General features: G+C 58.6%; 46 protein-coding genes, 5 tRNA genes and 1 pseudogene (1 of these 52 only partly in view). 35 read left to right on the forward strand and 17 right to left on the reverse strand.

All coding sequences use genetic code 11. The annotated features are described in order from the left end of the window. Positions 1-3: 3 nt before the first annotated feature. Complete coding sequence (locus NQ014_RS01330; protein WP_257073196.1) at positions 4-285, reverse strand: hypothetical protein; 282 nt, start codon at positions 283-285, stop codon at positions 4-6. Between the two features lie 103 nt (positions 286-388). Then, the gene (locus NQ014_RS01335; RefSeq protein ID WP_257073197.1) at positions 389-1,075 is read right to left on the reverse strand and encodes a TetR/AcrR family transcriptional regulator; all 687 of its coding nucleotides are present in this window, start codon (positions 1,073-1,075) and stop codon (positions 389-391) included. A 184-nt stretch (positions 1,076-1,259) separates the two neighbouring features. Between NQ014_RS01335 and NQ014_RS01340 the strand changes: the two are divergent. After that, positions 1,260-2,806 (forward strand): annotated as a pseudogene (locus NQ014_RS01340) (MMPL family transporter). After that, positions 2,791-3,468, forward strand: a complete 678-nt coding sequence (locus NQ014_RS01345) for an MMPL family transporter (RefSeq protein WP_257073198.1) — start codon at positions 2,791-2,793, stop codon at positions 3,466-3,468. Before NQ014_RS01340 ends, NQ014_RS01345 begins: the two are co-directional and overlap by 16 nt. 22 nt (positions 3,469-3,490) lie before the next feature. On the opposite strand, the gene NQ014_RS01350 is transcribed toward NQ014_RS01345, so the two are convergent. Further along, positions 3,491-4,171 carry a 3'-5' exonuclease gene (locus tag NQ014_RS01350; RefSeq protein WP_257073199.1) on the reverse strand — a complete coding sequence of 227 codons (681 nt, stop codon included), beginning with the start codon at positions 4,169-4,171 and terminating at the stop codon, positions 3,491-3,493. Between the two features lie 96 nt (positions 4,172-4,267). Here NQ014_RS01350 and ligA point away from each other — a divergent pair, with 96 nt between their 5' ends. Further along, positions 4,268-6,388, forward strand: a complete 2,121-nt coding sequence (ligA, locus tag NQ014_RS01355) for an NAD-dependent DNA ligase LigA (RefSeq protein ID WP_257073200.1) — start codon at positions 4,268-4,270, stop codon at positions 6,386-6,388. Here ligA and NQ014_RS01360 read toward each other — a convergent pair. Both NQ014_RS01360 and NQ014_RS01365 read right to left on the reverse strand, forming a co-directional pair. Beyond that, the gene (locus NQ014_RS01360) at positions 6,385-8,751 is read right to left on the reverse strand and encodes a glycogen/starch/alpha-glucan phosphorylase (protein WP_257073201.1); all 2,367 of its coding nucleotides are present in this window, start codon (positions 8,749-8,751) and stop codon (positions 6,385-6,387) included. The two genes, ligA and NQ014_RS01360, sit on opposite strands and share 4 nt — an antisense overlap. 147 nt (positions 8,752-8,898) lie before the next feature. Continuing rightward, positions 8,899-9,564 carry an amino acid-binding ACT domain protein gene (locus NQ014_RS01365; RefSeq protein WP_048735304.1) on the reverse strand — a complete coding sequence of 222 codons (666 nt, stop codon included), beginning with the start codon at positions 9,562-9,564 and terminating at the stop codon, positions 8,899-8,901. A 227-nt stretch (positions 9,565-9,791) separates the two neighbouring features. Here NQ014_RS01365 and gatC point away from each other — a divergent pair, with 227 nt between their 5' ends. The 7 genes from gatC to NQ014_RS01400 all read left to right on the forward strand — a co-directional run bounded on the left by gatC (position 9,792) and on the right by NQ014_RS01400 (position 17,442). Further along, a complete protein-coding gene (gene gatC, locus NQ014_RS01370; protein WP_005509328.1) occupies positions 9,792-10,085 on the forward strand; it encodes an Asp-tRNA(Asn)/Glu-tRNA(Gln) amidotransferase subunit GatC in 294 nt (97 codons plus the stop codon). A gap of 15 nt (positions 10,086-10,100) precedes the next feature. Continuing rightward, complete coding sequence (gene gatA / locus NQ014_RS01375) at positions 10,101-11,615, forward strand: Asp-tRNA(Asn)/Glu-tRNA(Gln) amidotransferase subunit GatA (RefSeq protein ID WP_257073204.1); 1,515 nt, start codon at positions 10,101-10,103, stop codon at positions 11,613-11,615. A 115-nt stretch (positions 11,616-11,730) separates the two neighbouring features. Continuing rightward, complete coding sequence (locus tag NQ014_RS01380; RefSeq protein WP_373467690.1) at positions 11,731-12,798, forward strand: FecCD family ABC transporter permease; 1,068 nt, start codon at positions 11,731-11,733, stop codon at positions 12,796-12,798. Beyond that, entirely contained in the window at positions 12,799-13,599 is an 801-nt protein-coding gene (locus tag NQ014_RS01385; protein ID WP_257073205.1) for an ABC transporter ATP-binding protein, read from the forward strand. It begins immediately after the preceding gene. 10 nt (positions 13,600-13,609) lie between these two features. Then, positions 13,610-14,734, forward strand: coding sequence for an ABC transporter substrate-binding protein (locus NQ014_RS01390; protein WP_257073207.1), 1,125 nt, complete (start codon positions 13,610-13,612; stop codon positions 14,732-14,734). Positions 14,735-14,787: 53 nt separating this feature from the next. After that, entirely contained in the window at positions 14,788-15,819 is a 1,032-nt protein-coding gene (locus NQ014_RS01395; protein WP_042389253.1) for an ATP-dependent 6-phosphofructokinase, read from the forward strand. A 159-nt stretch (positions 15,820-15,978) separates the two neighbouring features. Next, positions 15,979-17,442: a hypothetical protein gene (locus NQ014_RS01400; protein WP_257073208.1), complete on the forward strand. Its 1,464-nt coding sequence runs from the start codon at positions 15,979-15,981 to the stop codon at positions 17,440-17,442. 26 nt (positions 17,443-17,468) lie between these two features. Here the strand turns inward: NQ014_RS01400 and NQ014_RS01405 are convergent, their stop codons facing one another. Further along, the gene (locus NQ014_RS01405; protein WP_257073209.1) at positions 17,469-18,302 is read right to left on the reverse strand and encodes a class I SAM-dependent methyltransferase; all 834 of its coding nucleotides are present in this window, start codon (positions 18,300-18,302) and stop codon (positions 17,469-17,471) included. Positions 18,303-18,355: 53 nt separating this feature from the next. Between NQ014_RS01405 and gatB the strand changes: the two genes are divergently transcribed. Continuing rightward, entirely contained in the window at positions 18,356-19,864 is a 1,509-nt protein-coding gene (gatB, locus tag NQ014_RS01410; RefSeq protein ID WP_257073211.1) for an Asp-tRNA(Asn)/Glu-tRNA(Gln) amidotransferase subunit GatB, read from the forward strand. A gap of 26 nt (positions 19,865-19,890) precedes the next feature. On the opposite strand, the gene NQ014_RS01415 is transcribed toward gatB, so the two are convergent. Beyond that, positions 19,891-20,967 carry a glucose dehydrogenase gene (locus tag NQ014_RS01415; protein WP_257073212.1) on the reverse strand — a complete coding sequence of 359 codons (1,077 nt, stop codon included), beginning with the start codon at positions 20,965-20,967 and terminating at the stop codon, positions 19,891-19,893. Positions 20,968-21,043: 76 nt separating this feature from the next. Here NQ014_RS01415 and NQ014_RS01420 point away from each other — a divergent pair, with 76 nt between their 5' ends. Further along, positions 21,044-22,417 carry a DoxX family membrane protein gene (locus NQ014_RS01420; RefSeq protein ID WP_257073214.1) on the forward strand — a complete coding sequence of 458 codons (1,374 nt, stop codon included), beginning with the start codon at positions 21,044-21,046 and terminating at the stop codon, positions 22,415-22,417. A 75-nt stretch (positions 22,418-22,492) separates the two neighbouring features. Next, positions 22,493-23,377: a hypothetical protein gene (locus tag NQ014_RS01425; RefSeq protein WP_257073216.1), complete on the forward strand. Its 885-nt coding sequence runs from the start codon at positions 22,493-22,495 to the stop codon at positions 23,375-23,377. A gap of 15 nt (positions 23,378-23,392) precedes the next feature. Here NQ014_RS01425 and ilvD read toward each other — a convergent pair whose 3' ends face one another. The 3 genes from ilvD to NQ014_RS01440 form a co-directional block, all read right to left on the reverse strand. Next, the gene (ilvD, locus tag NQ014_RS01430) at positions 23,393-25,237 is read right to left on the reverse strand and encodes a dihydroxy-acid dehydratase (RefSeq protein ID WP_257073217.1); all 1,845 of its coding nucleotides are present in this window, start codon (positions 25,235-25,237) and stop codon (positions 23,393-23,395) included. A 134-nt stretch (positions 25,238-25,371) separates the two neighbouring features. Continuing rightward, positions 25,372-25,920 (reverse strand): PH domain-containing protein, encoded by a 549-nt coding sequence (locus NQ014_RS01435; RefSeq protein WP_257073218.1) that lies wholly within the window; start codon positions 25,918-25,920, stop codon positions 25,372-25,374. A gap of 57 nt (positions 25,921-25,977) precedes the next feature. Beyond that, positions 25,978-27,633, reverse strand: a complete 1,656-nt coding sequence (locus tag NQ014_RS01440) for a mechanosensitive ion channel family protein (protein ID WP_257073219.1) — start codon at positions 27,631-27,633, stop codon at positions 25,978-25,980. Positions 27,634-27,993: 360 nt separating this feature from the next. Between NQ014_RS01440 and NQ014_RS01445 the strand changes: the two genes are divergently transcribed. From NQ014_RS01445 to serA, 5 genes are all read left to right on the forward strand, one after another. Continuing rightward, positions 27,994-29,904: an acetolactate synthase large subunit gene (locus tag NQ014_RS01445; RefSeq protein WP_257073220.1), complete on the forward strand. Its 1,911-nt coding sequence runs from the start codon at positions 27,994-27,996 to the stop codon at positions 29,902-29,904. Positions 29,905-29,938: 34 nt separating this feature from the next. Further along, positions 29,939-30,442 carry an acetolactate synthase small subunit gene (gene ilvN, locus NQ014_RS01450; protein WP_005509600.1) on the forward strand — a complete coding sequence of 168 codons (504 nt, stop codon included), beginning with the start codon at positions 29,939-29,941 and terminating at the stop codon, positions 30,440-30,442. A 53-nt stretch (positions 30,443-30,495) separates the two neighbouring features. After that, the gene (gene ilvC / locus NQ014_RS01455) at positions 30,496-31,512 is read left to right on the forward strand and encodes a ketol-acid reductoisomerase (protein WP_257073222.1); all 1,017 of its coding nucleotides are present in this window, start codon (positions 30,496-30,498) and stop codon (positions 31,510-31,512) included. A gap of 268 nt (positions 31,513-31,780) precedes the next feature. Then, positions 31,781-33,505, forward strand: a complete 1,725-nt coding sequence (locus NQ014_RS01460) for a hypothetical protein (RefSeq protein WP_257073223.1) — start codon at positions 31,781-31,783, stop codon at positions 33,503-33,505. Between the two features lie 238 nt (positions 33,506-33,743). Beyond that, positions 33,744-35,339: a phosphoglycerate dehydrogenase gene (gene serA / locus NQ014_RS01465; protein ID WP_257073224.1), complete on the forward strand. Its 1,596-nt coding sequence runs from the start codon at positions 33,744-33,746 to the stop codon at positions 35,337-35,339. Between the two features lie 122 nt (positions 35,340-35,461). Here serA and NQ014_RS01470 read toward each other — a convergent pair whose 3' ends face one another. After that, complete coding sequence (locus NQ014_RS01470) at positions 35,462-36,964, reverse strand: acetyl-CoA hydrolase/transferase family protein (protein ID WP_257073226.1); 1,503 nt, start codon at positions 36,962-36,964, stop codon at positions 35,462-35,464. A 151-nt stretch (positions 36,965-37,115) separates the two neighbouring features. After that, positions 37,116-38,192, reverse strand: a complete 1,077-nt coding sequence (locus NQ014_RS01475; protein WP_048735349.1) for a GTP-binding protein — start codon at positions 38,190-38,192, stop codon at positions 37,116-37,118. Between the two features lie 289 nt (positions 38,193-38,481). Here NQ014_RS01475 and NQ014_RS01480 point away from each other — a divergent pair, with 289 nt between their 5' ends. The 3 genes from NQ014_RS01480 (at position 38,482) to NQ014_RS01490 (ending at position 42,812) form a co-directional block, all read left to right on the forward strand. Next, positions 38,482-39,996 (forward strand): acetyl-CoA hydrolase/transferase family protein, encoded by a 1,515-nt coding sequence (locus NQ014_RS01480; protein WP_049172107.1) that lies wholly within the window; start codon positions 38,482-38,484, stop codon positions 39,994-39,996. A 516-nt stretch (positions 39,997-40,512) separates the two neighbouring features. After that, positions 40,513-41,727: an HNH endonuclease signature motif containing protein gene (locus NQ014_RS01485; protein ID WP_257073229.1), complete on the forward strand. Its 1,215-nt coding sequence runs from the start codon at positions 40,513-40,515 to the stop codon at positions 41,725-41,727. Between the two features lie 68 nt (positions 41,728-41,795). Then, complete coding sequence (locus NQ014_RS01490) at positions 41,796-42,812, forward strand: 3-isopropylmalate dehydrogenase (RefSeq protein ID WP_088611968.1); 1,017 nt, start codon at positions 41,796-41,798, stop codon at positions 42,810-42,812. Positions 42,813-42,831: 19 nt separating this feature from the next. Here the strand turns inward: NQ014_RS01490 and NQ014_RS01495 are convergent, their stop codons facing one another. Next, positions 42,832-43,485: a DinB family protein gene (locus tag NQ014_RS01495; protein WP_257073230.1), complete on the reverse strand. Its 654-nt coding sequence runs from the start codon at positions 43,483-43,485 to the stop codon at positions 42,832-42,834. A 61-nt stretch (positions 43,486-43,546) separates the two neighbouring features. On the opposite strand from NQ014_RS01495, the gene NQ014_RS01500 reads away from it, so the two are divergent. The 3 genes from NQ014_RS01500 to NQ014_RS01510 all read left to right on the forward strand — a co-directional run bounded on the left by NQ014_RS01500 (position 43,547) and on the right by NQ014_RS01510 (position 46,897). Then, on the forward strand, positions 43,547-45,421 hold the full coding sequence (locus tag NQ014_RS01500) for a DUF294 nucleotidyltransferase-like domain-containing protein (RefSeq protein ID WP_257073232.1): 1,875 nt from the start codon (positions 43,547-43,549) through the stop codon (positions 45,419-45,421). A 20-nt stretch (positions 45,422-45,441) separates the two neighbouring features. After that, positions 45,442-46,029: a 3'-5' exonuclease gene (locus tag NQ014_RS01505; protein WP_048735364.1), complete on the forward strand. Its 588-nt coding sequence runs from the start codon at positions 45,442-45,444 to the stop codon at positions 46,027-46,029. Between the two features lie 79 nt (positions 46,030-46,108). Continuing rightward, positions 46,109-46,897 (forward strand): fumarylacetoacetate hydrolase family protein, encoded by a 789-nt coding sequence (locus tag NQ014_RS01510; RefSeq protein ID WP_257073234.1) that lies wholly within the window; start codon positions 46,109-46,111, stop codon positions 46,895-46,897. Here NQ014_RS01510 and NQ014_RS01515 read toward each other — a convergent pair. Then, positions 46,894-48,126, reverse strand: coding sequence for an isochorismate synthase MenF (locus tag NQ014_RS01515; protein ID WP_257073235.1), 1,233 nt, complete (start codon positions 48,124-48,126; stop codon positions 46,894-46,896). The two genes, NQ014_RS01510 and NQ014_RS01515, sit on opposite strands and share 4 nt — an antisense overlap. A 56-nt stretch (positions 48,127-48,182) precedes the next feature. Next, the gene (locus tag NQ014_RS01520) at positions 48,183-48,905 is read right to left on the reverse strand and encodes an SDR family oxidoreductase (RefSeq protein ID WP_257073236.1); all 723 of its coding nucleotides are present in this window, start codon (positions 48,903-48,905) and stop codon (positions 48,183-48,185) included. Here NQ014_RS01520 and NQ014_RS01525 point away from each other — a divergent pair. Both NQ014_RS01525 and gltX read left to right on the forward strand, forming a co-directional pair. Next, positions 48,904-49,617 carry a TIM barrel protein gene (locus NQ014_RS01525; RefSeq protein ID WP_257073237.1) on the forward strand — a complete coding sequence of 238 codons (714 nt, stop codon included), beginning with the start codon at positions 48,904-48,906 and terminating at the stop codon, positions 49,615-49,617. The two genes, NQ014_RS01520 and NQ014_RS01525, sit on opposite strands and share 2 nt — an antisense overlap. Positions 49,618-49,673: 56 nt before the next feature. Beyond that, positions 49,674-51,161, forward strand: a complete 1,488-nt coding sequence (gltX, locus tag NQ014_RS01530; protein ID WP_069358802.1) for a glutamate--tRNA ligase — start codon at positions 49,674-49,676, stop codon at positions 51,159-51,161. On the opposite strand, the gene NQ014_RS01535 is transcribed toward gltX, so the two are convergent. Further along, entirely contained in the window at positions 51,145-52,554 is a 1,410-nt protein-coding gene (locus NQ014_RS01535) for a hypothetical protein (RefSeq protein WP_246819689.1), read from the reverse strand. The two genes, gltX and NQ014_RS01535, sit on opposite strands and share 17 nt — an antisense overlap. Before the next feature lie 283 nt (positions 52,555-52,837). Between NQ014_RS01535 and NQ014_RS01540 the strand changes: the two genes are divergently transcribed. The 9 genes from NQ014_RS01540 to NQ014_RS01580 all read left to right on the forward strand — a co-directional run bounded on the left by NQ014_RS01540 (position 52,838) and on the right by NQ014_RS01580 (position 57,285). After that, positions 52,838-52,909 (forward strand) — tRNA-Gln (locus NQ014_RS01540). A 49-nt stretch (positions 52,910-52,958) separates the two neighbouring features. After that, a tRNA-Glu gene (locus NQ014_RS01545) sits at positions 52,959-53,031 on the forward strand. 30 nt (positions 53,032-53,061) lie between these two features. Beyond that, a tRNA-Gln gene (locus NQ014_RS01550) sits at positions 53,062-53,133 on the forward strand. Positions 53,134-53,172: 39 nt separating this feature from the next. Continuing rightward, positions 53,173-53,245: transfer RNA gene (locus tag NQ014_RS01555), tRNA-Glu, on the forward strand. A 77-nt stretch (positions 53,246-53,322) separates the two neighbouring features. Next, positions 53,323-54,102, forward strand: a complete 780-nt coding sequence (locus NQ014_RS01560) for a tRNA threonylcarbamoyladenosine dehydratase (RefSeq protein ID WP_257073241.1) — start codon at positions 53,323-53,325, stop codon at positions 54,100-54,102. Next, positions 54,099-54,884, forward strand: coding sequence for a TatD family hydrolase (locus NQ014_RS01565; RefSeq protein WP_257073242.1), 786 nt, complete (start codon positions 54,099-54,101; stop codon positions 54,882-54,884). Before NQ014_RS01560 ends, NQ014_RS01565 begins: the two co-directional genes overlap by 4 nt. An 83-nt stretch (positions 54,885-54,967) precedes the next feature. Continuing rightward, positions 54,968-55,040, forward strand: a tRNA-Glu gene (locus tag NQ014_RS01570). A gap of 108 nt (positions 55,041-55,148) precedes the next feature. After that, a complete protein-coding gene (locus tag NQ014_RS01575) occupies positions 55,149-56,105 on the forward strand; it encodes an L-lactate dehydrogenase (RefSeq protein WP_070439677.1) in 957 nt (318 codons plus the stop codon). Positions 56,106-56,175: 70 nt separating this feature from the next. Continuing rightward, on the forward strand, positions 56,176-57,285 hold the full coding sequence (locus NQ014_RS01580) for an acyltransferase (protein WP_257073246.1): 1,110 nt from the start codon (positions 56,176-56,178) through the stop codon (positions 57,283-57,285). Here NQ014_RS01580 and NQ014_RS01585 read toward each other — a convergent pair. Next, positions 57,279-57,671, reverse strand: partial view of a carboxymuconolactone decarboxylase family protein gene (locus NQ014_RS01585; RefSeq protein WP_070549654.1) — the 3' portion only. 33 nt of this gene lie beyond the right edge of the window; 393 of the gene's 426 nt are visible here — the last part of the coding sequence; the start codon falls outside the window, past its right edge; its stop codon occupies positions 57,279-57,281. The two genes, NQ014_RS01580 and NQ014_RS01585, sit on opposite strands and share 7 nt — an antisense overlap.

Consider the following 57,671-nt stretch of genomic DNA (forward strand, 5'->3'; position numbering starts at 1 on the left):
TGCTTAGTCCATCGGCCACCCGAAGGTGAAGTCCGACGTATCCTTACCTTTTTCGGCCAGGTACTGCTGCAAGTTTTTCTTGTACCGGTAGTACGTGACTGCCTGGAGCTCCATCAGCTCTTCACCGGGCTTGGCCGTAATCTCTGGGTAGTGACGAGCCATGACCCACGCAATGCGGGCAGCGGCCAGTGCATCCTCTGTGGCATCGTGCCCGTGCATGTAGCCGAGCGAGACGAGTTCACCGGAGCTGCTATCGGGAGCTCTCCCCGCGAAGTAGCTGAGCAAGCTGCACGGCTATGGGAGGAATTAGGCTTTTCCCATCAGGACCGCGCAAGCAAGCTTTCCATTGCCCCTGTTTCCGGATTCGCGTACAGTGATGTCGATGAAACTATTGCCCAGCTTCGCGCGGGGCGGGAAGCGGCTGAGTTGATGCGTCGCGCTGCGGGGGATTTGTAATCCGCGTGGTAGCGGAGACCAAAATCGCTTCCACAGCGTCTTCATGCCACGCAATGTAGGTATCCAACTGTTCGTCGTTAAGCGAAAGTGCCTCTACGGCGGTGACGGCAGAGTTGACGATGTTTTGGATCGTGCGTGCGACGAGATATCCCTGAGATTCGGCGAGGCTGTCGAGTTCCGTGATTGCGACGACGAGAATGTCGTGCAGTTCGGCGTGAATCGCACCGATTTCGCGCTGAGCATCCTGGTGAAAGTGGTAGGAAAAGACAGCTGTCCGCCAAGCGTGCTTCGAGTCGCTAGCCATGCTGATGTTGGCGCGGACGAATGCGCGAGCTGCAGAAACAGGGTCCTTTGCCTCTTTCACCGACGTGGCGACAGTGGCTTTCCATTCGGGGAAGTCCCGTAGGACGAGCGCTGCAACCAGGTCATCGACGGTGTTGTAGTAGCGATAAAAACTGGACCGAGCAATTCCGGCCTCCTTCGCGATCTCACCCACCTTAAGGGGTGCCTCGATGTCGCTAACTGATTGTTTTGCGAGCAGACTGCTAGCGGCATCCATCAGCTTTTCATTGACTTGTCGACGGTGTTCGACAACGGTGGCTGCAGAAATTCTAGGCATAGTGAAATCCTTGGATTCTGAGAAAGAACGGAGCATTCGTTCCGCTGATTTTATAAGTCACAGTGTTCTCATAATCTCAGGAACTGGAGATAATCCACAAGAAAAATGCAGATATCCACCTAGAAAGGACACCCGCGTCATGTATCGGCGATTCAACGCCGCTTTATTTGGCACTAAACGACGCATGTGGCTCACTATCGTCGTTTCGTTGCTGGTAGTGGGGCTTCTGTCAGCCATCGCGCCCTCCGTAGACGACGTAAAGACGAATTCCGGCGACGGTCCGTCGGAAACTGCGCAGTCAGTGGAAGCGAAGAAGCGTCTCCAAGAGGCGTTTCCCACCGAACTAAATCTTCTGCCTGCCGTCGTAGTGTTGACGTCAGACTCTGCGAAGACCACTGAGAAGGCCGCGCACGATGTCCTCGCTGATCTGGCTGAGCGGGACGGCGGTTTTACGCGGGCACCGATTAGTCCCGTGTGTACCAGCCTGGGAAACCAGGTGCTTCGTGAAGGCAAGTGCATCCCGGGTTCATCGGAAGGAACTCGGAGCGAAGATGGAAAGACTGTAACCATCGTTGTTCCCATCGTGGGCGACGCTACTGAGAAGTCCTACCGCGATGACATTGATGCACTGCGCGAGGATATTGCCGCAATCGCTGATAATGCCGACAAAAACGGCAAGGTGGAAACGCACCTAACCGGCCCAGCGGGCATCGTCACCGATACGGTCAAGGTCTTTTCCTCTGGTGACCGAGTGCTCATGCTCGGAACCATTCTTTTGGTACTGGTTATTCTGCTACTGGTCTATCGCTCGCCAGTACTCGCAATCCTGCCTCTGTGGCCGTTGGCGTCGCAATGCGGCTGGCACAGAGCGTCGGTGCGTTGCTTGCAGATGCCGGTGCCATTGAAATCAGCTCGCAGACCGCATCGATTATGACAGTGCTGCTCTTCGGCGTCGGTACTGACTATGCGCTGATTATCAATGCCCGTTACCGTGAAGCACTGGCTGCCCAGCGAGAAAAGGGACAAGAGCTAGACCGTAATGCTGCCATGGTGGACGCAATGGGCCGTACTGGCGAGGTTCTCGCTAGCTCCGCAGGCACCATCATCCTGGCAATGATGGCGCTGCTGTTCACCAAGTCGCCAGCATTGCAAGGCTTCGGTCCATACCTCGCCATTGGTGTGGTCTCAATGGCCATAGTTGCTGCCGTGTTCCTGCCAGCGTTGTTCATTGCTGTGGGGAAGGCTGCATTCTGGCCGGGCGGATATGACAAGGCACTCCAGCGGGTCGACTCGAAGATGTGGACGAAGGTCGCCAATACCGTCGATAAGAAGCCGAAGGCCGTTTTGGCCGCAGGTCTGGCGCTGTTGATTGTGATGTCGCTGGGAGCGTTGAATTACAAGGAGTCTTTCAACTTCCTCACTGGCTTCCGCGTGGACACCGACTCTGCTGCAGGGCAGGAGATTGCGGCCCGCGATATTGGAGCGGGCGAAATCGCTCCGACCACGTTGCTTATCGAAGGCCAGGAGCTAAACCTGCCACAGCTGCAGCAAGCAGCTGAAGAAGTGGCAAAGAATGATTCTGCGAATATCGCCCGAATCAGCGTGACTTCCCGTGATGTCACCGATGACGGTGAGACAGCACGCATGACTGTTGTCCTCAATCAGGATCCATACATCACAGAATCCATGGAGCACTGGAACCCATCAGCAATGATGTGCGCGATGCGCTGAAGACAGCTGGTGCTTCCGCCGACACCGAAGTGACTGCGACTGGCGAAACCGCTGAGCTTAGCGACGTCCGCGCCGACCTCGATCGCGACATCAAGATGCTCGTACCAGTGATGATTGCCATCGTCGCAATCGTGTTGGCAGTGCTACTCAAATCCCTGCTAGCACCGCTGTACTTGGCTGCAACACTGTTGTTGTCGTTTGCAGCGACGATGGGTCTGACTGTCCTAATTGCCCTCAATATGCAGGGAGATGAGGGCATCGGTAACCGCGTTACTGCCTACATTCTGGTGTTCCTGATCGCGCTGGGCGTGGACTACACCATCTTTGTGATGAGCAGACTTCGGCAGGAGCTGAAGCACCACGATGTGCGTGAGGCAATGAAGATTGCTGTTGCCCGTACAGGTGGCGTGGTCTCTTCGGCTGGCCTGATTCTCGCGGCTACCTTCGCGGTGCTCATGACTCAGCCAATCCGTGAGCTCTACCAGTTCGGTTTGGGCTTAGCGCTGGGCATTTTGCTGGATACCTTCGTGGTTCGACCCTTCATTGTCCCGGCCATTGTCCGACTGATTGGCGACAATGCACTGTGGCCGACAAAGCCGAGCACGTTGCCCGCCGAATCAGGGGCACAGACAGAGGTGGAAACAGCCTCCGCGGAGAGCTAAAGAGGGCAGTGGGTGGTCGACCTTAAGCGTCGGTGACGTCGGTCGGCCATCCGAAAGTAAAGTCGGATACGTCACGGCCTTTATCCGCCAGATAGAGCTGCAGGTTCTTCTTGTACTGGTAGTACGCGACGGCCTGCAGCTCCATCAGTTCTTCTCCCGATTTTTCGGTCAGCTCCCGGTAGTGGCGCGCCATCACCCATGCGATACGCGCAGCCGCCAGGGCATCTTCGGTGGCATCATGTGCCCCGTCCAGGCGCACCTGATAATGGCGGGAGACATCAGTCAAAGTGCGCTTTTCACGACGTTCCGGGTCGAAGTAATTATCCAGCACAAAGGGGTCGACGACGAGGCCGTCAACAGTAAAACGGGGATCCTGTGAGCGCAGTACCGTCAGATCATAGGCCGCGTTATAGGCCACTACCGTCAGCCCATCGCGCCAGGCAGCTTTAAGACCCGCAATGGTATCCGCTAGCACTTCATCGTGCGGGCGCCCCTCCGCGCGAGCTTTTTCAGTGGTGATGCCATGCACATCAGACGCAGCTTGCGGAATTTCGACACCGGGATTAGCGAGCATGATGGTGGAATCTTTGCCCTGCTCAGTCAGTCGGACCAGTGCGGAAGTGACAATCTTGCAGGTGCGAGGATCCGTGCCGGTAGTCTCCAGATCAAACGCGAGCATGCGTCGCGGATCGAAATTATGCATGTCTCAACTGTAGCGGAGAGTGCGGATTCGCTGAGGGGCAGGAACAAGGTCAAGAGAATTTCCGTGTCCACCGGCGGATCCGGGCAATGACATAGAATGAGCGACGTGACTTCCTCGACCGATGAGAACTCCGACCTGTCAACCTCCGATTTGTCTTCGTTTTCCAGCGCCCCCGCCTCCGAGCCAGCGCCGGCGGACATCCGGGAGAAGTGGCAAGATCTAGCAACTCGCATTCGTGAAAACGCTGCGCTGTACTACACCGCGCAGCCGGTTATCTCCGATGCTGAGTACGACGAGATGTTCCGTCAACTGCAGCGGTTAGAGGAGCAGTGGCCCGATCTGGTGGTGCCGGACAGCCCCACGCAGCAGGTCGGCGCACAGGTCGAAGCGCCTGCCGACGGGGAAGTATTCGAGCCTGTCGAGCACCTCGAACGCCTTTACAGCTTGGACAATGTTTTCGATGAGCAGGAGTTGCGCGGCTGGCTGGCCCGCACCCCGGCCAGCACGTATCTGACCGAGCTGAAAATCGATGGCCTGTCTATCGACCTGGTCTATGAGAATGGCCGGCTTGTCCGGGCGGCCACCCGCGGAGACGGCCGCGTGGGGGAGAACGTCACCGCCAATGCGCGCACCATCGAAGATATTCCGCATGAAATCAGCGGCGAGAACATCCCCGAAGTGCTTGAGGTACGTGGTGAAGTCTTTATCTCGTTGGAAGAGTTCGAACGCATCAACGCCGATCGCGTCGATGCAGGCCAGAAACCGTTTGCCAACCCCCGTAACGCCGCCGCCGGTTCCCTGCGACAGAAGGATGTTGCAGAAGTGGCCAAGCGCCGGTTGTCCATGATTTGCCATGGAATTGGTCATATCGAGGGCTGGCGTCCGCAGTCCCAGCATGAGGCCTATCGGGCTTTGGACGAGTGGGGTTTCCACGTGTCGCCGTATACAAAGCAGGTTCATTCCGCGGATGACGTCGTCAAGCAGATGCAGTACTGGGGCGAGCACCGCCACGATGCCATCCACGAGATGGATGGGCTTGTGGTCAAGGTTGATTCCCTTTCCGAGCAGCGCGCGCTGGGCGCGACCTCGCGGGCGCCGCGCTGGGCGATTGCCTACAAGTATCCGCCGGAAGAGGTCACGACTGATCTGCTGGACATTAGAGTCTCCATCGGCCGAACTGGTCGTGCGACGCCATATGCCGTGATGAAGCCGGTCTTCGTGGCCGGGTCAACTGTCGAGATGGCGACGCTACACAACCCTTCTGAAGTGCACCGAAAGGGTGTGCTCATCGGGGACCGTGTGACTATCCGCAAGGCCGGTGACGTGATTCCAGAGGTACTCGGCCCCGTGGCCGATCTCCGAGATGGCAGCGAGCGAAAGTACATTTACCCGACTCTCTGCCCCGAGTGCGGTACTCGTTTGGCTCCGGCAAAGGACAGCGATGCCGATTGGCGTTGCCCCAATACCCGCTACTGCCCAGGTCAGCTGCGTCGTCGAATTGAATTCCTCGCCTCCCGCTCCGGGTTTGATATCGAAAACCTGGGGGAGAGGGGCGCTGCCGATTTGATTCATCGCGGCGTGCTTGACGACGAGTCCCGCCTCTTCGACCTCACCGAGGAAGATTTGCTCGGCACTGAGGTCTACACTACGGCTTCGCGGAAAACCCTGAACGCCAATGGTAAGAAACTGTTGGCCAACATCGAGGCAGCTAAGGATAAAGAGCTGTGGCGCGTATTGGTCAGCCTGTCCATTCGTCATGTGGGTCCAACAGTGGCGCGGACCTTGGCACAGAAGTTCGGCTCGATGGAGGCGCTGCGCGCTGCGAGCCGCGAGGAGATTTCGGCCATCGATGGCATTGGCGAGATCATCGGTGATTCCGTGGCTGACTGGTTCGAGGTGGACTGGCACCGCGAGGTTGTCGAGCGCTGGGAAGCTGCCGGTGTGCGTATGGCCGATGAGGTCGCCGATCGTCCAGATCAGGTGCTAGAGGGATTGACCGTGGTAGTCACCGGCTCTTTGGAGGACTTTACTCGCGACAGCGCGAAGGAAGCCATTATCTCCCGTGGTGGTAAGGCCGCGGGGTCGGTGTCGAAGAAGACCGACTACGTGGTGGTTGGCGAAAACGCCGGTTCCAAGGCCACAAAGGCCGAAGAGCTGGGCTTGCCCATCCTCGACGAGGATGGGTTCAAGCGGTTGCTGGAAACTGGTCAGGCCTAAATCTTGGTCTCTTCCAGCTTCCAGACCTCATTGGCGTAATCGCGGATGGTGCGGTCGGAGGAGAAGCGGCCCGAACGGATGATGTTCAGGAAGCACTTCTTGGCCCATGCCAGCTCGTCCCGGTAGTCTTCCGCCATGCGGTCGCGGGTCTCGCGGTAGTCAGCGAAGTCGCCGAGGACGTAGTAAACATCGGCCGGCTCGTACCCGTTGGACTCCAGCAGCGAGAAGTGCAGGTCGTGGAACATTCCGCTGCCACCGTCAGAAAAAGTTCCGTCGACAAGCGAATCGACAGCGCGCTTGAGCCCCGGCACCGTTTCGTAAGTGCCACGCGGGCTGTAGGTGCGGCGCAGCTCCGGCAGTTCCTCTTCCAGCGCACCGAAGATGTAGGCGTTCTCTTCGCCGGCGGCGTCGACGATTTCGACGTTTGCGCCGTCCATGGTGCCCAGCGTCAGTGCGCCGTTCATCATGAACTTCATGTTCGAGGTACCCGAGGCCTCCTTACCGGCAGTGGAAATCTGCTCGGAGACGTCGGTGGCCGGGATGATGTGCTCTGCCGGGGTGACGTTGTAATTCTCAACGAAAGCGACCTGCAGGCGGCCGTCCATGTCCGGATCATTATTGACCTTGTCCGCGATAGCATTGATGAACTTAATGATGGCCTTCGCGCGAACGTAGCCTGGGGCGGCCTTGGCGCCGAAGATGAACACGCGCGGTGGCACGTCCAGCGCTGGGTCTTCCTTGATGCGGTAGTACAGATCCAGGATGTAGAGCGCGTTGAGAAGCTGGCGCTTGTACTCGTGCAGACGCTTAATCTGGGTATCGAAGATGGCGTCCGGGTTCACCGAAATACCCTGGCGGTGCTCCAGCCAGGTGGCGAAGTCCTTCTTGTTCTCGTGCTTGATGTCGAGAATCTCACGCAACACGGCCTCGTCGTCAGCAAACTTCTCGAGCTCAGCGAGCTTGTCCAAGTCAGTGACCCAGGCGTCCGAACCCGACAGGCGAGTCAGCAGTGCCGACAGGCGCGGGTTGCACTGGTTGAGCCAGCGGCGCGGGGTGACGCCATTGGTCTTGTTGTTGAAGCGCTCCGGCCAGATATCGTGCCAGTCCTTCAACGTTTCGCGCTTAATGATCTCCGTGTGCAGGGCAGCAACACCGTTGATGGAGTACGCGGCGTAGCAGGCGATCCACGCCATGTGGATGCGGCCGTGGGAAATCGGCGCCATGTAGTCAATCTTGCCCTGGTCGAAGCCACGCTCTGCGAGGTCTTCGCGGAAGCGGCGGTCAATCTCGCGGGTGATCTCCAGAACGCGGCCGAAGAGACGGTCAAAAATGGAGTATTCCCAGGTCTCCAGTGCCTCTGCCAGAACGGTGTGATTGGTGTAGGCGAAGGTATTGGACACGACGTTCCAGGCGTCGTCCCAGCTCATATCGTGCTCATCCAGGAGCAGACGCATCAGCTCTGGGATAGCGAGCACCGGGTGGGTGTCATTGAGCTGAATGGAGTTGTACTTGTGGAAATCGCGCAGGTCCTCGCCGTGATTCTCGATGTAAGAATCAATCATCGTCTGCAGCGAAGCAGAGACGAAGAAGTACTGCTGGCGAACGCGCAGCACCTTGCCGTCATAGGTCGAGTCATTCGGGTAGAGCACGCGGCACAGGTCATGGACGCGCTCCCGTTCGACAATGGCGTCGGTGAAGCGCTGCGAGTTGAAGGCGTCATAGTCGAACTCACGCATCGGCTCCGAGTGCCACAGGCGCAGCGTGCCGACGTTATCGGTGCCGTAGCCGGTAATTGGCATGTCATATGGAACAGCGCGCACCACCAAGTCATCAAAGGTGACAATCTTGGACAGTTCCTCGCGACGAATGACGAAGGGGTAGCCCTCTTCCATCCACGGGTCCGGGTGCTCATCCTGGAAGCCATCTTCGAAGGTCTGCTTGAACAGACCGTAGCGGTAGAGGATGCCATAACCGGTCACCGGCAGATTCTGCGTGGCACAGGAATCGAGGAAGCAGGCGGCCAGTCGACCCAGGCCACCGTTACCGAGAGCGGCATCGTGTTCAGCCTCGAGCACGTCCGTCAGATTCTTGCCGTACTTTTCCACGGCAGCAGAGGCCTCATCTACCAGACCTGCATTGAGCAGGTTGTTCAGCAGGGCGCGACCCATGAGGAACTCGGCGGAGAAGTAGTGCTGCTGGCGGGTAGCAGCGTATGCCTCCGTGGTGCGCTGCCAGCTGTCCGCTAGGTCATCGACAACAACCCGTGACAGACCGGACCAGAATTCCATCTCAGTGGACGACTGGGGGACACGGCCGGACTCGGCACGAATGTGGGATCCGACGAGGTCACTCAAGTTCGACATCAAAGAAGCTCCTTATTGACTGGTATCAGTTCCAGACTTTACCGCTAAGCGTGAATCACTGCGCTCCATAGGGGAGGAGTCATAGGGTAAGAGCTTCGAGCAGAAGGGGGCATCCCTCAGAGGGAGGGGGCAGCCCATTAGCCGCTGCTAGTCGATAATCGCGCCGACAATCGTGCCAATACGTCCCAAGTGCTCAACCTCACTTGGCAGGAAGTCCGGCCCGCCGGGCCGGCCAATGACTAAAACGAGACCCTTGCCCATTGGAGTAGCGGCAATGGAGGAGTCCATAACTGTCCAGTCCTCCGGTAGCCACGTTTCCTCGTCCGGATCCAGGTTTCGCGGCGAGTCAATCGGGGCTTCCGGCAGAGTCCGGCCGTTATCCTCTGGAGCAGCGGTAGAGGAAGCGCGACGTACCCACCGGCCATCGCTCTGTTCGCCCAGGACAATAGCCCAGCCGGCAGTCATAGTCTGAGGCAGGCCGTCGACGACATCTCCGAGGGCACGATCCAAGTTCTTCGTGTGCTGTGAGAACTTGGCCAGCAGCGCAATCTGTCCGCGGCGGTCGACAGAGCCGGAGAAAGGCCTAATTGAATCGACTTCCACTCCGCTAATGGACTGAGCCGCTGTAATCAGTGTGTCCGGTAGTAGGCCCATGGGCAGGTCAACCACGATGTCGTCAACAACAACGCCATTAGCGCCGTAATCTACGACGTCGACACTGCGAATATCACCTTCTACTTCGCCCAGGGCAGCCGCGACGTAGCCAAGTGCGCCTGGTTCGTCGGGAAGCTGGATGCGAAGTAGGTAACTCATGGCTGTATGCACAACCTTTCGAATAATTGATAGTGATTGTTGCGGTGTAACTATAGAAGTAGTGATTTAGGCTACAGGGTAAACCTTTGAAATGTAAGACCCTGCGGACAACTGCTTGGCGACAACGACTACTGTTGGCAAGTACAGCCCGCTCGCGCGGTTCAAAATCAGTTTCAACTAAACTTCTGTGCACTAGCTTCGTACGAAGAAATGAAAGGGGTACTAGCGTGCCAGCTATCTCACGCGATGAGGTCGCCCACCTAGCGCGATTGTCCCGTCTGGCTCTGACTGACGCGGAACTCGACGAGTTCGCCGGTCAGATCGACGGCATTATTAACCACGTCCAGGCCGTTCAAAAGGTGGCTGCGGATGATGTTGAACCGATGAGTCACCCCTCTTCGCTGTCCGGTGTGATGCGCGAGGACGTCGTCAAGCCGACGCTGACTGCGGAGCAGGCGCTGGACCAGGCGCCGTCGCAGGATCGCCAGCGGTTCGAAGTTCCCCAGATTCTCGGTGAGTAGGAGTACGTGGAAGAAATGACTGCAGCTAACCCGAACCTGCATGCCGCTGTTGCTGAGGACCCGATTCTGGGGCTGAGCGCTTTTGAGCTCGCACAGAAGATTCACGCTCGTGAGCTGACCTCGGTAGAAGTTACTCAGGCGTTCCTCGACCGTATCGCGGCAATTGATGAGGACATTCACGCATTCCTGCACGTCGGTGCCGAAGAGGCCCTGGCTGCAGCTCGCAAGGTCGATGAGTCGCTGGATGCTGGCGAGGAGCCGACCTCCGCGCTGGCCGGTGTTCCGCTGGCGCTGAAGGATGTCTTCACCACCACCGATGCGCCGACCACCTGCGCTTCCAAGATGCTCGAGGGCTACATGAGCCCTTACGACGCAACGGTTACTGCCAAGCTGCGTGCAGCTGGCATCCCGATCCTGGGTAAGACCAACATGGATGAGTTCGCCATGGGCTCGTCGACAGAGAACTCCGCTTACGGTCCGACTCACAACCCGTGGGATGTCGAGCGCACCGCAGGCGGTTCCGGTGGTGGCTCTTCCGCGGCGCTGGCCTCCGGTATGGCTCCGCTGGCTATCGGTACTGACACCGGTGGCTCGATTCGTCAGCCAGCAGCTCTGACCGCAACGGTCGGTGTGAAGCCGACCTATGGCACGGTATCCCGCTACGGCCTGGTCGCTTGTGCCTCCTCGTTGGACCAGGGTGGCCCGACCGCGCGTACCGTTCTGGACACCGCGCTGCTGCACGAAATCATTGCTGGTCACGACGAGAATGACTCGACCTCCACGGAGCAGCCGATTGCCGATGTGGTTGCTGCTGCCAAGGAAGGTGCTACCGGTGACCTCACGGGGGTTAAGGTCGGCATCGTCAAGCAGTTTGACCGCATCGAGGGTTACCAGGCCGGTGTACTGGACAGCTTCCACGAGGCCGTCGACAAGCTGAAGGAAGCTGGCGCGGAGGTCGTCGAGGTCGATTGCCCGAACTTCGACCACGCACTGAGCGCGTACTACCTGATTCTGCCGTGTGAGGTCAGCTCCAACCTGGCTCGTTTCGACGGCATGCGTTACGGCCAGCGTGTTGGTGATGACGGCACGCACTCCGCCGATGAGGTCATGGCTATGACCCGTGCCGCTGGTTTCGGCGATGAGGTGAAGCGCCGCATCATCATCGGTACCTACGCGCTATCGGTCGGTTACTACGACGCTTACTACATCCAGGCACAGCGCGTCCGTACCCTGATTCAGCAGGACTTTGAGCGGGCCTTCGAACAGGTGGATGTCCTGATCTCGCCGACCACTCCGACCACTGCGTTCAAGTTGGGCGAGAAGGTTGACGACCCGCTGAGCATGTACATGTTCGACCTGTGTACTTTGCCGCTCAACCTGGCCGGCATGTGTGGCATGTCCGTGCCGTCGGGCCTGGCTGAAGACACCGGCCTGCCGGTGGGCCTGCAGATTATGGCTCCGCGCCACGGTGATAATCGGCTGTACAAGGTCGGCGCTGCCTACGAAAAGGTTCGCGGCCCGATTGCATAAAAGCGCTCAATAAGCGTTAGTCGGTTTTCTGCAACCGTCGTTTTCTCACCGAAGTGGGAGAGCGGCGGTTGTTGTCGTGTCGGGGGAAATTTCATACATGCGCAGGAACGCAAACATGGAGAGAGTCAGAATTAAAAACCCACCGCGGTTTATGCCGTGGATCTATGGGCTGGTCATTGTCATAGCCATTGCCATCAGTCTGGTCGCTGCGGTGGTCTTCGGCTCGGCGGATATCACCTGGTCCACCACGACACAGGTCATTTCGCATCACCTCTTCGGCACTGAGCTCGATGGATCTGTGCCCGCCAGTTCGGACACCATCATCTGGAACCTCCGCGCTCCCCGGGGAATTCTCGCAGCGATAGTAGGGGCGGGGCTAGCTGTCTCCGGTGTGGCTATGCAGACATTGGTCCGTAACCCGTTGGCAGACCCGTATCTGCTAGGTATTTCCGCGGGTGCCGGCGCCGGTGCGACCGCGGTGATCATCTTTGGTGCTTTCTCCGGTAGCCCCATCGCGCCGCTGACATTCGGCGCACTCCTCGGTGCAGTCATGGCCACCCTCGCAGTCGGCGCCTTCGCCACGGCCGGGGGAGGACTAACCCCGCTGCGTTTGGTGCTCTCTGGCGTTGTGCTCTCCGCTGCGTTTTCCGCGCTGAGTAGCTTCATGGTCTTCGCTGGGCCAGACCCGAGGGCCGCGCAGTCCGTGATGTTTTGGATGCTGGGCTCGGTTGCCGGTGCGACATGGATGAAGACACTCTTCCCGCTCATCGTCCTCATCGCAGTACTGTTGTTTTTCCTGTTCAAAGCCCGTCATCTCGATGCGCTGGCAACTGGTGAGAGCACCGCAGCGGCCGTAGGTATTGACGTTTCTCGGCTACGCACGCAGGTATTTGTGCTCCAGGCTGTCCTCGTCGGCACGCTCGTGGCGGTATCGGGCGGTATCGGGTTTGTCGGCCTGGTGATTCCGCACTTGACCCGCATCTTGGTAGGTGCCACGCACCGCGTTGTCCTACCGGTTGCTGCACTCATGGGTGGGCTGTTTCTCATCTGGGTGGACATCATCGCGCGCGTAGTGGGCGGAAGCCAGGAAATGCCGCTGGGCGTGGTCACGGGACTGGTTGGCGCACCGCTCTTCCTCTACCTCATGAGCCGCTCGCACTACAGCTACGGAGGTGCCGAATAAATGAGCGCCCCACAAAAATCTGTCCTCTCCGCGAAAGATGTGCGCTGTGACATCGCCGGACGCACCATCGTCAGCGGAGTCAACCTCAGCTTCGGAGCGGAGCCCATGACCGCCATCATCGGTGTTAACGGCGCGGGCAAATCCACGTTGCTGCGTGCGCTCGGCGGAATCACGAAACCGGCCGCGGGCGAGGTCGAGATTAACGGCACATCAATGAGTTCAATCAGCTCGAAGCACCGCGCCCGCGATCTGGCTTTCGTCGCACAAAACGAGGTCCCACCCGCCGAAATGCGCGTGCGTGACTTTGTCTCCCTCGGTCGGTTGCCCTACCAGCGCCTTTTTGGTGGCAACACTGCCGAGGACAATTCCCACGTCGACCGCGCATTGGGGCTTGTAGGTCTGGAAACAGTCGCGCAACGCCTGTGTGGGCAGCTCTCGGGTGGGCAACGTCGTCGCGTATGTCTGGCGCGCGCCATTGCCCAGGACTCGCCGATTATGCTTCTCGACGAGCCCACCAACCACCTCGACGTGCGCCATCAACAATCCGTCCTCCGGCTGGCCCGCTCCAGCGGAGCGTGTGTCATTGCCGCCATCCACGACTTGGACCTGGTGATGAACCACTTCGACCGCGTCATCGTGGTCGCGGACGGCGGTATCGCGGCCGACGGCATCCCCGTAGACGTGCTGACCCGCGACTTCGTCGCCAAAATCTTTCAGGTTGAATCCTGTCAGCTCAATTCCCCCTCTGGCCGCCGTCATCTCGCAATCGATAGCGAGCTGGATGCTGCCACCATCAACTAGGAGTACTCCCTTGAATAACGCACATGCTTTCCGACATCCCCTGCGTGCCTCAGCAGCTGGTATCGCAGTGGCTGCACTGGCATTCGGAGCTGCCGCCTGTGGCTCTGATGAGGGAACGCAGGCTTCGTCGTCAGGCCTTACCCTCACCAACTGCGGTGAAGAAGTCAGCTACCCGGGTGTAGCTAAAAAGCTGCTTATCAACGACGGTAATAGCGCCTCGCTGGCGCTAGCCGTGGGGGCCGCGGACGAGATCACTGCAGTGAGCTCTATGGCCTCGCACCTGCCGGTGTTGACCGCAGCCTACGGCGATGAAATTGCGCAGAAGCCAGAAGTTGCGAAGGAATACCCGAATCTGGAGCAGGTTATTGCGGCCGAGCCGGATGTGATGCTGGCGGGGTGGGGCTATGGATTTAGCGAGGACAAGGGCATTACCCCGGAATCGCTTTCCGAGCACGGTATCGGCGCCTACACCCTGACGGAATCTTGCCGCACTGGTGACGCAGCCTCGGCGGGCAAGGAAGGCAGTGGCGACCCGGGGCGCACTCGTGGTCTGGTGGACCCGTGGGAAGCCGTCAAAATCGATTTGAAGAACATCGCTACTTTGACCGGACACGACGGTGAGGGCGACAAGGTTATTGCAGATATTGATAACCGTCTGCAAGCTCTGGATGCCGCGCCAAAGGGAGATAAGAAGCCGGTGGGCTTCCTCTTTGACTCTGCCGGTGAAGCACCGTTTACCTCGGGTTCTTTTGGTGCACCGCAGGGCATCCTGGAAAAGGCCGGTGCGACGAATGCAGCCGAGTCTATTAAGGACACCTGGACTACGACCTCCTGGGAGCATGTCGCGGAGATGAATCCTGACTTCATCGCGCTTGTGGACTACCCGGGCCAGACATTCGAAGAGAAAATCAAGGTGTTGCGCACGAATCCGGCAACGAAGGATCTCGAGGCAGTCAAGGAGAATCGCTTTATCAATCTTCCATATGCCATGTGGACGGAGTCTCCGCTGAATGTCGATGCCGCCGAGTACGTGCGCAAGGCACTCGAAGAATATGGTCTTCTGCCGGCATCGGAGGTGACGACGAAGATGGAGCTGCCATCCGAGTTGCCGGGGCAGGAGTACCTGCAGAAGTAGTTTTGACCAAGGCTGTCAAGCACGAACTGACTAACGCGACTAAGGTGGGCATCATGCGAATTGCGACCCTTACCTCCGGTGGAGATTGTCCCGGTCTGAATGCCGTTATCCGTGCAATTGTCCGTACTAGCTCGAGCGAGTACGGCTCAACCGTCGTCGGTTTCGAGGACGGTTGGATTGGTCTTATGGAAGACCGTAGGGTTCAGCTTTATGACGACGAGCGGATTGACCGCATGCTGCTGCGTGGCGGCACGATGCTGGGCACCGGCCGTGTGCACCCGGACATTCTCATGTCCAACCTCGACCGCATCAAGGAAAATCTCTCTGATGCGGGCATCGATGCCCTGATTCCAATCGGTGGCGAAGGCACGCTGAAGGCCGGTAAGTGGCTTTCGGACAATGGGGTGCCGGTCGTCGGTGTTCCGAAGACCATTGATAATGATGTCAACGGTACGGACTACACCTTCGGTTTCGACACGGCTGTGGCCGTTGCCACCGACGCGGTTGACCGTCTGCACACCACCGCGGAGTCCCACCAGCGTGTCATGATCGTTGAGGTCATGGGCCGCCACGTGGGCTGGATCGCTTTGCATGCGGGTATGGCCGGCGGTGCTCACCACATTGTCATTCCGGAAAAGCCGTTCGACATCAACGAGATTGTGAAGTCGATGGAGCGCCGTTTCCAGATGGGTGAGAAGTACGGCATTATCGTTGTCGCTGAGGGCGCCACCCCGAAGCCGGGCACCATGGACTACGAAGAGGGCGGTGTCGACCAGTTCGGCCACCAAACCTTCAACGGCATTGGTCAGGTTATTGGTGCGGAGATTAAGAAGCGCACCGGGTACGACGTTCGCACCACGGTACTGGGCCACATTCAGCGTGGCGGTACGCCGACTGCGTACGACCGCGTGCTGGCTACCCGTTACGGTATCCATGCGACCCGTGCGGTCCACGAGGGAGATTTCGGCAAGATTGTTGCTCTCCACGGCGAGGACATTCAGCGTATCGACATTGATGATGCGGTCTCCGAGCTAAAGGTTGTACCTGAGGGGCGTTACCGCGCAGCTGCTGCGCTGTTTGGCTAAATGCGTTGGTTAAGCACGCGTTGCTAAACATTTAGGAACATCTTCATAACAAAATAGGCGTACTGCCCGGATTGGTGTGTCAATCACCAGTCCGGGCAGTATGTTTTATAAGGTTCCAGTTTTTTGAAAAAAAGAAATATTATTTAGGATTTTCTCGCTATGTGGAAAAGAGCCACAACAATTGCAATGGCCTTTGTCGGCCTAACTGTCGGTGCCGGATTCGCCTCCGGCCAGGAAATGATGCAGTACTTCGTGGCATTCGGTACCAACGGACTGTGGGGCGTGATACTTGCCTCCGTCGTGATGATTGCCAGTGGTCTGGCGGTACTGTCAATTGCCAGCTATTTGCAGGCTGACGAGCACTCCGAGGTCTTCGACGTAATCACCCGCAATTGGGTCTCGAAGATTTTGGATATTGCCGTGATGATCACGCTGTTCTGTACCGGCTTCGTCATGTTCGCCGGTGCCGGTGCGAACTTGAACCAGCAGTTCGGACTTGAGGTGTGGATTGGTGCCGTCATCATGGTGGCGCTGACTTTGGGTGTGGGCATGCTGGATGCCGACAAGGTCAGCCGCGTGATTGGCATGATCACTCCATTCATTATCGTGTTCCTGCTTGGTGCAGGTATCTACACTTTGTTCACCAACGACACTTCGATGTCGGAGGCCGCGCAGTACACCAATGAACTGTCGACATCGCTGCCGCACTGGTCTATTTCTGCCCTGAACTATGTCGGTTTCTGTGTGATGGTGGCCGTTTCAATGTCGATTGTCATCGGCGGTAGCTACCTGAACCCCCGCGAGGCCGGTATCGGTGGTCTCATGGGCGGCAGCATCTACGCAGGTCTGCTGACCCTGGTGACCTTTGCCCTCTTCTTCAAGGTCAAGGACGTTGGCCACGAAGATATGCCGACCCTGGCAATTGTCAATGAAATCCACCCAGTTCTGGGTACCGTGATGGCAATCATCATCTACGCCATGATTTTCAACACCGCCATCGGCATGTTTTACGCGCTGGGTCGCCGTCTCACGCGCAATACCCCGCACCGCTTCCGTTTGGTGTTTATCGTGACCGTGCTGGTTGGTTTTGGATTGAGCTTCTTCGGTTTCAAGGCTCTGGTTGGCTCCATCTACCCGGCCCTTGGGTATGTCGGTATCGCTCTCATCGTGGTTCTGTGTGGTGCGTACCTGACTGGTCGTAACAAGCTGATGGAGGAGTCGAAGCGTCGCGGTCGTATCCGTAAGCTCGCACGCCGAAAGATGCACCCGAACAAGAAGTTCACCACCGCCGATCAGAAGAAGCTCGATCGTGCTTTGGCTAACTCCAACATTTCCAACGTCGACCTTCAGGAAAGCGTTCGCGATGACATCGTCGAGGAACTGGTCAGCGACGATAATGTGAACTTCACTGAGGATGACGCCGAGCGCATCGTAGAAAAGGATAATGAGCGCCTGGAGAAGCTGTCCGAAATTGAAGAAGCTTCCGATGAAGAAAATCCTCGCGAGACCGCGAAGGACTCCTTCCCAGGCGAGACCACAGCCACTGCGCCGAAGAAGCTGGCCGGACAGACTAAGAACGCATTCAAGCGCGTGGCTCACCCTAAGCCGAAGAAAGAAAACTAACTAGCGCGACTGGGCAGCTCGAAAATCTAGGAAGCTCGAAAATAGAAGGCATCGCACCGGTAGGGAAGGGCGATGCCTTCTTCGTATGTGTGTCCCAAGTGCTCGTGGAGATACCAGCGCAAGTTCGCCTCCACTTTGGCGCGTGTGGCGGGCTTGGAACGAAGCCAATAGGAACGGGTCCGTGCCAGCAACACGATGTCCTCGATGGTCAGTGTCTGCTCCCACGCCAGACGTACCTCATCGACTAACTCCAACTCCGGACCAACTTCAGGGTAGAAGCCGGGGCGCAACACGTCACCGGCATGCATGATGCGGCTGAGCCGATGCACCCACGGTACGGAGACATCCAAGGTGTTCCACACCAACATAGCTACACCATCGGTGCGTAAAACCCGCGCAAATTCTCTACTTGCAGCTGTCGGGTCCACCCAGTGCCACGTCTGCGCGCACGTTGCCACATTGACACTGTCGGACTCCAGTCTCGTGCGCTCCGCAGTACCTTCTAGGCATTCCGCCGCTGGCACATTGTGCCTCAGCGCTTGCCGCATCGCGGTGGAGGGATCGAGTGCCAGCAGGGTGGCATCGCGGTAGACGTCGGCAAGCGAGGCGGTGAGCTTTCCAGTGCCGGCGCCGATATCGGCGACTACCTGTGGGCGCGGTGCAAGGCGGGTAAGCGCTTCGATGACGGTTGGAGGGTATCCGGGGCGCACGCGGTGGTAGCCCGAGGCGCCGTCGGCGCTTTCTTGCAGGTCGTCGTCGAAAGTAGCGCCTGCGCGGTGGCGGTCAGCGGTGTCGCGGAACGTTGGCGTATCGCGTGCTGACGTCGGTGGAATCGGTGGGTGTTCGTTAACTCCGGGCACGACTTATACCCTAGGGCACGCACGCGGGGCCATCGCTAGTAGACTCTACAAACATGACCGCTGCATACGCTGATGACTTGATGGACTTTGATGAGGTCCTCGAACGTTTTGACCCGGTAATGGGCATGGAGGTTCACGTCGAGCTCTCGACGAATACCAAGATGTTCTCCTCCTCCTCGGCCAACTTTGGTGCCGAGCCGAATAGCAACGTCGATCCCTGCAGCCTCGGCCTGCCGGGCGCGCTTCCCGTGGTTAACCGTCAGGGCGTTGAGTGGGCCATCAAGATTGGCCTTGCACTGAACTGCGAGATTGCTGAGTCCTCCCGCTTCGCGCGCAAGAACTACTTCTACCCGGACCAGCCGAAGAACTACCAGATTTCGCAGTACGACGAGCCAATCGCCTACGACGGATATCTTGACGTTCAGCTTGACGACGGCACGGAGTTCCGTGTCGAAATCGAGCGCGCTCACATGGAAGAAGACACCGGCAAGCTGACGCACTTGGGCGGTGCCGATGGTCGTATTCACGGCGCCACGCGTTCGCTGGTGGACTGCAACCGCGCAGGTATTCCGCTGATTGAGATTGTGACTAAGCCGATTCTCGGTGCAGGGGAGCGAGCCCCAGAGGTTGCTCGTGCGTACGTTTCTGCACTGCGTGACCTGGTGAAGTCCCTCGGTGTCTCCGATGCCCGCATGGACCAGGGCTCGATGCGTGTGGACTCCAACGTTTCCCTGCGCCCAATTGGCCAGGAGGAGTTCGGTACTCGTACCGAGACTAAGAACATCAACTCCCTGAAGTCGGTTGAACAGGCTGTTCGCTACGAGATGCAGCGCCAGGCTGCTGCGATTACCAATGGCGAGGAGATCGTTCAGGAAACCCGCCACTACCAGGAGACCGACGGTACGACTTCTAAGGGCCGCCCGAAGGAGTCGCAGTCGGACTACCGCTACTTCAACGACCCGGATTTGCCACCGGTGATTGCTCCGCGTGAGTGGGTGGAGGAAATCCGCGCAACTCTGCCGGAGCTGCCGTGGGTTCGCCGCGCTCGCATCCAGGAAGAGTGGGGTCTGAAGGACGAGGAAATGCGCGACCTGGTTAACGCCGGCGCACTCGACCTGATTGTCGACACCGTCGAAGCCGGTGCCGGCCCGGCTGAGGCTCGTTCCTGGTGGGTCGCCTACTTGGCGCAGAAGGCCAACGAGGCAGGCGTGGAACTGGCTGAGCTCGCGATTACCCCGACGCAGGTTGCACGTGTGATTGCTCTGATTGAAGACGGCAAGCTGACCAACAAGCTGGCTCGTAAGGCCGTCGACGGTGTCCTCGAGGGCGAGGGCGATGTTGATGAGGTCGTCGCCGCCCGTGGCCTGGAGGTTGTTCGCGATGACGGTGCTATTGAGAAGGCCGTCGACGATGCACTGGCTGCTAATCCGGACATCGTGGAGAAGTACCGTGCCGGCAACAAGAAGGTTGTCGGTGCCATCGTGGGGCAGGTCATGAAGGCCACCCGCGGCAAGGCAGACCCGGCTCAGGTCAACCAGCTGATCGCGAAGAAGCTGAGCTAGCAACACCCAGCTAGCCTCCCTGAAAGCTAATCCGGGGAACCGCCGGCGGCACCATCGCTCGGCAGTCTGACGACGCGCTCGTCAGACTCCGACGGTTGTGCCCCGGCGGTTTTGTTTGTCGTGGCACCCCAAACTTCAATACCCTGATTCGCTGCGACAGCTGCTACATGCGAGATGTGGCCGAAGTCGCCGTCGACAAGCACCTCAGGGGAACCCTTGACCTCCCACGCCGCGTCGGGCCCACTGTACTGTGGCCCCACCGGCATGGAGATGACCTTCTGCGCGTCTGGGATGGCAATGACCACGCGGTCACCCATCACTGCGCACCCACCGATGGAATCGTTCAGGTCCACACCGCCGAGGGGGTTAATCACAGGGCCGGTGAGCTGAACCAGCTGTGGGGTGCCGTCGAGAATGGCGGTTGCCAACGGCGGCATTCCTTCAGGACCATGGCAGAACTGCTGAAACTCAATGCCGGGATCCCCCACGAGCAATTTGCGCGGGGACAGGGCGCCCGAAGTTCGGTCAAAATAGATACCGAGAATGCCCGGCTCGCTGAGGTCCGGAAGTTCGCGCACATCAGCGGTGCCGCCCTCCACGAGGGTGACGCGCGCGATGGTGTCGTCGTCACGCAAAACAAAGACCTGGCGGTCCTCTTCAACCGAGGGACTGGGCAGCAACTGTTTTGCAGGGGCGCCGAGCCGTGCGACCTCACGCGGTGTCTTACCCGGTGCGACAACGGTGAGCGCACCGTCATCGGTGGCGACGAGAGCCTCCCCAGGGCCGATTGCAGCTAGCGCGGTGGTAAGCGGTAAGCAGGCGGCGAGAGTGACATCGTCTAGGTCGCAGGGACCTTTGTCTTTGGCTTTGTTTTCCGTGGTTGGGACCGGGGTAGAGGGCAAATCAGGGGAGGAAAACTTCGGCATGGCAATGCCCGTCGGTTCTGACTTGTCTTCCGTAAACGGTAACTCAAGCGCGTTCGAGGCACTCATGCAGCCGGAAAGAGAGACCATCCCGACGACACCAGCAGCGAGCGCAGCACGACGACGCCGCCCGCGAGCGCGAGCCTGTGCACTGCCGGTGTGGACGAGGTGGAATCCCATAGGCATACACAATACAGCCTCGTTTCACGGCCACGCCTGCGACCAAAAGTGAGGCAGTAGTTTTAATGTGGACGATGTGAGCGACTCAGAGAAGTACCCGAACGACCGCGCCCTCGAGAATGTGGAGGACGGATTCGATGACGATCTCGACGTCCCGACCTACCGCAAGCTCGCTGAGCCAATGAACGAAGAAACCAACCGCGATGACAGCGACAACACCGCAACGCAGATTTTTCCGGGTGTGCCGGAAAAGCGCGTAGAGGAGGAGCCGGAGGCAGGCCAAGAAGACCTGACTCCGGAACCTGCCGCTGCATCAGAGACAGTGGCAGAGACAGAGGTCGAGCCGAGCTCGGAACCGGAGCCTGAAGTTCAGGATGAGCCGAAGAAGCGCTACGACGCCTACGCCGCCGCAGGCCGCACGGCACCTCAGGTGATTAGCCCTGCCGGCAAGCCTTCGCCGCGGGATGAACAGGCTGAAACTGAATCAGCGCCCGCGGCCGATAAAGAGTCGGAGGTAGCCCCAGAGTCGGAGGCAACCGAAATCTTTGAGCAGCCGGCTCGTAGTGAGCACGTTGATTCAGACGAGGATTTCAGCCAGCCGACGCAAGCCTTCTCGGCTTCTGAAGCGGCAGCAGCGTCCGCAGCGGGAGCTACTGCGAATAAGTCGGAAGCACAGCCAGTATTCGACGATGAGGCGGAGTCGACCTATGACTCCTCACGCAATTCCGCAGCTGAGACTCAGTATTTCGATGGATCGGATTTCGCTGAACCGACTGCGTCCCGCGATACCGCCGGTGCAGCTGGTGCCGCTGGTGTTGCAGGAGCAGGCGTAGGAGCTGCCGGGGCAACTGCTGCTACGACTACCGCCACTGCTGACGACGATGAAGACACGGATTTCTACGACGACAACGAACCGGAGTCCCGTCGCGGCACCACCGACTTCGGTCTCCTGCTGCTGCGCCTTGGCTTGGGCGCGCTGCTGCTGGTCCATGGCCTGACAACACTGCTCGGCTGGGGCAACTCCGGTGGCACCACTGCGCTGGAGACACAGTTTAGCCAGAACAACTTCGCCCTCGGCCCTGTGATGGCCACTGCCATCCCAACGGTTCAGCTCATCGCGGGTGCCCTGCTCATCCTGGGGCTCGCGACACCGCTGGCCGCGGCGTTGGCGCTGGCATTGTCCGCCTACCTCAGCATGTTTGATGTGGCTACCTCAGCCAATGGCGTGAATATCGTCGGCCAAGACTCCAGCAACCTCCAACTACAGCTGTTGATGACCGCCATGGCACTTGGCTTGCAGTTCACCGGCCCGGGCCGCATCGGCATCGACTTCGGACGCGGCTGGGCTCGTCGACCACTGGCATCGTCTTGGATCTTCGGAATTCTGTCCATCGCCGCAGCAGTTGGCCTGTGGTGGCTGACGACCGGCACGCTGCCGTTTATTGGCTAAGGCGGCTCGCAGCTACACAAACAGTCGAGCGACCTAAACTAGGTTCTCGGTTAGGGCCGGGGTACAATGCCCCCTATGCCAAAGTCGAGACACGCACTAAAGACCACCCTCGCGGTGGTCTTTTTCATGTCTTCGATAGGCGCTACAACGTCGATTCACTCACCCTCGACAGCCGCTGCCGGCGAGCACAATGAGGTTGCAGCCTCCGTCTCGTCGGCAAGCGCCTGGCCGACTCATGGGGTGAGTCTGCCGCGTATGAACCTCAACGCCGAAGGGTTGATCGAGACTGACCCGCGCACGCAAATGGCGGTGAGCTACGAGCCGGTGGGCGTGGGGTACAGCAGCCAGGCATCGCAACGCCCGCTGCCGGCGCTATCCCTGATTAAGTTGTATATCGGTCAGTATGTGCTCGAACACGGCACTGCCGACGATGCCGAGCGCGTCGAGAAGATGATTTCGCGTTCCGACGACGATTTGGCAGCCGACTTCTACCGGAAGTACCCGGAATCGGTCGATTCCATTGCGACCGAGTACGGCCTGTTCAACACTTCCGGCGGAGAAAAGTGGGGAGTATCGAGGACTACCGCGGAAGATGTGGTGTCTTTTATTTCCCAGCTTCGTCTGAAGCATCCTAATTCTGAGGTGCTCGAGGCGATGCGACACTGGTCGCCGATTGCTGCCGATGGCTATCGACAGAATTTTGGTCTTGCCGGGCTGCCCGGCTCTGAAGGCGCGAAAATGGGCTGGTCCAACCGGCGTTCGTGGCACTCTTCCGTTGTTTTTGGCCCCGGATATGTAATGGCGGCCATTACCGAGGGCGGCAAATATGCACACACCGAGGACGTCGCTGAGGGGATTGCCGACGTCGAATACCGGGATTTGGTGAAGCCTACGCAGAAGACTGGGCGCAAAGCCACTCTAGAAACGCAAAAGGCCCGTGCGGTAAGCACAGGCCTTTAAACGGGGTTGATTTAGCTAGTCGACAATGCGGACCGCGCCCTTATCCGCACTGGACGCCATCTTGGCGTATGCGCGCAGCGCCTTGGAGACCTTGCGCGGACGCGGCTTGTGCGGAGTAAATGGCTTATCGCGCTTGAGCTCCTCATCGCGGCGAGCGGCCAGCTCCTCGTCGGACACCTGAATCTCAAGGCGTCGTTCAGCGACATCGATGTACACCGGGTCGCCGTTGCGGACGAGACCGATTGCGCCGCCGGCAGCGGCCTCCGGGGAAACGTGGCCGATAGACAGTCCGGAGGAACCGCCGGAGAAGCGACCATCGGTGACCAGCGCACAGACCTTACCCAGGCCAGCGCCCTTGATGAATGCGGTCGGGTGCAGCATTTCCTGCATGCCCGGGCCGCCGGAAGGACCTTCGTAGATGACAAAGAGAACTTCGCCCGGCTGCAAGGTGCGGTTCAAGATGACCGAGACAGCCTCTTCCTGGCTCTCCACGACGCGAGCGGTGCCCTCGAAGTGGAACTGATCCTCGCCGATACCGGCGGTCTTCAGGACAGCGCCGTCCTCGGCGATATTGCCGCGCAGGACACACAGACCGCCTTCCTTGGTGTAGGCGTGGTCGAAGTCGCGGATGCAGCCATTTTCGGAGTCCGTATCCAGGCTCTCCCAGCGGTTGGACGTGGAGAACGGCTCGGTGGTGCGGACACCGCCAGGGGCTGCGTGGAACAGCTCAATCGCTTCGTCAGTGGCCTTGCCGCCGCGGATATCCCAGTTGTCCAGGTGCTCCTCCAGAGATGGGGAGTGAACGGAGCGGACATTCATTTGCAGCAGGTCCGCGCGGCGCAGTTCGCCGAGGATGGCTGGAATACCACCGGCGCGGTGGACATCCTCCATGTAATAGTCCGAGTTCGGTGCCACCTTGGACAGACAAGGCACGCGGCGGGAAATGGCGTCGATGTCGGAGAGGTCGAAGTCGATCTCGCCCTCCTGTGCGGCAGCGAGAATGTGCAGCACGGTGTTGGTGGAACCGCCCATGGCAACGTCGAGTGTCATTGCGTTGACAAAGGCATCGTGGTTGGCGATGTTGCGCGGCAGCACGGACTCGTCACCATCGTGGTAGTAGCTCTTCGCCAGGTCCACAATCAGTTCACCGGCGCGCGTGAACAAATCGCGACGCGCCTGCTGAGTTGCCAGGGTAGAACCGTTACCCGGCAGGGACAGGCCGAGGGCCTCGGTCAGGCAGTTCATCGAGTTTGCGGTGAACATACCCGAACACGATCCGCAGGTCGGGCACGCCGAGCGCTCGATGTCGAGCAGGTTCTTGTCATCGACCTTGTCGTTCGCGGATGCAGAAATAGCCGAGATGAGGTCAGAGCCGGGCTTGACGACGCCATCGATAACAACCGAAGATCCAGATTCCATCGGCCCGCCGGAAACGAAGACCACCGGGATATTCAGACGCAGAGCCGCATTGAGCATGCCCGGCGTGATCTTGTCACAGTTGGAAATACAGACCAATGCGTCAGCGGTATGAGCGTTGACCATGTACTCGACAGAGTCAGCAATAATCTCACGGGACGGCAGCGAGTAGAGCATGCCGTCGTGGCCCATCGCAATTCCGTCATCGACAGCAATGGTGTTGAACTCACGGGGGACACCACCGGCTGCGGTCACAGCTTCTGCGACGATGTCGCCAACGTCCTTTAGGTGCACGTGACCCGGAACGAACTGAGTGTAAGAGTTTGCAATTGCGATAATCGGCTTGCCGAAGTCGCCATCGGTCATGCCAGTTGCGCGCCATAGCGAACGCGCACCTGCAGCATTACGGCCGGCAGTGGTGACTTTAGAGCGAAGGGGAATCATGGGGGCTGCCCTTCCTAGATAGGGTGCAAGGTAGTTAATTATCCATATTAATCACAAAAAGCCCCTAATGTCTCATTTCGTGGTCACTAGTGTCCGCATAATGAGATTTAGGGGCTTTGTGGACTGCTTATATATTACTCGGCAGAGGCGTCACCTTTAGTCTTGGCACCTTTAACCTTGGTGCTTTTGGCCTTGGCATCAGCCTCAACCTCACTGGCCTTCTTCATTACGGAGTAGCCATCGCGGTCAAAGACCTCGACCTTGTCATTTTCCGCCATGCGAGCCGAAGTAATCGGATCCGGAATCAGACCGCCGGTGGCTTCCTTCAACTCGGGCAGTGAATTAAACGAGATGGCCGGCAGAGCGATACGCTCATCTGACTTGGTGACCGCAAAGGCTCGACCGCCCTTGTTGAAGAAGATGCCTGCAAAATCACTCCAGGGCACCGAACGACGCTGGGACAGTAGGTAAACCGCAGTGATGCCGCGTGGCCCCACGGTGGTGCGTACTCGGAAAATCCAAAGCGTATAAATCAACGGTGCCAGGAAGGTAACGGCCAGCCACGGGGTAAAGCCGGTGGCAATTACACACAGCACGACCATGAACGCAACGATGAACAGATGCGTCTTCTGTGGGCGAAATCGCTGCGTCGCAATTTTTGGCTGTGGAGTCGAGTCAGTCATGGCCTTTGATTGTAGCGGGTAGTTCGGATTGGTTAGTGCACGGTAGGCGGTTGCGCGTTATTGCGTATCAGCCGAGTTCGGTTCCGCGTTGTTAGTGGAGTCCGTCGACTGCGATCCGCCAGTGTCCTCGGTGCCAGTGTTGCTCTGGTCAGTGCTTGGCTGGGTGGAGGTGGTGGTCGAAGGTGCGCGGTTCTGTGTGTTCTGCGGCTGCTGAGAAGTCTCCGTTGGCTGGTCCTGAGACGTCTGATTCTGCTGAGTGGTCTCGGTGGGCTGCACATTCTGTGTGGTACTAGTCGGCTGGTTGGATGACTGCGGTGCCGACGACTCTTCCGAGTCCTCTTCCTGTGTCGCTACGCGATCGTTCCACCTACTTGGTGCCAACCATCCAGATGGGCCGTCCTCAGTTTCGACTGTCATCAGGTTCAAAATGAAGAGAATCAGTAACGTTACCAAGAGCACAATCGTCGAAACGCGAGCGCGTCCACCTGCGGAGAGGATTCGCCGGACCTTCTGGCGGTTCGTGAGCGTCTTCCAGTCAGGATGGCTAACCAGCTTGCGGATGGCATTGTTGCTTCCGCTGTCCTCCTGCTCGCGTCGAGCATCATCGAGGTCGGCACCCGCATGCGGCAGGTCGGATCGCTCGTTCCCGTCTTGCTTATCGACGGTCTGAGTTTCCAACAGCTTGGTTTCTGCGGTATCCGGCTGGGCAGTAGTGTCCGCTACCGCTTCGACAACTTCGGTTGGAGCGCTGTCGCCGTCGTCAAGCTGTTGTTTTTTCGCTTGCTTAGCATCGGCCTGCCTGAGCTGTTCAATCATCGTGTCATCGCGGACATGACCGGTGATTTCTTCGGCGGGAGCAAACGGGGTCTGTTGGGCGCGCTCGCCGTAGTCATCCCACCAAGTGTCGATGACTGCGGCGCGGATAGCACGCTCGATGAGCCATTGGTCGCCCGGTTTGCAGTCGACAATCAAGCGCATAGTGACGGTCCACGGCAGGCCCATAACCGTCGGCGGATTGAGCTCCGTGGAGGACTGCAGCTTGATCTCGGAGAGAACTGCATCCTTGACGGAGTCCAGTGCGATTGCACGCTTGGCGGCGACGACAGTGCGCTCTTCCAAATCCTTAATGGAGCCACCGGCGGTCATCGGTACGGGAACTTCAACAACAGCACGGGACCACTGCGAGGAGTAGTTGATACACATGCGTGCCTCGGAGTTCGGCACGATGATTTCCTCGCCGTTTAGGGTACGGATGGTGGTGGCGCGCAATGTCATATTGACCACGTCACCCTGCACGGTGCCCGAAGGGGCATGGAACTCAACCCAGTCGCCAATGCCGTACTGCTTCTCGGCGATGATGAACAGTCCGCCAAGGAAGTCGGCGATGACTCCCTGTGCGCCAAAACCAACAGCGGCGGAAACAACCGTCGCGGGGATAGCGGCGGCGGTTAGTGAGATTCCGAATTTCGACAGAATCGCGATGATTAAGACGAAGTATGCAATGACTTCGACGATGTAAACCACAGCGCCAATTAGTGCGCGCCGTCCCTTGGACTGCTCCTCTTCGGAGGAGATGTTTCCGTCCGCAATTGCCAGAACGAAACGTCGGATACGGGGAACAAGAATTAGCAGAATGGCCAGACATGCGATGGCAAGGCCGTTATTGGCCACCCATTGCCATGCCCGTAACAACATGTATTGCAAGAATTCCATGCCATCCACCGTAGGGCGTTCGCCTTAATATGCGCTGAGTTTAAAGGTAAAGAATTATGCATAAAGACGAGCTTTGGGCTTGAGGCTTGCGGGGTTCAGGCGTGTAGGGCTTGGGTGTGCAGGTTTGGGTGTCCCCGGGGTCGTGGTCGGGGAGTTTCTGGGTAGAGTGATTCCCAAAGTTGGGGTGGGGTTCTCGTTGGAATCGGGTGGATGCTCGGGGTGTGATGCGGATGGTGTGTCCAATTGGCGGGATTGACTTCTCACTATGTGGACGTTAGGGTTGTAGCCAACGCCACATTCGTAGCTTCTTTGCGTGAATGTGAGTTGAGTAGTTGCCCACCATGATCCAGGAGCGAAATCGTGAACGCGCACGAGCAGCACACCCCATCGCCCGCCCAATTCGCGGCTAAGGCGCGCACCAGCGCCCCCGAGCGAATTTCTGGTGCACGAGCCATTGTCCGATCCCTTGAAGAGCTTGGTGTCGAGGTAGCCTTCGGTATTCCCGGTGGTGCAGTGCTTCCGCTCTACGATCCGATTTATGACTCGGAAAAGCTCCGCCACGTCCTCGTGCGTCACGAGCAGGGAGCTGGCCACGCTGCCACTGGTTACGCGCAGGTTTCCGGCAAGGTCGGTGTCTGTATCGCGACTTCCGGTCCGGGTGCTACTAACCTGGTGACCCCGCTCGCGGATGCTCAGATGGACTCCGTTCCAGTTGTCGCTATCACAGGTCAGGTCGGTCGTCCGCTGCTGGGTACTGACGCTTTCCAGGAGGCTGACATTCGCGGTGTGACCATGCCGATTACTAAGCACAACTTCATGGTCACCGAAGCTCAGGACATCCCGCGCGCCCTCGCTGAGGCATTCCACCTGGCTTCTTCTGGCCGTCCAGGTCCGGTTCTGGTTGATGTCCCGAAGGACCTCCAGAATACGATGATCGACTTCACCTGGCCGCCGGAGATTGATCTGCCGGGCTACCGTCCTGTGACGACTCCGCATCAGCGCCAGATTGATGAAGCAGCTGAGATGATTGCTGCAGCCAAGCGTCCGGTGCTCTACATCGGTGGTGGCGTCATTAAGGCTGATGCTTCCAAGGAGCTGGTCGAGTTCGCCGAGCAGACTGGGGTTCCGGTCGTGACCACTCTGATGGCTCGCGGCGCATTCCCGGACTCGCACCCGCTGCACATGGGTATGCCGGGTATGCACGGCAAGGTGTCCGCCGTCGCTGCTCTGCAGAAGTCCGATCTGCTCATCACTATCGGCGCGCGTTTCGACGACCGTGTTACCGGTGATCTGAATTCCTTCGCACCGAACGCGAAGGTTATCCACGCCGACATTGACCCGGCAGAGATTGGCAAGCTCCGTGAAGTTGATGTTCCCATCGTCGGCGATGCCCGCGAGGTCCTTGCCGCACTTAGCGAGTCCTACACCAAGCTCGGTCTTAGTCGCCCGCAGATTGCCGACTGGCTGAAGCTTCTCGACGGTCTCCGCGACGAGTTCCCCCTCGGGTGGGAAGAGCCCGCTGATGGTGCAATCGCTCCGCAGTTTGTAATTCAGACTCTGTCCGACATCGTTGGCCCGGAGGCCATTTATGCCGCTGGCGTCGGCCAGCACCAGATGTGGGCAGCGCAGTTCGTCCAGTACGAGAACCCGCGCACCTGGCTTAACTCCGGTGGTGCCGGCACGATGGGCTACTCAATCCCGGCTGCGATGGGCGCCAAGGCGGCTGCTCCAGAAAAGGAAGTCTGGGCCATTGATGGTGACGGTTGCTTCCAGATGACCAATCAGGAGCTGACCACCTGTGCAATGGAAGGTTTCCCCATCAAGGTTGCCTTGATCAACAACGGTAACCTGGGCATGGTTCGTCAGTGGCAGACGCTGTTTTACGACCAGCGCTACTCCAACACCAAGCTGCGCCCGGAGGATAACTCCTACCTGCCGGACTTCGTCCAGCTCTCCGAGGGGCTTGGCTGCGTGGCTATTCGCGTGACCAAGAAGGAAGACGTCGCGGCGGCGATTAAGAAGGCACGCGAGATTAATGACCGACCGGTGGTTATTGACTTCATTGTCGGTGAGGATGCTCAGGTGTGGCCGATGGTGGCAGCTGGCAAGTCCAATGATGAGGTCGAATACGCCCGCGGTCTGCGCCCGCTGTTCAACGATGAGAATTCAGCAGCTGAGGCCCCGGCTGACATCCACGGCACTGTTGTGGACAACGCCGAGGACGCCGCGAAGCAGCCCGACGCTAACCACCCGTCCATGAAGACCCGCTAATCGGGATCCGAAGCAACAGGAAGTGAGTCCCAAAATGGCTGAACTGCACACTCTATCCGTGTTGACCCTCGATGAACCGGGAATTCTGGTCCGCATTGCGGGCATGTTCACCCGCCGAGGTTTCAGCATCCAGTCGATTACCTCGGGTGAAACTGAGACCGAGGGAGTCAACCGCATCACCGTCGTGGTTGAGACGGAGACGCTGCCGATCGAACAGATCACTAAGCAGCTGAACAAGCTGGTACCCGTGCTGAAGGTGGTCCGCCAGCCCCCAGAGACCATGGTGTCGCGCGGACTGCTAATGGTGAAGGTTTCCTGCGACAACACCAATCGTCCGCAGGTTGTCGATGCCGCCAATCTCTTCCGTGCCCGTGTGGTGGACGTTTCTCAAGAGTCTGTCATCATTGAGGCGACGGGTGAGCGCTCGAAGCTTGTAGCCCTGCTGGAGGTCCTCGAGCCGTTTGGTATCCGTGAGCTCATTCAGTCCGGTACCGTCGCAATGGCACGCGGGCCGAAGCCGATGCTCCAGACCCGCTAACAACTAAACGCTAAGATTTTTAACGAACCCGATTCGAAAAGAGGCTAATTTTAATGGCTATTGAACTGCTGTACGACGACGATGCTGATCTGTCCATCATCCAGGGACGTAAGGTCGCCATCCTGGGCTACGGTTCCCAGGGCCACGCTCACGCTCAGAACCTGCGCGAGTCCGGTGTCGAGGTTGTTATCGGTCTGCGTGAAGGTTCCAAGTCCGCTGTGAAGGCCCAGGAAGCTGGCTTCGAGGTTAAGTCCAACGCAGATGCCGCTGCATGGGCAGACGTTATTATGGTGCTGGTTCCGGACACCACCCAGGCAAAGGTTTACAGCGAGGACATCGAGCCGAACCTGAAGGACGGCGACGCGCTGTTCTTCGGCCACGGTCTGAACATCCACTTCGACCTCATCAAGCCGGCTGACAACATCACCGTCGGTATGGTTGCTCCGAAGGGCCCGGGTCACCTGGTTCGTCGTCAGTTCGTCGATGGCAAGGGCGTTCCGTGCTTGATTGCTGTTGACCAGGACCCGAAGGGCGAGGGCCGCGACCTGGCTCTGTCCTACGCTGCGGCTATCGGTGGTGCCCGTGCTGGCGTTATCCCGACCACCTTCGAGGCAGAGACTGTGACCGACCTGTTCGGTGAGCAGGCTGTTCTCTGTGGTGGCACCGAGGAACTGGTCAAGGTCGGTTTCGAGGTTCTGGTTGAAGCTGGCTACGAGCCGGAGATGGCATACTTCGAGTGCCTGCACGAGCTGAAGCTGATTGTTGACCTGATGTTCGAGGGCGGTATTGCCAACATGAACTACTCGGTCTCCGACACCGCTGAGTTCGGTGGCTACCTGTCTGGCCCGCGCGTTATTACCGCTGATACCAAGCAGCACATGCGCGAGATTCTGTCTGACATTCAGGACGGCTCCTTCACCAAGCGCCTGATTGCCAACGTCGAGGGCGGCAACAAGGAACTCGAGGACCTGCGCGCTTCCTACAACAACCACCAGATTGAAGAGGTCGGCTCCAAGCTGCGCGACCTGATGAGCTGGGTTAAGGTCGACGCTCGCGCTGAGACTGCCTAAGTTTATTGTTTAAGCGAATCCTTCGCTTGTTCGCGAAGTAGGGCTTCATCACTGAGCTTCACCGCCGTGATGAGGCCCTTTTCGTATCTCTCTTACTAGTTTTCTTTCACTGAAACGGGTGGGGTAGACGTCTGAGCTAGAAGCAACTACTGCCAAACGGGTGTAGCCCCAGTCCTATCCGGGGTTCTAATCTGGGTTGAAAGGTCTCCCTCAACAAAGACGTTCGATAGTCTAATCGTTGAAATCAAATCATTTCACGGAGGTAAATGTGCGAGTATCCGCAATGACGCGGCGCGTGACGGCAACCGTTGCCCTGACGGTCAGCCTGGCGTTGGGGTCAAGTGCCTTGGTCGCGTGTGGAAATTCCGACAGCGCTGTTTCCACGAAGAAGGTGGACGCTGAATCGACGGTGCTTAGCGACGACATCGCAGCGTCGGAAAGCCTGATCGACAGTTCGGAAGCGGTTGTCGTTTCCTCGGCTGGCTCTGCTGAGCAGCGTAGGGCGGCAGGCATCGCCGTTGCTGCTGGTCTGCCGATGCTAGTGGCTGGTTCTGCCGAAGATGCGGAAGATGACACTACTGCCAAGAGCCCGAAGAAGGACGCTCGTGGCCGTGATACTGGCGCCGATATCGCCGATGTGGAAAAAGAGATTGACCGCCTGGGCGCAAAGACAGTCCTTACTGTGGGGGCAGTTGACCTGACTGGGGAAGAGGGCCGTCAGATCATTGCGGATCCGGGTACGACCGATGGCCTTAAGGAGCTCGTCGGTACCGAGTTTAAGGTTCTCAAGGAGACGGAGTCGAAGCCGACTCGCGCTGTCGTTGAGATGGATCCGGAGAAGCCAACTGTCGTTGAGGGCGACGCAACGAAGGATGGGGCAGCCAACCAGGAGGCTCAGGATCGCGCCAGCGATGGGCAGGACGACAAGGGACAGGAGAGCGTCACCCTGCCGAAGGGATCTCCGAAGGAAGTTAAGGACACGTTGGCACTGGCCGCACCAGGTACCGGTTTGGCCTCCATTGCTACGGCCCGCGCCGCTGGCCTGAAGGTCAGTTGGCTGCCGGTGGGCGACGCGCGTGCTACCTCTGAGTCGATTTCCGCTGCTCGCGACGGCGAGTCCCTGATTGCTCTGGGTAAGGTCTTCGGCGATAAGGACAAGTTCGATCAGTCCATCGAGCTGGCCAAAGATGACAAGGTCAAGGAGCTGCCAGGTGGAGGCACACTGCTGTTCCCCGGCCGTCATCTGATTGCAACGTATGGTCACCCGGGTGTCGCTCCATTGGGCGTGATGGGCGAGGATAATCCGGAGGATGCCGTCGCACGTGCGAAGGACTACGTCAAGCAGTACGAGAAGTTCGCCGATGACCCGGTACTGCCGGCCTTCGAAATTATTGCTTCGGTTGCACAGGCCGACCCGGGCCCGCGCGGTGACTACTCCGAGCCGGCGCCGGTTGAGACTCTGAAGCCGTACGTCGAGGCCATGACCAAGGCCGGCGGCTACGTCATCATCGACCTGCAGCCGGGAAGCGCAGACTTCCTGGACCAGGCCAAGTTCTACGAAGAACTGCTGAAGATGCCAAATGTCGGTTTGGCGCTGGACCCGGAGTGGAAGATGGAACCAGGGCAGGTTCCGGCGACCCAGGTTGGTCACGTTAAGGCTGAAGAAGTCAACCGCGTTGCTGATTGGCTGGCTGAGCTGACTCGTAAGAACAACCTTCCGCAGAAGATGCTGATGCTGCACCAGTTCCAGCTACAGATGATTCGTGACCGCGAGACGCTGGACCTGTCGCACCCGGAGCTGGCATTCGTTCTGCATGCCGACGGCCATGGCACCGCGCAGGAAAAGTTTGAGACCTGGAACGTCATGTTGCAGGATTTGCAGCCGGAGATTTTCGAGGCGTGGAAGAACTTCATCGACGAGGATCAGCCGATGTTTACTCCTGAGGAGACCATGAACATCGAGCCGCGTCCGTGGTTGGTTACGTACCAGTAGGTTATAGACCAGCAGAAATAAAAATATAACGCGAAATATTTGCCGACTTGAATGTCGGGGGCAACGGCGCTTACTCCCTAAACAAAGGGTAGTAAGCGCCGTTTTGCTTAGGTAAGTCCCCCCGTGTCTCACCCCCAGAGTTTATGATGAGACGTAATGTGCGTGCACGCTTTAGTAGTTTTCTTAAGTGACACCGCACATACCGCATAAACTTTTCGAGACAAACCAGGAGATGCTTGTGAGCCAGAACGCTCGCCCCGTTGTCCTCATCGCCGACAAGCTGGCACAGTCCACTGTGGACGCATTGGGGGATTCCGTTGAGGTCCGTTGGGTAGATGGCCCGAACCGCGCTGAGCTCCTGGCTGCGGTTGGTGACGCTGACGCACTTCTCGTCCGCTCTGCTACCACCGTGGATCAGGAAGTCCTCGAGGCTGCTCCGAATCTGAAGATCGTCGGCCGTGCCGGCGTTGGCCTGGATAACGTCGACATCGATACCGCTACCAAGCGCGGCGTCATGGTTGTCAACGCTCCGACCTCCAATATTCACTCTGCATGTGAGCACGCAATCGCACTGCTGCTGGCCACCGCCCGCCAGCTGCCGGCTGCGGACGCGTCCCTGCGTGAAGGGGAGTGGAAGCGCTCTTCCTTCAAGGGCGTCGAAATCTTCGGCAAGACCGTCGGTATCGTCGGTTTCGGTCACATCGGCCAGCTGTTTGCGCAGCGTCTCGCTGCTTTCGAGACCAACATCATTGCGTACGATCCGTACGCGAACCCGGCCCGTGCTGCTCAGCTCGGTGTTGAGCTGGTTGAGCTGGAAGAACTGATGGCTCGCGCTGATTTCGTGACCATCCACCTGCCGAAGACCAAGGAAACCGCTGGCATGTTCGATGCTGAGCTCCTGGGCAAGGCCAAGAAGGGTCAGATCATCATTAACGCTGCCCGCGGTGGTCTCGTCGACGAGCAGGCGCTTGCCGACGCGATCAAGGCTGGCAACATCCGCGGTGCTGGCTTCGACGTGTACGCGACCGAGCCGTGCACGGATTCCCCGCTGTTTGGCCTGCCGGAAACTGTTTGTGCTCCGCACCTGGGTGCCTCCACCGTTGAGGCTCAGGACCGCGCCGGTACCGATGTTGCTAAGTCCGTACTGCTGGCACTGGCTGGCGAGTTCGTCCCGGATGCGGTCAACGTTTCCGGTGGCGCTGTCGGTGAAGAGGTGGCTCTGTGGCTCGAGCTGGCTCGTGAGCTGGGTCTGGTTGCTGGCGGTCTGCTCGAGGGCGCTCCGGCCGCTGTTGAGGTTACCGCTCGCGGTGAGCTGCACACTGAGGACGTTAACGTTCTGGGTATGGCAGCAATCCGTGGACTGTTCTCCCTCATGGTGGAAGAGCCGGTCACTTTCGTCAACGCTCCGCGTATTGCAGAAGAGCGTGGTGTGACCTTCACTGTCGAGACCGAGCCGGAGTCCGTCTCCCACCGCTCCGTTCTCGAGGTCAAGGTCATCGGTGCTGATGGCTCCACCGCTACCGTCGTTGGTGCTCTCACTGGTCTGAACCGCGTCGAGAAGATTGTTCGCATCAATGGCCGCGGCATCGACATGCGCGCTCAGGGCCGTAACCTCTTCCTGCTGTACAAGGACGTCCCGGGTGCTCTGGGTCGCGTTGCTACCACCCTGGGTCAGTCCGGCATCAACATCGAAGCTGCTGCTCTGTCTCCGCAGGAAGCGGATCAGACTGCCATCCTGGTGCTGCGCGTTTCCAAGGAGGTTCCGGAGGAGCTCGTCGAAAAGATTACCGAGGATATCTCCGCTACCCACGCTCTGCAGCTCGAGCTGGACTAGTTCTGAGCGCCTAAGCGCTTTAGAGCTAGTCTCTAGTGCAACTTCTACTGCATGAAAAAATCCCCTCCGCATGGAGGGGGTTTTTGTTTCCCAGCTGATATATGCGGCCGTAGCCCTATTGCCTAGCCCTTCATCGAGCCCTGCTCAATCATGTTGACGTGGAAGTCGAAGGCAGTGCGCAGGTCGTGCGGGGTAGACATGCCCGGAGCGGTCTTCAGCGCGCGCTCGTAGTACTCCTCCAGCAGTGGCTGGTACTCCGGGTGTGCAACGGAAATCATCTTCGCCACGCGGTCACGCGGTGCCAGGCCACGCAGGTCAGCGAATCCACGCTCGGTAATGATGACCATGGCGTCGTGCTCGGTGTGGTCAATGTGCGAAGCGAACGGAACGATAGTCGAAATCGCACCGTCCTTCGCCAGCGACGGCGAGATGAACGAGGAAACGAAGGCGTTACGGGTGAAGTCACCGGAACCACCGATACCGTTCATCATTCGGGAGCCGTTGATGTGGGTGGAGTTGACGTTGCCGTAGATGTCGGCCTCAATCATGCCGTTGGTGGCGATGAGGCCGACGCGACGGACAACCTCCGGGTGGTTAGAAATCTGCTGCGGGCGCAGAATGATGTTCTCGCGGTAGCGAGCAGCCTCGTTGTTCATGCGCTCGGCCGCTTCCGGAGACAGGGAGAAGGAGGTAGCCGAAGCGACGGTCATCTTGCCTGCGTCAATCAGGTCAATCATGCCGTCCTGAATAACCTCGGTGTAGGCCTTGATGTTCTCAAACTTGGAGTCCAACAGACCTGCCATCACGGCGTTCGGCACGTTACCGACGCCCGACTGCATAATGTACTGGTCGTAAGCCAGGCGCCCCGCGCGAACTTCGCCCTCGAGGAAGTCGAGGAAGTGTCCGGCAATGGCCTTCGAGGTCTCATCCAACGGCTTGAACGGGGAGTTGCGGTCCGGTGCGTTGGTCTCGACAACAGCGACAACCTTGTCCAGGTTGATGTCGATGTAAGGGGTACCAATGCGATCACCCGGGGCGTTGATCGGCACCGGCGTGCGGTTAGGCAGGTGCTGAATGCGGTAGATGTCGTGCATGCCCTCGAGTTCCTCGGACTGCCACGAGTTGACCTCAATGATGATCTTGTCAGCGTTGTCCATCCACTCGACGTTGTTGCCAACGCTTGACGACGGAACGAGGTGTCCATCTTCCGTAATACGAGTGACCTCAACAATTGCGGCGTCAATCGGCAGGAAGCCCTGCTCGATATACAGCGCGGAGTGGGAGAGATGGATGTCCTGGTACTTCGCCTTGCCGGAGTTGATGGACTTACGCAGTGCCGGATCGCCCTGGTACGGCATGCGGTAGCGGATGATGTCAGCTTCTGCCATCACGCCGTCACAGTCCGGGGCAGTGGAAGCGCCGGTGTAGATGTCGACAGCGAACTCTTCACCCTTGGCGTGGAGTTCCTTGCCACGGTTTGCCAGCGCAGTCGGCAGAGCCTTCGGGTAGCCAGCACCGGTGAAGCCAGAGATGCCGAGGGCATCACCATGATTGATAAACTGTGCAGCCTCGTCGGCGGTCATTACCTTGCCGCGCAAACCGGCATGTGCGATGCGATCAGACATGTCATCTCCTAGATAGACTGTTCGACTTTAGTTTTGTCGCCTAACCTAGCATGCGCTAACAGTGTGTTGCCACACTCGCAGGTTGAGAAGTGATTTATGACACTCAGATCGCTTCAGTTGGTCGCTTATCGGCGCTCTTCCAGGGGCTTTGTTACAGCAATTCCCGCACTTCTTCGTCGGTCAGCATCGCATCCTCGAATGCCTGCAGTGTGGCCTCTGGGTTAAATTTCACACCGATGAGTACGACCTCGTTGGATGGGGGGACATCGGTCTGCGCCCACATGACGGCAGGGGTGATTTTCAGGTTCGGCCCCGCCTGACTCCACACGTGGGCGACTTCAAGGCGGTCGGAAATCCAGCAGTGCCCCTTGGATCGTACGAGGCCCTTTGTGCCGCGGAGAGCCTTGATTAGTCGTTCGCGGTCGAAGGGTCGGTTGCCTCGGAAAACAACCGAAGAAATGCCGTATTCTTCAGTCTCCGGCGTGTGGGGATTCGCAAGTTCTTCTGCATATCCGTGGAAAGTGGCCGCGGTACCTTCGTCGTAAAGCGATGCGTCGAGAATGGCAGAGGTGGCGATTTCGCCGTTAGTCACGCGGACGATGCGTGCGCGGGGGTTCATTGCGCGGATCGTTTCCTCGGTACCGCCGGTGAGCTTTTCGCCTGCGAGGTCGGATTTGGTGATGAGGATGAGATCGGCGAATTCCACCTGGTCGACAAGGAGGTCGGCGACCGTGCGTTCGTCGTCAGGCAGCGCGCGCCCCTGACGGAGATTGTCGAGGAATGTAGAGGCGTCGACGAGCGTGACCATTGTGTCGATGGGGGCGATGTCGGCGAGACGGCGGCCGTCGTCGAATTCCCACTCGAAGGTAGCGGCGACTGGCATGGGTTCGGAGATGCCGGTGGATTCGATGACGATGTGTTCGAATTTGCCGCTGCGCGCGAGCTTGCCGACGTTTTCAACGAGGTCATCTCGCAGTGTGCAGCAGATGCAGCCGTTGGACATTTCGATGAAACGATCCTCGCCGCGCTCGAGATATGTGCCCTGCTCGATGAGGGCGGCGTCGACGTTGACTTCCGAGAAGTCGTTGACGATGACCGCGATTTTGCGCCCCTGTGAGTTTGCCAGGAGGTTGTTCAGCAGGGTGGTCTTACCGGCGCCCAGGAATCCGGACAGGACGGTGACGGGAGTGGTCTGGGTGGTGCTATCAGAAAATTCGGTAGAAGTCACTCGACAAGATTAGCGTACTGAAAATGATTATCAATAACTAGTGTATGAATTGGGCTGTGTGAGGGGCTGTAAATGTGTTGCATGACTGATTATTGGTCGGTTGTGACTTAGGGCATAAAACGGTGTTGTAGTCGGCTTTAGTGTCGCGTGAAGTGTGCCTAAAATGGGGGCGCTTTCGGGCATCTGAATGAAAGGCGCTAACCGCTTCGTTGATAGGGTTGGGGGTGTGCTTTGGTGTTCGAAGCACTACCCCCGATAGTCGCGTTGGGGGATATAGAAAGGTGAATTCATGTCAGATCGTATTGCCCATGCTGGTCTCAAATCCAAGGTGATGACCGCGCAGGAGGCGGCGCAGTTCATCAACCACGGAGACATGGTGGGCTTTGCCGGATTTACCGGTGCTGGCTACCCGAAGGTTGTCCCGCCGGCTCTCGCTGAGCGCATCGAGGCCGCTCACGAGCGTGGCGACGAGTTTAAGATTAAGGTCTTGACCGGCGCGTCTACCGCTCCGGAACTTGATGGTGCGCTGGCGAAGGCCAATGGTGTTGAGTGGCGTATGCCGTACCAGTCCGACCCGGGAATGCGTAACCGTATTAATGCAGGCGATGCCTTCTATAGTGATATTCACCTGTCGCACTCTGGCCCGATGACTGAGCAGGGCTTCTTTGGCCCGGTCAATGTTGCCGTGGTCGAAGCTGTTCGCATTAAGGCCGATGGCTCCCTTATTCTTTCCTCTTCGGTTGGTAACAGCATTTCTTACCTCAATGCTGCAGAGAAGATCATTATTGAGGTCAACTCCTGGCAGTCCGAGGATCTCGAGGGTATGCACGACATCTACAGTGTCGGCCTGCCTCCGAACCGTAAGGAGATTCCGATTGTGAACCCGGGGGACCGCATCGGCACTCCGGATGTTCAGATTGATGTTGATAAGGTTGTCGCTGTCGTCGAGACGAATGCCGAGGACCGTAACTCGCCGTTCAAGCCGCTGGACGATGACTCTAAGGCCATTGCCGGCTACCTGCTCGACTTCCTCGATGGTGAGGTCAAGGCCGGTCGTCTGCCGGAGAACCTGCTGCCGATGCAGTCGGGTGTCGGTAACATTCCGAACGCCGTGCTCGCAGGTCTGCTGGATTCCAAGTATGAGAACCTGACCTCCTTCACTGAGGTTATCCAGGACGGCATGGTCGACCTGATGGATGCTGGCAAGCTGACCGTGGCTTCCGGTACTGCATTCTCGCTGTCTCCTGAATATGCGGCGCGTATGAATGAGAATGCCGCTGACTACCGCGAGAAGATCGTTCTGCGTCCGCAGGACATCTCCAATAATCCGGGGCTGGTCCGCCGCATGGGGCTGATTACCACCAACGGCATGATCGAGGCTGACATCTACGGCAACGTCAACTCCACCCACGTAGCTGGTTCGCGCATGATGAACGGCATCGGTGGTTCCGGTGACTTCACCCGTAACGCCTACATCTCCACGTTTGTGTCCCCATCGCTGGCTAAGAATGGCGACATTTCCGCAATTGTGCCGATGGTCTCTCACGTTGACCACACTGAGCATGACGTGATGGTCATCATCACCGAACAGGGCCTGGCTGACCTCCGTGGACTGGCGCCGCGTCAGCGTTCCCGTGTCGTCATTGAGAAGTGTGCGCACCCGATGTACAAGGAGGCGCTGCTCGAATACGTCGAGCGTGCTGAGAAGGCGACGCCGTACCTGCACACTCCGCATGATCTGGGTACTTCTTACGACTTCCACCGTCGTTTCCTCGAAAACGGTTCCATGAAGCCGGTCGACTAGGTTTCTAGTGCGGTTCCCGCTTTGCGACGAAGTTTGCGTCGTAGGGCGGGATTTTCTTTCGATATCGGTTCGAAATAGTGTTCGAATAATGTAGTGTTTTTTGGGGTGCGCAGCGGTTTGAATCCGGGGTGGGGGATATGGTGTGGGCGAATTGATAAAGAACTGTTCGTTAGGGGACCTCGTTAGGGAGGGGACAGTGCAATGTCAGAGTTGGAATCGTGTGGGGAATTTCGCTTCAGTCATGAGGTGAGGGCTCATCCGCTCGCTGAAGTAATGCGGGAGATTAATCGTCTGCAGATGGTTATCGCCCAGCGGGTCGCACCGCCGGATGATGGTGATGTTGAAGCTCATTTAGCTTATTGGTCGGTGGTGCTTGGGGTCTCACGCGCCGAAGTGAACAAATATATGGAAATTGGCTACATGCTTGGACGTATGCCGCAACTAGCGGAAATGTGTCAGGAGCGCGGGCATTTGTCAATGAGGCATTTAGCAATGCTTGGTAAACATACCCGGCCTGTGGCTGATGGCAAGGTTGACGCGGTGGAGTCGGGTCTCGTGGACGTCGTTAAGCCTAGGCGCGACGGGGAGGCGCTCCGTGGCGTGCGTGCGATGGCAACGCGGGTGCAGCGAGTGATTGGTGAGTGTGCTCCGGAAGTGCGGCCACGTGATGTGGATGTCGCCGGGTTGCAGGCTGATAGGGTCCTGGCTCGGAATGTGGAGGCGACCGTAGATGCTGCAATTGATGCGGCTGCGTACCAAGTCGAGGAGGGTGGAGAGTCTGCGGATAGTCCTGAGGAATCGCAAGAGGTGCAGGAGGTTCAAGCTGCGGCTCTCGACTACTTTGGCGATCGTATGACGGCTAAGGAGTTTATCGCGGTTGATGAACATGGTGACGCTGGAGTTACGATACTGACTACTGTGCTCGAGCGGCATCATGCGGTGGAAGCGCTTGCAATCATCGATGCAGTGGCAGCGAAGATGAAAGTAAGCCGCGCGGTTGCCTTCATGCATGCGCTGCGCGGTACCTGTGATGTCGAAGTGAATCTGGAGCTCTTTCGGGTGCTCACTCCTGGGGTGGATGGTGAGCCTGAAAATACTCCAGTATGGCTCGCTGGCGCAGGTTGGCTTTCTTCGCTGGTGGCCGAGTCTTGGCTGAAACGAGTGTCCGCATTGCGGGTGCTGGGGGATAGTGCGGTCGAAGGTTACCGTCCCTCCGAGTCCCAACGCGCATTCGTACGAGCCCGTGACGGTGTGTGCAGCTTTCCTGGTTGTGATGTCCCTGCGGAAAAGTGCGATATCGACCATATTGTGGAATTTGATCACAGCCTTTCCGGTGGCGAGCGGCAAAAGGAAGGGGCCACGCACACAGATAATCTCCACTGCCTCTGTCGACGGCATCACAACCTCAAAACTGCCGGTATGTGGCGAGTTGTTCGAGGTGATGATGGGACTGAGGCCTGGACGTTCCTCTCTTGTGATGAAGGGCCGTTTGCGAGGCCGGAAAAGGCGCATACGGGACATGGTCGGTATACCTTTGCCTCGCAGACAGAAAAGAAGACTACTGCGCTAGCTGAACACAATGAGAAGCGTCGCAAATTGCATGATAGTCTCCGCGGTCTTGTGGATAAGGTGCGACGGGATTTGGAAAAGGAGAAGGCGGTAGATGGGGTGGATTGCGAAAGTGATGGAGCTGACAAAAATCGTGGAGACAGTGACGGGGGTGAGCGCTAGGTTCTGCTACACTCATTTGTGTCCATATAGTGAGAAGGGTATCTCAAAAAATGACTGAGGCAGGAAAGCTGAAGATCGCCGTCATCCCGGGTGATGGCATCGGCACGGAAGTTACGGCAGAGGCGCTGAAGGTGCTCAAGGCTGCTATCGGCGAGTTCGACACCACCGAGTATGACCTCGGCTCGCGTCGCTACTTGCGCAATGGTGAACTGCTTACCGACGCTGACCTTGACTCCCTGCGTGAGCACGACGCTATTCTGCTCGGCGCCATCGGCGACCCGGCGAACGTTCCTCCGGGCGTTCTCGAGCGCGGCCTGCTGCTGAAGATGCGCTTCGCGCTGGATCACCACGTCAACCTGCGTCCTTCCAAGCTCTTCCCGGGTGTCGAATCACCGCTGAAGAACCCGGGCGAAATTGATTTCGTGGTCGTCCGCGAGGGAACCGAAGGCGCCTACACTGGTAACGGCGGTGCGATTCGCGTCGGCACGCCACACGAGGTTGCCAATGAAACCTCGGTCAATACCCGCTTCGGTGCTGAGCGCGTTGTTCGCTACGCCTTCGAGCTGGCTATGACCCGCCGCAAGAAGCTGACGCTTGTCCACAAGACCAATGTGCTGGTGCACGGCGGCGGTATGTGGCAGCGCACGGTCGATGAGGTGGCTAAGGAATACCCAGAGGTAGATGTCGATTACTCGCACATCGACGCTGCGACGATTTACCTCGTCACTAATCCTTCGCGTTTCGACGTCATTGTCACCGACAACCTCTTCGGCGACATCATTACTGATGAAGCTGGTGCAGTGTCGGGCGGTATCGGCCTGGCGGCGTCCGGCAATATTGACGCCTCCAATACCAACCCGTCCATGTTCGAGCCCGTTCACGGCTCCGCGCCCGACATTGCTGGCAAGGGGATCGCTGACCCGACCGCTGCCATTCTGTCGGGTGCCATGATGCTGCGCCACCTGGGTCGTGAGGAAGACGCCCAGCGCATCGAGGCTGCGGTGGAGGCCGATATGGCTACCCGCGGTAGTGGCCCAATTAAGACCACTGAAGTTGGCGATCGCATTGCAGCTGCTTTGAAGTAGTGCAGTAAAAATAGGGGGGCTAGACAATCACAGTTTTGCCATCGACGGTAGTGATGTGAGTCTTACCGTCGGCAGTGTGCTCGATGAAGTCCGACGCATGTCCGACCTGGCGAAGTACATCGATGATGGTGTCAAGGGGGTATGGGGATGAGCTTCCTGCGCCGTTATCGGAACCACCCCCTCCCGGTCCTGCCACCAGCGCATCCCTCGTAATCTCCGCATGTCCCAGGTGCTGAGCCGCCTCGTGGAAGACATGCACAATCACGCCTTCGATGCTGCCGCACCACCAGCGGTCCTTATCAGTGGGAATGAAAGCAGGAACGGCAGAGCGGTCCACGTTCCGCAACTCCACCAATGCCGACTCGATGGCCGCGCGGTCACGGTGGTAGATCTCCAGCCCTTCCGAAACACTGCAATGAGCAGAAAACTCCCCATCGCGATCACGGACATAATCACGCCCAAGGCAGACGCGCTCGAGCCAGTATCTCGCGGATCCGGTCACATGCCGTAGCAGCACGGCCAGGGAGTTTATGGCTGGGATGGGGAGAGTTGCGTTGAAGGTGTCGTCGTCAAGCGTGGCGACGAGTGCCGCGAGCTTGTCCATCCTGCCGAGGATGTGGGCGTCGAGCGGCCATTCGGGATTCGTTGAAGCGCTGTGTGTGGAATTGGTCATAAGGTCGAGTATTCCCGCAAATCAGTCCTATTGGGAGCAAAAATAGGGGATAATTGACCCCATGACCGTCGAGCTTGCGGAAATCGCAGACTTCCTCAGCCACACCCGCCCCTTTTCGGACCTCACCGATGAAGAGCGCGCGACTATCCCACCGCTTTTGACCATGCGCTATGCCCGTCGTGGTACGGAGATTATCCGGGCGGGTGCGGACAACAACAGCTGTTTCATTATTCGCTCCGGCATGGTGGATCTCTTTGACCCAGCTGGCACGCTGTTGGACAGGCGAGATGTGGGAGATCATTTCGGCTATTCGACGCTGCTGAGCAGTGACCCCTCGCTGTACACGATGACGGCAGTGGAGGACTGCGTATTCCTGGTGATCTCCAAGGAGGTTTTTGACCAGCTCAATGAGCAGTTCGTAGAGGTCCGGCGCTATTACGGCGGTGAGAACGCGCGCATTCGCGCAGTGGCATCGAAGCTGCGGAGTGCTGCGGCATCGGAGTCGTTGCGCACACGGGTTGCGGACCTGATGGAGACGTCGCTGGTGACCTGCAGCGCTGATGCGACAGTACAAGAGGCGGCGCAGATTATGACGGAGCGGAATGTCTCTAGTCTGCTCGTGATGGAGTCTGCAGGCGCCAACCAGAGCCCGCTCGTCGGCATCATCACTGACCGCGACCTCCGCCGTAGAGTGCTGGCAGAAGCCAAGCCGGCGGAGAGTCTCGTAAGCGAAGTGATGACCGGGAACCCGGAAACTATCAGTCCCGACCTGCTGGTCTTCGAGGCCATGCTGCTGATGGCTGAGCGTGGTTACCATCATCTGCCGGTGCACGACGGGACGAGAGTGGTCGGCATGATTGTCATTGGAGACCTCCTGCGCAGTCTGCACACCGATCCCGTGTACGCGACGGCGACGCTGGCGCGCAAGAGTGATATCTCCGAGATTGCGGAGATTGCTCAGAACGCGCGGCGGATTGTGGGCCGGTTTATTGACCGAGGTGATTCGGGGGAAGAGGTCGCCAAGCTGCTGACTGCCGTGGCCGATGCTGTCACCCGACGCCTGGTCGCGCTTGCTGAGGAAAAGCTCGGGCCTCCACCAGTCAGCTACGCGTTTGCGGTGCTGGGCTCGCATGGTCGCGGAGAGATGGGGCTCGCGTCCGATCAGGACAATGCGCTGGTTCTCGCCGACGATTACGACGCCGACTCTCACGCCGACTATTTCGCCGCGCTTAGCGACGAGATTTGCACCAACCTCGACCGAGTTGGTTATCCGCTCTGTCCAGGGGACATGATGGCCAGCAATCCTGCGTGGCGGATGACCAAGTCGCAGTGGCTGCGCACTTTCCACGGGTGGATTACCGCACCGGAGGCGGAGGCGCTTTTGCACGCACAGACTTTCTTCGACATGCGAGCGGTAGCGGGCGACGTGCAACTGGTAGAGAGTCTTCGTGCGGCCTACCTGCCGCTGGCTCAGGGGTCGCAGCGCCTGCACGCGCACTTGGCCAAGCTCGCGGCCTGGCGGGAGCCACCGCTCGGCTTCTTCCGTGGACTGGTGTTGGAAAAGGGTGGCGAGCACGCAGAGACCCTGGACATCAAGAAGGGAGGAACTGCTGCTGTGGTACAGATGGCACGCCTATTTACTGTGGCAGCCGGTCTGCCGCAGCTGTCGACGCGTGAGCGTTTGGCGGCGAGTGCGGGTGCCGGAAGCGTGAGCCGCCAGGGTGCGCAGGATCTGGCGGATGCGTTCGAGTTCTTGTGCACGGTGCAGCTTCATCACCAGCAGGCCCAGTTCAACGCGGGCGAGCAGCCGAATAACCACATCTACCCGAAGCGCCTCTCCAGCCTGGAACGAGAACACCTGCGCGATGCGTTTGGAGTTATCCGCAAGTTGCAGCAGAGCCTCGGGGCGAGGTATCCCATCCGGGCGATGTCGTAGTTTAGCTGTGTGAGCACGCAATGTTGAAGTTTTTCAAACCCCGCAAAAAACTCCTGGACGCACCTATCCGCGACAATGCTTGGCTCGCGGTTGATGTGGAAACTACCGGTCTGGATCCTTCCAAAGATCAGCTGCTTTCCATCGGTTGGGTTGCGGTGGAAGGCCGCGACATCGTGCTGGAAGAATCGGGACACCTTCTCATTCGCCCAGAGCGCGAGGAGGTGAGCGTCGGCGAGTCGGCGACGGTGCATGGGCTTACCGACGACATGGTCGCAACCGGGGTAGAGGCAGAGGTGGCCGTCGGCAAGCTGTTAGAAGCTCTACGGGGACGGAAGCTGCTGGCGCACTACGCGCGGATGGAAGTTGGTTTCCTAGATCCGTTGTGTCGGAAGTACTTCGATGCGCGTTTTGATGTGCCGGTGGCGGACACTATGACACGTGAGTACGACGCGATTCTGCGGGCCAACCGTGAGCCGGTCCGTGATGAGCTGCGGTTGTGGTCACTGTGCGACAAGTACGGCATTCCCCGTTTTAAGGCCCATCACGCGTTCAACGATGCGCTGGCTTGTGCGCTGGTGTGGCTTGCGCAGGAGTCGCGTGGGGTTTAAAGCACAGAGTTTAGAACGCAGAGTTTAGAGAGTGGGGGTCGTTGCATAATTATCGCAATGTGACGTGTACCCTATTTTTATGCGTATTGCTCGAATCGCCCACCCAGAGGGCATGTGCTTCGCGCTCGTTGAGGGCGAAGGCAATGAAGTTACTTTGCACGAAATCGAAGGGCACCCTTTCGGTCAGCTGAATAAGACAGGCCGTTCCTGGCCGCTTGCCGACGTACGTCTGCTCGCCCCAATGCTGCCGTCGAAGGTCATCGCTATTGGTCGTAACTACGCTGACCACGTCGCCGAGGTGTTCAAGAAGTCGGCAGAATCGCTGCCGCCGACGATGTTCATTAAGCCGCCGACGGCCGTCATTGGTCCGGAAGCGCCGATTCGCATTCCGGATTTCGCCACCAACGTCGAGTTCGAGGGCGAGCTGGCACTGGTTATTGGTAAGCCGTGCAAGAACGTCAAGAAGGAAAACGCTCACGATGTGATCTTCGGATACACCATCGTCAATGATGTTTCTTCCCGTGACCTGCAGTTTGCCGATGGTCAGTGGGCGCGCGCAAAGGGCATCGATACTTTCTGTCCGCTTGGTCCGTGGATCCAGGCGGAGCTGGACTACAACGAGCTGCCGATTAAGGCGCACCTGACTCACGAGGGTGTTACCGAGACCAAGCAGGACTCCAACTCCAACCAGATGATTATGTCCATCCCGGAAATCATCGAGTTCATCACTGCCTCGATTACGCTGCTGCCGGGTGATGTCATCTGCACCGGCTCCCCGGCCGGTACCGCTGCGATGTTCCCGGGTGACCGCATCGAGATTGAGATTCCGGGTATCGGCAAGCTGGCCAACCCTGTGGAGCGGGCTTAAGCGCCCTTAACTCCAAAAGCGCGGAGCGCAGTGCCCATCTTGGCGCTGGTCTCTGTGACTTCTTCTTCTGGGTCGGAGTGCGACACAATGCCGCCTCCGGCCCATAGCCGTGCCACGGACCCCTCAGTGTCGATCTCGGCACAGCGAATGGAGACCACGAACTCGCCGTCGCCATTCTCATCGCACCAGCCGACAGCGCCCGAGTAGAAGCCGCGGTTGGTCTCTACGGCCTGAATAACGCCGAAGGCGGATTCCGTCGGCGTGCCACAAATGGCTGGTGTCGGGTGCACCACCAGCGCCAAATCCAGCGCGGACAGCGACGGATCCTTCAACCGACCGCGGATATGCGTGGCCAAGTGCCACATCTCGGCGGTGCTCATCAGCTCGGGGCTGTCCGGAACATCCAGCGAACTGCACAGTGGCGCCAAGTTGTCGGCGATGTCGTCGACGACGAAGGCATGCTCGTCCAGGTTCTTGCGCGAGTCCGCTAAACGACGAGCCGACGCTCGGTCCACCTCTTCATTCCGGGACCTCGGCAGCGACCCGGCCAAGGGAAATGCCTCAACGATGTCGCCCGTACGGCGGACCAGCATCTCCGGGGACGAACCGATGAGCAACTTGCCCTCATAATCGGAACCGGCGGGGGAGAGATCCACGACAAAGCCATCGCGGTTGGGGGATCCGTCGATAAGCCGCGATGCGAGTAGGAGCGGGTCAATCGGGGGATCGATTTCGAGTTCCACAGCGCGCGCGAGCACGACCTTTTCCAGCGCCGAGTACTCGATTGTGCGGATGGCTGCGGCGATGCGCTCAGCGTGCTCGTCGAGCGGGGGATCGTAAGCGACGATGTTGGCGTGGGGCTTCGGTGCGTTCCAACGGTAGTGCGCGGGTGGCTCCAGCGGCTGCGAGGAGCGGATGACTTCCCGGGGAACGGTCAGGGCGGCGGGCTTGTCCAAGTCGAAGGGCAATGCGCCGACCACCATCTTGTGAATGCCCGAGTGCAGTCCCTCGGCCGCGAGCCAGGGGTCGGAAAGCTGCTCTTTAATACCTTGCGTGCGGATGGAGCCGTGTGCCCGGGAGAGCAAAAAATCCGGAGCGGTGGTCGGGCGGGACGTATCCCAGCGCGTCGAACGCTTCGGAGTCGCTGCAGGGTCGTTCGACGGGTGAGAATTCTCCGGCTTCTCTTCTTCGTTTCCGCCGCCCAGAGAGGGGTGGTTTTCCATGGACATAGCCCTAACCCGCCTCCTCAATCTAAACCCAGTTGTGCTCCAGTTTAAGGGGCAGGCTAACCCCTACCCAAAAAGGGCATACCCGCAGCGGTAATCGTCAGATGATCAATGACTGCACTCGCCGGCAGATTCGCGGCGTAGAGGAAGGTCTCCGCAGCCTGCTTGGCATCGAACATTGGCTCGCTGCCTGTGAACGTCCCCAACAGGTCAGTCTGCGCATTGCCAATGTCAATGCGCGTTGCCGTAATGCCATACTCGCGTCCGTCCAGGGCAAGCACATGGGTCATTCCGGCAAGCGCGCTTTTCGACGTCGCGTACGCCGCCGTATGGGCTCTCGGCACCTGCGCCGCGATAGAGCAGTTGACCAGGATTCGGCCGCCTGCTTGATCCGTCTTCCCCTTGCGCCCCGCCTTCATCCGCGCGAACGCCTCGCGTGCGCATAGGTATGAGCCGACCACATTCGTATCGATGACCGCGCGAAAGTCCTCAATGTCGGTCTCTCCGAACTCTGCGGGCGTGCCGGGCAGCCCCGCATTGAGCACCGCAACATCAATGGTTCCCGTAGCCACCTGCGCGTCCTCAAACATCGCACGGACCTGCTCGGGGTCAGTGATGTCACACTTGGAGTAAGTGATGTTGTCCGCTTCGGCGGCAACGGCCTCGAGCGCGTCGATACGCCTGCCGCAGATATGCACGTGCCAGCCATCGGCGGCGAAAGCCAGAGCAATTTCGCGACCAATGCCCGCGCCGCCACCAGTTACTACTACCGTTTTGGTCATGAGCACTATTATTAACTGTTCTACGGTCTACGTACACATGTCCCCGCACGACGCCGTCAACGCCGCGCGTGACGACGGCTACGCGGCCGTGGAATTCTGGTGGCCATTTGACCTCGCAGTGCCCGCACCCGATGAGGTTTCCGGTTTTTGCGACCTCTTTGACGACAGCCTCGGTCTTTATGCCATGAATCTGTGGGGAGGGGACATGGCAGCGGGGCAGCGAGGAGTGCTCGATACGGATGGGCTGCCCGCGGGGCATCTGGAGGCAGTGAGCCAGATTGCGCGGGCCACTGGGCTGAAATGCTCGAACGTGCTGCTGGGGCGCTCGGGGGAGCTGACCGATTTGCAGGTGCAAAGACTGACTGAGATTACTGCCCAGCTGGAGCTCAGTGGTGTTCGCGCGTTGATTGAGCCACTGTCCGGGATGAGTGATTATCCCATTACAGATCCGTGGCAAGCCGAGGAGTTAGCTCAACAGACTGGTGCTGGTGTGCTTGCGGACTTTTACCATTTTGCGGCTAATGGCGTCGACGTGGATGCTTGGCTCACTGATGTGGAGACTGGAAGAGTGAGCCTGCCGGCGCACGTCCAGATTGCCGATTTCCCAGGCCGCGGCGCGCCGGGCACCGGTGAGGCACCACTGCGCAGCTGGGTTGAGCGGCTGCGCGCCGCCGGATACGCCGGCGAAGTGGCCGGGGAGTGGGCTCTGTAACCCTATGCAAACCCTATGCATGCCTGCAGGTGGGAGGGCGGGTATCGTGGGAAAGCATGTCAGATGTTCGCGTACGCTTTTGCCCGTCGCCAACCGGTACCCCGCACGTTGGCCTCATCCGCACCGCCCTGTTCAACTGGGCATATGCCCGTCACACTGGTGGCAAGCTGGTCTTCCGCATCGAAGATACCGATGCCGCTCGCGACTCCGAAGAGTCTTATCAGGCAATCATCGAAGCCCTGAATTGGCTCGGTATTGACTGGGACGAGGGCATCGATGTCGGCGGTCCGCACGGCCCGTACCGCCAGTCGCAGCGCAAGGACATCTACGCCGATGTATTGCAGCGTCTCATTGACGCCGGTGAAGCGTACGAGGCCTTTTCCACCGCTGAAGAGGTTGAGGAGCGCCACAAGGCCGCCGGCCGTGACCCGAAGCTGGGCTACGACAACTATGACCGCAACCTCACCGAGGAGCAGAAGGAAGCCTTCCGTGCAGAGGGGCGCAAGCCGGTGATTCGCCTGCGTATGCCGGACGAGGACATTGTCTTCGATGACCTCGTTCGCGGTCGTATCGAGTTCAAGGCCGGCCTGGTTCCGGACTTCGTTATTGCCCGCTCCAACGGTGAACCGCTCTACACCCTGGTTAACCCGGTCGATGACGCTCTGATGGAGATCACTCACGTCCTGCGTGGTGAGGATCTGCTGCCATCGACGCCGCGCCAGATCGCTCTCTACGAGTCGCTGAAGCGCATCGGTGTCGCCAAGTTCACCCCGGAGTTCGGTCACCTGCCGTTCGTTATGGGCGAGGGTAATAAGAAGCTGTCCAAGCGTGACCCGCAGTCCAATCTCTTCATCCACCGCGATAACGGTTTCATCCGCGAGGGTCTGCTGAACTACCTGGCACTGCTGGGGTGGTCTATGGACGGCGACCAGGACATCTTCACGATGGACGAGATGGTCAAGGCCTTCGATATCCACGATGTGCTGTCCAACCCGGCTCGCTTCGATCAGAAGAAGGCCGACGCTATCAACGCGGACCACATCCGCATGCTCGATCCGAAGGACTTCGAGCAGCGTCTGCGCACGTACCTGGAAAGCCACTTTGACTTCCCGGCCGACTACCCGGCGGATAAGTTCGCTTTCCTGGCAACGCTGCTGCAGACCCGTGTGAAGACGCTTTCCGACGCCTGGGACCTCTCGAAGTTCCTGGTTGTGGAAGAGGACGAGTTCACCTTCGATGAGCGCTCGGCACGCCGTAACTTCAAGGAAGACGCCGTCGCTGTCCTGGAGGCCACCATTGCAGCTGTGGAGCCGCTCAGCGAAGAGGACTTCGTCACCGAGAAGCTTGAAGCTGCACTTCAGAAGGCCCTCATCGAGGACCTGGAGCTGAAGCCACGCAAGGCTTTTGGCCCGGTGCGCGTGGCCGTGACTGGCGCTCAGGTATCGCCGCCGCTGTTCGAGTCCATGGAGCTGCTTGGTCGCAGCCGCAGCCTGGGCCGACTGCGCAAGGCGCTCGAGGTCACTCCTTTTACTGCTGCTCAGTAAAGAGCGCGAGCTGGGCTGAGCGAAGCAGGTTCGTGTAAGAGCCCGCTTCTTTGCCCACCTTCTGCGGGTCGCGGTTCAGCATATTCATGGAGGTTTCGCGGTAGTCCTTGACCAGCGACCCCATGTGGTTGTTGAAGAACTCGTGCCAGTCGGTTCCCCAGTGGACCGTGCCGTCCTCGTTTCGCTTGAGTAGTGCGGCAAAGGCGTACACGAGGGGGTAGATGAACCCGTCTGGAATCGCGTAGCCGATGGGCTGGCGGTAGAACTTCGAGTACTTCTGTGGAGTCTTGCCAGTTCGCGGATTCTTCTTATTGGCCTTGTCAACAGCATCAATGCCGCCGAATTTACCGCCGCTCTTGTTGTAGAGATCGGGTAGCTCTGCGTTGATGCGCTCGAAAATATCGATGAAGTCACGCGTGAGGTTCAATGCGCTGCGGACCTTCTCGTTGTAGAGAACGACCTCTTCGGTGCGCTCATTGATGCTTTCAGTGCTGGGCTTAGTGACCTCCGGTGAGCTCATGACATCCTCGAAGCGGTCAAGCAGCTTGGCCTTGCCGGAGTAGAGGCTGGTGGGGGTCGGTGCTTCAATCTGCTTCCCGTCGGCATCCTTCGGCAGGTCAATACAAGACAGCGGAATCCACGCCATAGCGATGACATCGCCCACCTTTAGTCGACCAGTATCGTTGGTGCGCCACTGCACGTTGTCGCTAATTCCCTGAGGCAGGGCATGCTTCAGATCGTCAAAGTAGCCGGCGCGATTGAGCTTTGCTTCCGCCTTGAGCTCCGCATTGTTGTTGCGGGCGGCACAGATATCGAGCAGTGCATCGGAGAAGTCCTGCACAGTGTCCTCGTCCCGAGCACCGGGCACGAGTACCTCTACCGGAACACGGGCATCGAGCTCGGTGAGGCTTTCGTCGGCAAGCAATTCCTCAATTTCTTCCGTACGCTCCGACCAGACCTCCTTCATTTCGGACCACGTCTTGATTTTGCGGCTAGGTGGTGGAGTGAGCTTGCCCAGAACGAACAGTGCGATAGCCAGCGAGTTGTGACCGCCGTCGAGGATGCCTTCGATGCGACGGTTGCTGAAGGTGAAGCGGTAGAGATTGTCTTCACTGGTGAACTGAGTGGAGGCCAGGAGCACACCCTTGGACTTGTAGGCGAAGAGCTCCGGCGTGGTGTCGATGGTTTCCATGATGGCATCGGTGATGCGGCCGGTGCGGGACACGCGTGGGTTGGCGTCGAGGTTGAGGGCCGAGATGATTTTCGCGAACTGACGGATAGTGACAGTGCCGATGACGCGACCGATGGTGCCGTTCATTTGCTCCGTGATGTCGGAGAACTCCAGCTCGAGCGTGATGGGGGCGGTTGTTGCCGTCGTTGTTGGGGAAGTCATGGTGCCTGCCTTTCAGGTCTGGTTTTTTGGTGTGTGTCGGCTGTTTACCAGCCGCTTCACCACGAAGTGTCTCCTGAAGGGCGGATAAGCTTTGAGCTGCGATCGAATGGGCTTTCGATCTGGGACTGCGTTAGTTATATGCACTGCATTAGTTATGCATTAGTTATGCGCACTGCTGAGGTGGACTGTGGGGAACTCGCGAATTTAAACGAGCCTTTGACCAGGTGATTTGCTCTTGTTAGCGCGAATTGGCTATATTATTCCTCGTTGCGTTCAGCAGCGATGGCCTATGGTGTAATTGGCAACACTACGGTTTCTGGTACCGTCATTCTAGGTTCGAGTCCTGGTAGGCCAGCAGTGAAGAAGTTCATTGTTGAATGTATTCACTAACTGCAAAGTTCTAAGCCCCGTTCGTCTAGCGGCCTAGGACGCCGCCCTCTCACGGCGGTAACACGGGTTCAAATCCCGTACGGGGTACAAAGACAGCGTGAAAGCGCCAGTCTTTATTGGCCTATGGTGTAATTGGCAACACTACGGTTTCTGGTACCGTCATTCTAGGTTCGAGTCCTGGTAGGCCAGCGGAATTCGCTCACTCAGTTGAGTTGGATTCAGTTCTAAGCCCCGTTCGTCTAGCGGCCTAGGACGCCGCCCTCTCACGGCGGTAACACGGGTTCAAATCCCGTACGGGGTACAAAGTTACTCCCCAGTCAGTCGGCTGGGGAGTTTTTGTTTTTTTAAGCATCGAGGCGACTATGACCAGGGGCGACTATGACCAGTGAACGTTTCGCACGACTGAAGCTTCTCCTAGGGGCGGAGGGGCTAGAAACGTTGGCTGAATCTACCGTCATGGTTGTCGGACTCGGAGGCGTGGGGTCGAGTTGTGCCGAAGCTCTCGCCCGAGGCGGCGTGGGCAACCTCATCTTGATCGACGGCGATGTCGTAGAGCCGAGCAATCTCAACCGTCAGGCGCTGGCTTTTGTCTCCACAATTGGCCGGGTCAAAGCCGAGGTTATGGAGGCGATGGTTGCCGATATCAACCCGGATTGTACGACCTATGCCCGGCAGATTTTTCTTACACGCGAAAACCTGGCGGAGGCCTTCGAGCAGTTCCCGCGTCCGGATTACATCATCGACGCTATCGACGATGTCACCGGCAAGATTGAGATCGCGCGGTGGTGCGCGGAAAATCGCATCCACCTCATTTCCGCTATGGGTGGCGGAAATAAGCTCGACCCAGCTCGGCTAACCTTCTCAAAGATCAATAAGACTAAGGTCTGTCCGCTGGCGAAGGTCGTCCGTCAGGTGTGTATCCGCCGACGCATTCGCGGTCTTGAGGTGCTGTACTCATCCGAAGAGCCAGTGAGAATTGCGGACAAGGGCAGCGGTACCAAGGCGGAAACCCTCGGTACCATGAGCTACATACCGCCAATCATGGGGCAGATGCTGGCCGGAAAGGTCATTCGCCGTCTGCTCGGGTTCGAGGAAACCCCGCTGGCCCCGCGCATCGGCGGTCCGGCCGACGAAAACCAGCCACCAACGGAAAAATGATGCGGCTCATCGATACCCACTTTCACTACGATTTCCTGCCACCGGCTTCGCGCGAGTGCTTCAAAGCCGGTATTGCGCAGGAAGGCGTGGAGATCATCGCGCAGACAGTCCGCCCCTCCGGATTTGTCGAGCTAGAGCGCGAAAATCTCCCCATGGCCGCAGTTGGCTATCACCCGTGGTATATCGACGGCAACTACGAGCGCGAGCTTGAGATATTTCGCGAGGCCCTTCCACGCACCCGTTTCGTCGGTGAGATTGGCTTGGACTTTGCGCCCCGCAGGCTTGACGACGTTCCCGCCGAGACCCAAATCCACGTCTTCACAAGCATTCTCGATGCTGTCCGAGCCTCGAGCCAGCCGCATATTCTGTCCATTCACACAGTCCGCAGCGCCGATAGAGTGCTTGATCTGCTGGAACCACGCTTGGACTCCGACAAAGGGGTAGGGCTCGGTCAGAATCTCGTGCCCATCTTTCACCGTTTCGGTGGCACCAGCGATGAGCTGACCAGGCTTATCCGAGCCGGTGGCTACATCTCCGTCAATCCGCTCATGTTGCGGACCAAACGCGGACGGGCCTATGTGTCGCAGGTGCCCGTCGGTAGGCTTTTGCTGGAAACTGACCTTCCGCACGAGCCTGGAAGCGGCTACGCGGCGGAGGTGGTTTCTGCAGAGGTCGTCGCGGCCTTGCGGGACACTGTCGCCGAAGTTGCGGCGCTGCGAAGAATGGATGAAGCGGAGCTTAAAAACGCACTAGCAAAAAATGTGGAAGCACTTGGAATTTAGCGCCTTGACCGGGCGATTTGCAGTTACTATCCACGTCTAGTGTATTGTTTAACAAGTCCGCAGCGCGCGGATGAAAGTTCTAAGCCCCGTTCGTCTAGCGGCCTAGGACGCCGCCCTCTCACGGCGGTAACACGGGTTCAAATCCCGTACGGGGTACAAAGATATATAGACAAGAGCCTTCACTCGTAATCGAGTGGAGGCTTTTGTCTTGCTGCTCACCCCTCCACCGCGGCACTGGATTTCCACAGTCCTAGTATCGAAACTATGAAACATTCAAAACTCGTTTGTATTGGTCTCGGTCACGTCGGTTCGTATGTCCTGACATATGCCATGGAATCCGGGCTGTTCGCTGAGATCGCCACGATTGACACGGCACCAGGCGTCGCGCATGGCGAGGCTCTGGACCAATCCCAGTCCACTGGTGTTCCCGGCACGGACTATGTCAATGTGCATGCTGGCGACTACAGCGATTGCGCCGACGCGGATATGATTATCGTCGCTGCTGGTGCGTCCATTCTCCCTGATCCGGACGACCCGGATTCCCGTCCGGACCGTGCCGGATTAGCCAAGCTCAGCGGGGAAGTGGTTCGCGATGTCATGCCGGGAATCGTGAAGCATACGCACGATGCGATTGTCCTCTTTATTACTAATCCGCTCGATGCGGTGGTGCACTTGGCACATACCGAGTTCGATTACCCCGCGGAAAAGCTCTTTGGCACCGGCACGATGCTAGATTCGGCCCGACTGCGGTGGGTAGTTGCCAAGCAGCTGGGAATTGACCCAAAGTCAGTGACTGGCTACATGATGGGTGAGCATGGGCTTACTGCCGTACCGATTTTGTCCACGCTGAACGTGCAAGGTGTGAGGTGGACAGAACTGGAAAAATGGCATGGCACGCAGTTGCCTTCACCGCAAGAAATTCAAGATGCCGTAGTCGGGGCAGCTTACGATGTTCTCAATGCCAAGGGCTGGACTAATGCTGGTGTTGCACGCTCCGCTTTGGAAATTGCCCGCGCGGTGATGCTGGATCAAAACAGCGTCCACCCGGTGTGTACACGCTTGGATGGTGAATACGGGTTGACGGATGTCTCGCTGTCGATGCCAGCGGTGATCGGCCGAGGTGGAATCATTCGTCGTATGCCGCCACAGCTAAACAGCTGGGAGCTGGAGCGGTTGCGTGAATCTGCTCAGTACATCTTGAGCACCGTCGAGAACATGTAGAAGAAATTATGTAGATTCCACTTTTACCGAAATAACACGGGGAAGTACTTTGCGCTCCTAAAATATTGGCATGAATTCGGCCAAGTCCACCTACGTTCCGGAGCTGACCAGCATCCGAGCCATCGGCGCGTTCGGCGTCCTGCTCACGCATGCCGCGTTTTGGACGGGCAATTACACCGGCGATTGGTGGGGGCGCCTCAACGGTCGATTCGAAATTGGCGTCACCATCTTCTTCGTGCTCAGTGCGGTTCTGCTCACAGGGCGCTGGCTCGGTTCGCCTGACGACGTCCCCGCGAACCGACCGGACTTGCGGAAGTATTTCACCAGCCGTGCGAAGAGAGTCCTGCCGGCCTACTGGATTGTGGTCACTGCGGCCTTTCTCATTCACACCGCAGACGACCCACCACCATCTGGTGGAGGGCTACAGGGCTGGTTGCGCACGATGTCGTTTACCCAGACGCTCCAATTCGGCTGGATTCACCCGGGCTTGCCGCAGATGTGGTCGATGGTGGTGGAAGTCGGCTTCTACTTGGTATTGCCGCTGGTGGGGCTTGGCATCTGGACGATCACAAAGGGGCGGCTACGGCCTGGTCCAACGTTGGCCATTATTATTGGTTTTGGCCTCATTGGGCCGGTCTGGACTGTGCTATCGCACCAGGAAAACCTGCTGCCGGTGGTGGCACGGCTGTGGCCGATGGCGTATTTCGACTGGTTCGCCATCGGTATGCTGCTGGCCTACGGTCGAAAGGTCAGATGGCGCGTTAATCTGGCCGCCAGCTGGTTGATAGCTCTGGTGCTGTTCGTTCTATCCACTACTACGCATGTGGGGCCGGCTACCTTGGTGCCAGATGATGTTGACCAGGCTTTGTGGAAGACCACGCTGTATGGCTTGTCCGCAGGCGCATTCGTGGCCCCGATTGCGCTGGGTACGGAGGTAAGGTGGCTTCGTCATCCAGCCTTGATGTGGTTGGGGGAGGTCTCCTACGAGTTCTTCCTCGTCCACGTGTTGGTCATGGACTGGGTAATGAGCTTGATGGGTTATCAGACCTTCCAGGGGTCGATGTTGGCAGTGGCAATTGTCACCACTGCCATCGCCCTGCCATTGTCGTGGCTGCTGCGCCGCATCACTGATGTACTAACGCGGAGGCCAGGGCCTGAGAGCCCGTGGGCTGCCTACTGATCGTCGTCGTCAAGCGGGCCGAGCTCAGCAACGAGCACTTCCTGCGCGACCTTCATTGCGGACAGTGCAGCTGGTGCGCCGCAGTAACCGGAAGCGTGGACAATGGCTTCGGTGATTTCGGTGCGGGTCAGACCGTTGGCGAGGGCACCCTTGATGTGGCCGCGCAGTTCCTCGGTGGCTCGCAGGGCCACGAGCATTCCAATGTTGAGCAGGGAGCGATCACGCTTGGCCAGCCCTTCGCGGCTCCAGACAGAACCCCAGACTGTGGCGGTGATGTGCTTCTGCAGGGTCTCTCCGTCGGAGCCGGCGTTGCGAGAGAGGGCGGCATCGACGAATTCGTCGCCCATTACCTCGCGGCGGATTTGGATACCGGCATCGTAGCGGTC

Origin of the sequence: Corynebacterium sp. 5QC2CO, from assembly GCF_024580435.1 — a bacterium.
In the GTDB taxonomy this organism is placed as follows: domain Bacteria; phylum Actinomycetota; class Actinomycetes; order Mycobacteriales; family Mycobacteriaceae; genus Corynebacterium; species Corynebacterium jeikeium_D.

Excerpts from the sequence above, each read along its gene's own strand:
- NQ014_RS01385 (WP_257073205.1), top strand. The coding sequence starts at position 12,799 with ATGAGCGCCCCACAAAAATCTGTCCTCTCCGCGAAAGATGTGCGCTGT.
- NQ014_RS01360 (WP_257073201.1), bottom strand. The coding sequence starts at position 8,751 with ATGTCGAACTTGAGTGACCTCGTCGGATCCCACATTCGTGCCGAGTCC.
- NQ014_RS01575 (WP_070439677.1), top strand. The coding sequence starts at position 55,149 with ATGAAACATTCAAAACTCGTTTGTATTGGTCTCGGTCACGTCGGTTCG.
- NQ014_RS01425 (WP_257073216.1), top strand. The coding sequence starts at position 22,493 with ATGCCAAAGTCGAGACACGCACTAAAGACCACCCTCGCGGTGGTCTTT.
- NQ014_RS01470 (WP_257073226.1), bottom strand. The coding sequence starts at position 36,964 with ATGTCTGATCGCATCGCACATGCCGGTTTGCGCGGCAAGGTAATGACC.
- NQ014_RS01565 (WP_257073242.1), top strand. The coding sequence starts at position 54,099 with ATGATGCGGCTCATCGATACCCACTTTCACTACGATTTCCTGCCACCG.
- NQ014_RS01480 (WP_049172107.1), top strand. The coding sequence starts at position 38,482 with ATGTCAGATCGTATTGCCCATGCTGGTCTCAAATCCAAGGTGATGACC.
- NQ014_RS01435 (WP_257073218.1), bottom strand. The coding sequence starts at position 25,920 with ATGACTGACTCGACTCCACAGCCAAAAATTGCGACGCAGCGATTTCGC.
- NQ014_RS01560 (WP_257073241.1), top strand. The coding sequence starts at position 53,323 with ATGACCAGTGAACGTTTCGCACGACTGAAGCTTCTCCTAGGGGCGGAG.
- NQ014_RS01505 (WP_048735364.1), top strand. The coding sequence starts at position 45,442 with ATGTTGAAGTTTTTCAAACCCCGCAAAAAACTCCTGGACGCACCTATC.
- NQ014_RS01535 (WP_246819689.1), bottom strand. The coding sequence starts at position 52,554 with ATGACTTCCCCAACAACGACGGCAACAACCGCCCCCATCACGCTCGAG.
- NQ014_RS01515 (WP_257073235.1), bottom strand. The coding sequence starts at position 48,126 with ATGTCCATGGAAAACCACCCCTCTCTGGGCGGCGGAAACGAAGAAGAG.
- NQ014_RS01395 (WP_042389253.1), top strand. The coding sequence starts at position 14,788 with ATGCGAATTGCGACCCTTACCTCCGGTGGAGATTGTCCCGGTCTGAAT.
- NQ014_RS01520 (WP_257073236.1), bottom strand. The coding sequence starts at position 48,905 with ATGACCAAAACGGTAGTAGTAACTGGTGGCGGCGCGGGCATTGGTCGC.
- NQ014_RS01510 (WP_257073234.1), top strand. The coding sequence starts at position 46,109 with ATGCGTATTGCTCGAATCGCCCACCCAGAGGGCATGTGCTTCGCGCTC.
- NQ014_RS01525 (WP_257073237.1), top strand. The coding sequence starts at position 48,904 with ATGAGCACTATTATTAACTGTTCTACGGTCTACGTACACATGTCCCCG.
- gatB (WP_257073211.1), top strand. The coding sequence starts at position 18,356 with ATGACCGCTGCATACGCTGATGACTTGATGGACTTTGATGAGGTCCTC.
- NQ014_RS01440 (WP_257073219.1), bottom strand. The coding sequence starts at position 27,633 with ATGGAATTCTTGCAATACATGTTGTTACGGGCATGGCAATGGGTGGCC.
- NQ014_RS01400 (WP_257073208.1), top strand. The coding sequence starts at position 15,979 with ATGTGGAAAAGAGCCACAACAATTGCAATGGCCTTTGTCGGCCTAACT.
- NQ014_RS01580 (WP_257073246.1), top strand. The coding sequence starts at position 56,176 with ATGAATTCGGCCAAGTCCACCTACGTTCCGGAGCTGACCAGCATCCGA.
- ilvN (WP_005509600.1), top strand. The coding sequence starts at position 29,939 with ATGGCTGAACTGCACACTCTATCCGTGTTGACCCTCGATGAACCGGGA.
- NQ014_RS01350 (WP_257073199.1), bottom strand. The coding sequence starts at position 4,171 with ATGCATAATTTCGATCCGCGACGCATGCTCGCGTTTGATCTGGAGACT.
- ligA (WP_257073200.1), top strand. The coding sequence starts at position 4,268 with ATGAGCGACGTGACTTCCTCGACCGATGAGAACTCCGACCTGTCAACC.
- NQ014_RS01500 (WP_257073232.1), top strand. The coding sequence starts at position 43,547 with ATGACCGTCGAGCTTGCGGAAATCGCAGACTTCCTCAGCCACACCCGC.
- NQ014_RS01415 (WP_257073212.1), bottom strand. The coding sequence starts at position 20,967 with ATGGGATTCCACCTCGTCCACACCGGCAGTGCACAGGCTCGCGCTCGC.
- NQ014_RS01335 (WP_257073197.1), bottom strand. The coding sequence starts at position 1,075 with ATGCCTAGAATTTCTGCAGCCACCGTTGTCGAACACCGTCGACAAGTC.
- ilvD (WP_257073217.1), bottom strand. The coding sequence starts at position 25,237 with ATGATTCCCCTTCGCTCTAAAGTCACCACTGCCGGCCGTAATGCTGCA.
- gatA (WP_257073204.1), top strand. The coding sequence starts at position 10,101 with ATGACTGCAGCTAACCCGAACCTGCATGCCGCTGTTGCTGAGGACCCG.
- NQ014_RS01380 (WP_373467690.1), top strand. The coding sequence starts at position 11,731 with ATGGAGAGAGTCAGAATTAAAAACCCACCGCGGTTTATGCCGTGGATC.
- ilvC (WP_257073222.1), top strand. The coding sequence starts at position 30,496 with ATGGCTATTGAACTGCTGTACGACGACGATGCTGATCTGTCCATCATC.
- gltX (WP_069358802.1), top strand. The coding sequence starts at position 49,674 with ATGTCAGATGTTCGCGTACGCTTTTGCCCGTCGCCAACCGGTACCCCG.
- NQ014_RS01365 (WP_048735304.1), bottom strand. The coding sequence starts at position 9,564 with ATGAGTTACCTACTTCGCATCCAGCTTCCCGACGAACCAGGCGCACTT.
- NQ014_RS01495 (WP_257073230.1), bottom strand. The coding sequence starts at position 43,485 with ATGACCAATTCCACACACAGCGCTTCAACGAATCCCGAATGGCCGCTC.